Source organism: Amycolatopsis sp. cg9, assembly GCF_041346945.1.
GTDB lineage: Bacteria > Actinomycetota > Actinomycetes > Mycobacteriales > Pseudonocardiaceae > Amycolatopsis.
In genome coordinates, this window is the sequence record NZ_CP166850.1 from 4,538,597 (window position 1) to 4,594,869 (window position 56,273).

Sequence of the window (56,273 nt, forward strand, 5' to 3'; positions counted from 1 at the left end):
CCCCGGAATCTCTCAGGTACCTGCTACCGCTTCGCGCGAGGCCACTCTGGAAAGCAGGCGCACCCGCGCCTCACCCAAGGTGAAAGCCGTGTCCCGCACGGTGAAACTCTCAGGTGCCATGACAGAGGGGGAGTTCCCAGCGCACCGTTGTGTGCCCGGCCCGAGGAGCTCCCGATCACTTCAACGCAGTTCGACGCCCGCCACATCGGCCCGTCCGAGGCCGAGCGCGCGAAGATGCTGGCCGAGTGCGGCTACAGCAGCCTCGACGCCCTCGTCGGCGCCGCCGTCCCGAGCGCCATCCGCGCCACCCGTGACCTGCGGCTCCCGCCTGCCGCGTCCGAAGAGGACGCCACCGCGGAGCTGCGCGCCCTCGCCGCGCGCAACCGGCCGATGACGCAGATGATCGGGCTCGGCTACTCCGACACCGTCACCCCCGGCGTGATCCGCCGCAACGTCCTCGAGAACCCGGCCTGGTACACGGCGTACACGCCCTACCAGCCGGAAATCTCCCAGGGCCGGCTCGAAGCGCTCCTCAACTTCCAGACCATGGTCGCCGACCTGACCGGGCTGGCCACCGCGAACGCCTCCCTGCTGGACGAGTCGACCGCCGTCGCCGAGGCCGTCACGCTGATGCGCCGCGCGTCCAAGTCCAAGTCGAACAAGGTCGTGCTGGACGCCGAGTGCCTGCCGCAGACGATCGCCGTCGTGCGGACCCGCGTCGAGGCCCTCGGCATCGAGGTCGAGGTCCGCGACCTGCTGACCGGCCTGCCGGACGAGTTCTTCGGCGTCGTCGCGCAGTACCCGGGCGCGTCGGGCGTGCTGCGCGGCCGCGGCTTCTACCACGCGATTTCGGAGTCGGCGAAGGCCGCGGGCGCGCTGTTCACGGTCGCCGCCGACCTCCTCGCGCTGACGCTGGTCACCGCGCCGGGCGAGTTCGGCGCCGACGTCGCCGCGGGCTCGACGCAGCGCTTCGGCGTCCCGCTCGGCTACGGCGGCCCGCACGCCGGGTACATGTCCGTCCGCGCCGGCCTCGAGCGCTCGCTGCCCGGGCGCCTGGTCGGCGTCTCGGTGGACGCCGACGGCAACTCCGCCTACCGGCTCGCGCTGCAGACCCGCGAGCAGCACATCCGCCGCGAGAAGGCGACGTCCAACATCTGCACCGCGCAGGTCCTCCCGGCCGTGCTGGCCGCGATGTACGCGGTCTACCACGGCCCGGACGGCCTGAAGCGGATCGCCCAGCGCGTCCACGGCCTCGCCGCGGGCTTCGCCGACGCTCTCCGCAAGACCGGCGTCGAGGTCGTGCACGAGTCCTTCTTCGACACGGTCGTCGCGCACGTCCCGGGCCAGGCCGCCGAGGTCCACGCGGCCGCCCGCGAGGCCGGCATCAACCTCGGCCACGTCGACGCCGACCACGTCCGCGTCGCCTTCGACGAGGTCAGCACCCCGGCGATCACCGCGAAGGTCCTGAAGGCGTTCGGCGTCGAGGCCGACGTCACCGACGGCGTCGCGCTGCCGAACGGCCTGGCCCGCGAGAGCGGCTTCATGGGCCACGAGGTCTTCGGCACCCACCGCTCCGAGACGGCGATGCTGCGCTACCTGCGCAAGCTGTCCGACCAGGACTACGCCCTCGACCGCGGCATGATCCCGCTCGGCTCCTGCACGATGAAGCTCAACGCCACCACCGAGATGGAGCCGATCAGCTGGCGCGAGTTCGCCGGCATCCACCCGTTCGCGCCGGCCGAGGACGCTTCGGGGTACCACACGCTGGTCGGGCAGCTGGCCGAGTGGCTGGCCGAGGTCACCGGCTACGACAAGGTGTCGCTGCAGCCGAACGCGGGCAGCCAGGGTGAGCTGGCCGGGCTCCTCGCGATCCGCGCGTACCACCGCGCGAACGGCGACGAGGCCCGGGACGTCTGCCTGATCCCGTCGTCCGCGCACGGCACCAACGCCGCCTCCGCGGTGCTCGCCGGGATGCGCGTGGTCGTGGTCAAGTGCACCGACGAGGGCAACGTCGACCTGGCCGACCTGCGGGCCAAGGTGGACGCCCACCGGGACACGCTCGCCGCGATCATGGTCACCTACCCGTCCACGCACGGCGTGTACGAGCACGACATCGACGAGCTGGCCAAGATCGTCCACGACGGCGGCGGCCAGGTGTACGTCGACGGCGCGAACCTCAACGCCCTGCTGGGCCTGGCCAAGCCGGGCGAGTTCGGCGGCGACGTCTCGCACCTGAACCTGCACAAGACCTTCTGCATCCCGCACGGCGGTGGCGGCCCGGGTGTCGGCCCGGTCGCGGTGCGCGCGCACCTGGCGCCGTACCTGCCGAACCACCCGCTGCTCGACGCCGCCGGCCCGGCGACCGGCGTCGGCCCGATCAGCGGCGCGCCCTACGGCTCGGCGTCGATCCTGCCGATCTCCTGGGCGTACGTCCGGATGATGGGCGCGCCCGGCCTGACCGCGGCCACCAAGGTCGCCGTGCTGGCCGCGAACTACGTCGCTTCGCGCCTGGCCCCGCATTACCCGGTGCTCTACACCGGCCAGGACGGCCTTGTCGCGCACGAATGCATCCTCGACCTGCGCCAGCTCACCAAGGAAACCGGCGTGACGGTCGACGACGTCGCGAAGCGGCTCATCGACTACGGCTTCCACGCGCCGACCATGTCGTTCCCGGTCGCGGGCACGCTGATGGTCGAGCCGACCGAGTCCGAGGACCTCGGCGAGATCGACCGGTTCATCGCCGCGATGATCGCCATCCGCGCGGAGATCGACGAGGTGGCGAACGGCAAGTGGAGCGCCGAGGAGTCGCCGCTGCGGGGTGCGCCGCACACCGCGGAGACGCTGGTCGGCGAGTGGGACAAGGCCTACGACCGCGAGCTGGCCGTGTACCCGGCGGGTGTTTCGCGCAAGAACAAGTACTGGCCCCCGGTGCGCCGCATCGACGGCGCGCGCGGCGACCGCAACCTCGTGTGCTCCTGCCCGCCCCTCAACGCTTACGAAGGCTGACAGTGTCGAAGGAAACCTCCCTGCACGGAGTCCACAAGGGACTCGGTGCGCTGTTCACCGACTTCGCCGGCTGGTCCATGCCGGTCCGCTACGCCAGCGAGCTGGCCGAGCACAAGGCCGTCCGCGAGGCGGCCGGGCTGTTCGACCTCTCGCACATGGCCGAAATCCACGTCACCGGCAAGCAGGCCGCCGACGTCCTGGACTTCGCGCTGGTCGGCAACCTCACCGGGGTCAAGCCCGGCCGCGCGCGGTACACGATGATCTGCGACGCCGCCGGTGGCGTGCTCGACGACCTCGTCGTCTACCGCCTCGCCGACGAGCACTACCTGGTCGTCGCGAACGCGGGCAACGCGAAGGTCGTCGCGGACGCGCTGGCCGAACGGGTCGCGGGCTTCGACGCCGTCGTCGACGACCGCAGCGAGACCACCGCGCTGATCGCCGTCCAAGGCCCGAACGCCGCGGCCATCCTCGGTGCCGTCACCGACGCCGACCTGGCCGCGCTGAAGTACTACGCCAGCGTCCCGGCGGTCGTGAAGGGCCACGACGTCCTGCTCGCCCGCACCGGCTACACCGGCGAAGACGGCTTCGAGCTGTTCGTGAACGCCGACGAGGCCCCGGCGGTCTGGCGGATCCTCACCGAGGCCGGCGAAGGCCACGGCCTGGTCCCGGCCGGGCTGGCCTGCCGCGACACGCTGCGGCTGGAGGCCGGGATGCCGTTGTACGGCAACGAACTCACCCTCGACCAGAGCCCGTTCGAAGCGGGCCTCGGCCGCGTGGTCAAGTTCGAGAAGCCGGGCGACTTCGTCGGCCGCGCGGCCCTCGAAGAGCGGTCCGAGCAGGACGTCCCGCGCGTGCGGGTCGGTCTGAAGGGGGCCGGTCGCCGCGCCCCGCGCCACGGCTACAAGCTGCTGGCCGACGGCAAGGAGATCGGCGAGGTCACCAGCGGCGCCCTGTCGCCGACGCTGGGTTACCCGATCGCCATGGCGTACGTCGATCGGGCGTACACCGAGCCCGGCACCGAGCTGTCCGTCGACATCCGGGGCAGGATCGAGCCCGTCGAGGTCGTCGCCCTGCCCTTCTACTCCCGCGCGTAAGGACTGTTGAACCGTGAGCATCCCCGAGAACCTGCAGTACACCAAGGAACACGAGTGGCTGTCCGTCGAGGACGGCGTCGCCACCGTCGGCATCACCGCCTTCGCCGCCGAGTCGCTCGGTGACATCGTGTTCGTCCAGCTGCCGGACGCCGGCTCGACCATCACCGCCGGCGAGGTGTTCGGCGAGGTCGAGTCGACCAAGTCGGTCAGCGAGCTGTACGCGCCCGTCTCCGGCGAGGTCGTCGAGGTGAACGGCACCACATCGGACACCCCCGAGGTCATCAACTCGGACCCGTACACCGAAGGATGGCTCCTGAAGGTGCGTCTGTCCGGGGACGTGCCGGACCTGCTCGACGCCGCCGCGTACGCCGCGCACACCCAGGAGAACTGATGACGACTTTCGACGCCCACCTCGCCGACGTCGACCCCGAGGTCGCGGCGGCCGTCGCCGACGAGCTCACCCGCCAGCAGTCCACCCTGGAAATGATCGCGTCGGAGAACTTCGCCCCGGTGGGCGTGCTCGAGGCGCAGGGCTCGGTGCTGACCAACAAGTACGCCGAGGGCTACCCGGGCCGCCGCTACTACGGCGGCTGCGAGCACGTCGACGTCGTCGAGCAGCTCGCCATCGACCGCGCCAAGGCCCTCTTCGGCGCCGAGCACGCCAACGTCCAGCCGCACTCGGGCGCGCAGGCCAACGCGGCCGCGATGTTCGCCGTGCTCAAGCCGGGCGACACGATCCTCGGCCTCGACCTCGCGCACGGCGGCCACCTGACGCACGGGATGAAGATCAACTTCTCGGGCAAGCTCTACGACGTCGTCGCCTACCACGTCGACAAAGAGACCGGGATCGTCGACCTCGCCGAGATCGAGCGCCTGGCCGTCGAGCACCAGCCGAAGCTGATCATCGCCGGCTGGTCCGCCTACCCGCGTCAGCTCGACTTCGCCGAGTTCCGCCGCATCGCGGACCTGGTCGACGCCAAGCTGATGGTGGACATGGCGCACTTCGCCGGGCTGGTCGCGGCCGGGCTGCACCCGTCGCCGGTGCCGCACGCCGACATCGTCACCACGACCACGCACAAGACCCTGGGCGGCCCGCGCGGCGGCCTGATCCTGTCGCGCGCGGAGCTGGCGAAGAAGATCAACTCGGCGGTGTTCCCCGGTCAGCAGGGCGGGCCGCTGGAGCACGTCATCGCGGCCAAGGCCGTCGCGCTGAAGATCGCCGCGAGCGAGGAGTTCAAGGAGCGTCAGCAGCGGACCCTGGAGGGCTCGCGGATCCTGGCCGCGCGGCTGTCGCAGGACGACTGCTCTTCGGTGGGGGTCCGCGTGCTGACCGGCGGCACCGACGTCCACCTGGTGCTCGTCGACCTCGTCCAGTCCACTCTGGACGGTCAGCAGGCCGAGGACCGGCTGCACGAGGTCGGCATCACGGTCAACCGCAACGCCGTCCCGTTCGACCCGCGTCCGCCGATGATCACGTCGGGCCTGCGGATCGGCACGCCGGCGCTGGCCACCCGCGGGTTCCGGGCCGAGGACTTCGCCGAGGTCGCCGACGTCATCGCCGAGGCGCTGAAGCCGGAGTTCGACGACGCCCTGCGGTCGAAGCTGCGCGACCGTGTCGAAGCGCTGGCTGCGAAGCACCCGTTGTACGCGGACCTGTCCCGGTGAGCGCGCTGCCCGAAGGCCGGAAGCTGCTGCGTCTCGAGGTTCGCAACAGTGAGACGCCGATCGAGAAGAAGCCGCCGTGGATCAAGACGCGGGTGCGGATGGGGCCGGAGTTCACCGAGCTCAAGGGCTTGGTGCGCCGTGAGGGCTTGCACACGGTGTGCGAAGAGGCGGGTTGTCCCAACATTTACGAGTGCTGGGAGGACCGGGAGGCCACGTTCCTCATCGGTGGTGACCAGTGCACGCGCCGGTGTGACTTCTGCCAGATCGACACGGGTAAGCCCGCCGCTCTCGACCGGACTGAGCCCCGCAAGGTCGCCGAGTCCGTGCAGGCCATGGGCCTGCGGTACTCGACGGTGACCGGTGTGGCCCGGGATGACCTTTCCGATGGTGGGGCTTGGCTGTACGCGGAGACCGTGCGCCAGATTCACGAATTGAACCCGGGTACCGGTGTCGAGTTGCTGATCCCGGACTTCAACGCGGACCCCGCGCAGCTGGCCGAGGTGTTCGGGTCGCGGCCGGAGGTGCTGGCCCACAACGTAGAAACGGTGCCGCGGATCTTCAAGCGGATCCGTCCCGGGTTCCGCTACGCGCGTTCGCTGGAAGTCATTACGAAGGCGCGTGAGTTCGGCCTGGTGACGAAGTCCAACCTGATCCTCGGGATGGGCGAGACCCCGGACGAGGTGGCTCCGGCGATGCAGGATCTGGTGGATGCGGGGTGCGAGATTCTGACGATCACGCAGTACCTGCGTCCGTCGCCGCGGCATCACCCGGTGGATCGGTGGGTGAAGCCGGAGGAGTTCGTCGAGCATTCGAAGGCTGCCGAGGCGATGGGTTTCGCCGGTGTGATGGCCGGGCCGCTGGTTCGGTCGTCGTACCGCGCGGGACGCCTGTACGCGCAGACCAAGGGTTACCGTGGAGAGGAGCTGCCGGCCAACCTGCAGCACCTCGCCGACCAGGGCCCGGCCGCGCAAGAAGCCAGCTCACTGCTGGCGCGATAGGAAGGGGCGGATCAATGGCGATCAGCGTCTTCGACCTGTTTTCCATCGGCATCGGCCCGTCGAGCTCCCACACCGTCGGGCCGATGCGGGCGGCACTGACCTTTGTGGACGGACTCGGCGACGAGCTCGCGCGGACGTCTCGCGTCCAGGCCGAGCTGTTCGGCTCGCTCGGCGCGACCGGCTTCGGCCACGGCAGCGACAAAGCCGTCCTGCTCGGGCTTTCCGGTGAGCGTCCCGAAGAGATCGACACCGACGTCGTCCCGGTGCGCATCGCGGAGATCCGCGAATCCGGGCGGCTGAAGGTCCGCGGCACGCACGAGATCGCGTTCGACGAGGACACCGATCTCACCATGCACCGCCGCAAGTCGCTGCCCGCGCACCCGAACGGCATGGTCTTCCGCGCGTTCGACGCGGCGGGCGAGCTGCTGCGCGAGAGGACGTACTACTCGGTCGGCGGCGGGTTCGTCCGGGACGAGTCGTACGAGACCGACACGGTGTTCGTCGAGGACTCGACGCCGGTGCCGTACCCGTTCCGCACGGGCGCGGACCTGCTCGGGCACTGCGCGTCGACCGGGCTGCCGATCAGCGAGATCATGCTGGCGAACGAGCTGGCCTGGCGGTCGCGCGAAGAGGTCCGGGACGGGCTCCTGGCGATCTGGGCGGTCATGGCCGAGTGCGTCCGCAACGGCTGCACGCACGAAGGCGTCCTGCCGGGCGGCCTGAAGGTCCCGCGGCGCGCGAAGTCGCTGCACGAAAAGCTGCTGGCCGAGGACGGCGCGGACGACCCGTTGTACGCCATGGACTGGGTGAGCCTGTACGCGCTGGCGGTCAACGAGGAGAACGCGGCGGGCGGGCGCGTGGTCACCGCCCCGACCAACGGCGCGGCCGGCATCATCCCCGCGGTGCTGCACTACTACCAGCGCTTCATCCGCCACTCGAACGACGACGGCATCGTGAAGTTCATGCTCACCGCGGGCGCGATCGGCTCGATCCTCAAGCAGACGGGCTCGATCTCGGGCGCCGAGGTCGGCTGTCAGGGCGAAGTCGGTTCGGCGTCGGCGATGGCGGCGGCAGGCCTGACCGAAGTCCTCGGCGGCTCGCCGGCCCAGGTGGAGAACGCGGCGGAGATCGGGGTGGAGCACCACCTCGGCCTCACGTGCGACCCGGTCGGCGGCCTGGTCCAGATCCCGTGCATCGAGCGCAACGCGGTGGGAGCGTCGAAGGCGATCCACGCGGCCCGCATGGCGATGCGCGGCGACGGCAGTCACGTGGTGACGCTGGACAAGGCGATCAAGACGATGCGCGAAACGGGCGCGGACATGAGCGTGAAGTACAAGGAAACCGCCCGCGGCGGCCTGGCGGTGAACGTCATCGAGTGCTGATCCGATGCGGCACTTTCACGTGAAAGTGCCGCATCGGCTCAGCGCGGCTCGTCTTCGGGCTCGGCCGCCAGCCGCAGGCCGACTTCGACCAGGGTCCAGCCGAACTGCTGTCTTCTCGTGCCCGTGCGGCGTCTGGGTGTCGCGCGGCCGGGAGGGCGGTTGCGCACGCGGTGGCGCAACTCGTTCTCCCGTTCGTGGACCAAGTCCTCCGCCATGAGGAAGTGCACCGGATCGCCCCCTGTGTCGATGTTCGGTGTCGGTCGCTCCATCGTCGCTCACCGTGGCCGTTCGGATCCAGCGGTTTTCCGGGCGGCGAACACCCCGGCGCGAACACTCGGTGACGAACACCGGGGGCCTAGACTCGCGGGATGGAGTCGACCTCGGTGGCGAACGCCGGTGAAGCGCTGTTCCGGCCGGTTCGCGCGGGCAACGCCTTCGAGGAGACCGTCGAGCGGCTTCTGCAGGCGATCCGGCTCGGGGTGGTCGGCGCGGGGGAGCGGCTGCCGTCGGAACGGGAGCTGGCCGAACGGCTCGGCGTCAGCCGCGTGACGCTGCGGGAAGCGATCCGGGCCCTTTCCGATGCCGGTTACGTGGAGTCACGACGAGGTCGGTACGGCGGCACGTTCGTGAACGAGAGCCTTCCCGCACCCTCCGAGAAGTCACCCAGCGGCAAGGTCGACGCCGTCGCGCTGGAGGACGCGCTGAGCCTCCGCTACGTCCTCGAAACCGGCGCCGCCGAGATGGCCGCCGCGCGATCGCTGAGCCCCGCCGACCGGCAGCACCTCACCGGCACGCTCGCCGAGGCCGCGGGCGCCGACCTCGAGGACTACCGCCGCAAGGATTCCCGGCTGCACCTGGCGATCGCCGAGGTCACCGCGTCCGGCTCCCTCACCACGGCGATGGCCGACGCCCGCACCCGCGTCAACCAGCTGCTCGACCGCATCCCGCTGCTCCCGCCCAACCTCGAGCACTCGAACGCCCAGCACGAGGCCATCGTCGACGCGATCCTCGCCGGCGACGCCCCCGCCGCGCGCCAGGCGATGGCGGAGCACATCGAAGGTACGGCGTCCCTCCTGCGCGCGTTCCTGTCCTGACGCTCAGGCCGGAACGACGACGACCTTGCCGTGCACCCCGCCCTCGGCGGCGCGGGCGTGCGGGGCCGGCAGCTCGGGCAGCGGCACCCGCCGGGCGTCGCTGCCTCTTGCGTTCCTGTCCTGACGCTCAGGCCGGGACGACGACGTTGCCGTGGACGGCGCCTTCGGCGGCGCGGGTGTCCCGTGCGTTCCTGTCCTGACGCTCAGGCCGGTACGACGACGACCTTGCCGTGCACCCCGCCCTCGGCGGCGCGGGCGTGCAGGGCCGGCAGCTCGGCCAGCGCGACCCGCTCGGCGACCTCGACCCGCAGCTCGCCCCGGTCGGCCATCGCCACCAGCTTCGCCAGCTGCTCGGCGTCGCTGCGGACGAACAGGTCGATGCCGCGCACCCCTCGTGCTTCGTCGGACGGCGCGGGCATCCACACCGTCGTGTTCACCAGGACCCCGCCCGGGCGGATCAGCGTGACCAGCGCGGCCAGCTCCGCCGGGTCGACCGGCGCCAGGTTGAGCACCACGTCGACCGGCTCCGTCACCGCCGCGGGCACCGGGGTGGTGGTGTGGTCGATGACCTCGTCGGCGCCGGCCGCCTTGACCGCTTCGCCGCTGCGCGGGCCCGCCGTGGCGATGACGTGGGCGCCGGCGCCATGCGCCAGCTGCACGGCGTAGCCGCCGACCGCGCCGCCCGCCCCGTTGATCAGCACGCGCTGCCCGGCGGTCAGCTGGGCGTGGTCGAACAGCGCCTGGTACGCGGTCAGCCCCACCAGGGGCAACGCGGCCGCGTCGGCCAGCGGGACGTTCGCCGGGGCCGGCGTCAGGACCGACGCCGGCGCCACGACGTACTCCGCGGCCGCGCCGGCGCCGTCCATCGGCAGGAAGCCGACGACCCGGTCGCCTGCCGCGAGGCCGTCGACGCCTTCGCCCAGCTCGTCGACCGTGCCGGCGACGTCGATGCCCGGGGTGTGCGGCAGCTCGACGGGGATGGGGCCGCGCATGAAGCCGCCGCGGATGTTGCCGTCGACGGGGTTGAACGACGTCGCGGCGACCCGGAGCCGGACCTGCCCGGCGGCGGGCACCGGCAGGTCCGCTTCCTCGTAGCGCAGGACGTCGGGGGTGCCGTAGTCGTGGAAACGCACTGCCTTCATCGGGGTTCTCGCTTTCGGGAAAAGCTTCGAATTCGAAGCAACTGAAGAGCACAGTACAACTGCTTCGAATTCGAAGCAAGTGATGCCGGTCACCGACGGCGCGGGAGACGTCCTTGATCCACCCGGGACCCAGGATCGTGGCCGCGGCCCCGGTCAGCCTGGGCCGCTTTGGCCCACCTTGAGCACGGCCGGCCCGCGGGCGGCGCGGACGACCTCGCCGAGCCGGGCCGCGTCGGCCGAACCTGGCGCCGCGGTGAGGACCACCGCCATCAGGCCGTCGCCGGGCACCCCGAGCAGGCTGCCGTCGAGCGTGATGTCCTCGCCGTCCGGAGTGCGGAACACGGCCTGGTTCTCGTAGGCGGACACCGTTTCCGGGCTGCGCCACAAGACGTCGAACGCCCGGCTGGTGGTCCGCAGCTCGTCGACCAGCTCGGCGAGCGCGGGATCGGCGGGGTGGCGCAGGTGCGTGTCGCGCAGCCGGGCGGCGAGCGCGGCCCGGAACCCGGCTTGGTGCTCGTCGGTCCGGCTGATTTCCCCGCGTGCGTCGCAGAACGTGCGCCACGCGACGTTCCAGTCCCGCGCGCGCCCGGGTGCCGCCCCGCCGCCGAGCGCCAGCCATGCGCCGTTGACGGCGACGACGTTCCACGCGGTGTCGGTCAGGAACGCGGGGGTGCGGTCGAACCGCTCCAGCAGCCGGATCGCCGCCGCGCCGGCTTCGCGGGGCACCGGCCCGTCGGCCGCGGCGTACCCGGCGAGCGCGCAGAGCCGCTCGTAGTCCGCCCGGCTGACCCGCAGCGCGCGGGCGATGGCGGTCACCACGCCGGCCGACGGGTGGCGGCGCCCCTGTTCCAGTCGTCGCACGTAGTCCGCGGACACCCCGGCCAGCTCGGCGAGCTCTTCCCGGCGCAGCCCGCGCACCCGCCGCCCGGTCCGCGGCCCGCCGGCCGGCTCGGTGTGCTCGCGCAACCAGCGGACCGCGGCGCCGAGTTCGGACAGCGACATGGCGCCAGTGTGCACCACCAGCCACTTCGAATTCGAAGCAGTACACTCCGGCCATGGGCACACCGTCACTCGACCCCGTGCAGCTCGGCGCCTACTTCGACCTCATCGAGGTGACCAGCCTGCTGCGGCACGCGGTCGAGCAGCAGCTGCGCGAGGCGGGCGAGCTCAGCTACGTGCAGTTCCAGCTGCTGGCCCGGCTCGGGGACTCGCCGTCGGGCAGCCACCGCATGACCGACCTGGCCGACGGCGTCGTCTACAGCCGCAGCGGCCTGACCTACCAGGCGAGCCTGCTCGAGAAAGCCGGCCTGGTCACCCGCGCCCCGTCCCCGGACGACGAGCGGAGCACCACGGTCACCATCACCGACGCCGGGCGCGAGCGGCTCGCCCGGGTGCTGCCCGGGCACGTCGAGGTGGTCGCCGGCCTGCTCTTCGAGCCGCTGTCCCCGGCCGACGTCGAAACGCTCGCCGGCCTGCTGGCGCCGGTGCGGGACCACATGCGCTCGACGCCACCCCGCTCGGCGGCTCCCCGCCGGGCCAAGGGGACGTCCTGACCGCTTCTTGACAGGATTCGAACAACCCCCGTCAGTTCTCCACAGAACCCTTTCACCCGGTCGGCCGTCATCCATTCGTGACCTTGTCGACGGAGGAACCGACCGGCGGACCGACCGGGAAAAACCCGCGACGGCGGCGGTGGCGGCGGATCGCGTACTGGAGCTTCGGCGCGCTCGTCGGCGTCCCGCTGCTCGCCTTCTGGGTCGCCTACCTCGTGCTCGACGTCCGCAGCCCGCAAGAGGTGCTCGCCGAGCTGGACAAGACCGTCGTGCTGCAGTACGCGGACGGGTCCGAGCTGCTGAAGGTGATCCCGGCCGACGGTGACCGGATGTTCGTGCCCTACGCGCAGGTGCCCGCGAAGCTGCGGGACGCCATCATCGCCACCGAGGACCCGACCTTCTGGGACAACCAGGGGTTCGACCCGACCGGCATCGGCCGCGCGTTCCTGACCGGCGTCGGCGGCGGGTCCGGGATCACCCAGCAGTACATCAAGAAGTCCACCGGCGACGACGACGCCACGATCGGCCGCAAGTTCGCCGAGCTCGTGCTGGCCACGAAGATCACCCAGGAGCAGAGCAAGGAACAGATCTTCGAGAGCTACGTCAACATCATCTCCTTCGGCCGCGGCACGTTCGGGCCCGCGGCGGCGATGAACGCCTACTTCGGCAAGAAGCTCGACGACTCGATCACGTGGAGCGAAGCGGCTTTCCTCGCCGGGATGATCCAGTCGCCGTCGGTGCACGACCCGGCCGCGTCCGGCGACGCCCACGCCACGCGGCGCTGGGAGTACGTGCGCGACAAGCTCCGGAGCCGCGGGTACGTCAAGAGCGGTGAGGCGATGGCGTACCCCGGGCCCGAGATCCAGCCGCCGTCGGAAACCCGCGCGGGCCGCGTCACCTACGACGAGTTCCACATCAAGCAACAGGTGCTCGCCGAGCTCGACCGCGACGGCTTCCCGCTCGGCCGCCTCCAGCAGGGGAACATGACGGTCGAGACGACCCTCGACCGCGGGATGCAGGACGCGGCCGAGAAAGCGTTGCAGGACCGGCTGAAGAACGAGCCCAAGGAGTTCCGCGGCGCCGTCGTCGCGGTCGACCCGCGGACCGGTGCCGTCCGCGCCTACCACGGCGGCGACCAGGGTGTCCGCGACTACGCGGGCACGCCGCACGCGCCGGGCTCGGCGTTCTACCCCTTCACGCTCGCCGCGCTGCTGCGCCACGGCTACGGCGCGGACCAGCCGATCCCGTCGCCCTCGAAACTCGAGTTCCTCGGCGAGAACTTCCAGTACCCGGACGTCTGCGGCCCGAAGTGCACCCCGCGCACGGCGATGGCGAGCCACGCCGACGGTCCCTTCGTCGCGCTGGCGAAGCAGCTCGGCCCGGACGCGCTCAGCGAGACCGCGCGCCAGGCCGGCATCCCGGAGACCGTCGACGGCGTCCCGACGATGCGCGAGAAGGACGGGTTCCTGATCGGGCCGGGCATCGCGATCGGCCGGTACCCGCTGCGGCCGCTCGACCTGGCCGGCGCCTACGCGACCTTCGCCGCGGACGGCCACCGCACCACCCCGCACCTGGTCGCGAAGGTGCGCGACGAGAGCGGCGCGGTGATCTGGACGGCCCCGGACACCTCGAGCCCGGCGTTCGGCGACGACGACACCGGCAACCGCGTGGCCCGGGACGTCACCAGCACGCTCACCGACGGCCGCGGCGCCGCGCTGCGCACCGGCGAGGCCGAGCACGGCAACAGCCCGGACAACCAGGACGCCTGGGCCGTCGGCTACACCCGGCAGCTCGCCACCGCGGTCTGGATCGGCTCCGACGACGACCGGCGGCTGAAGGACGCCAACGGCGCGAAGCTGACCGGCGACGTCGTCCCGGCCGACGTCTGGCGCGGCTTCATGACGGCGGCGCACCAGGTGGTGCCGCCGCCGTCACCGGTGGCGCGGCCACCGCGCTGATCAGCCGACGATGGCCAGCACGAAGCCGTCGTGCCCCTTGGTCCCGACGGTCTGGACGGCGGTCGCGTCCAGCCGCGGCTCCGCGGCGAGCACGTCGAACATCGCCCGCGCGCCGCGGACGTTCGGGTCGTCGCTGCCCGCGTCCGCGACCCGGCCCTGGCGCACGACGTTGTCGACGACGATCGTGGTGCCCGGCCGGGACAGCTCCAGCGCGGCCCGCACGTAGTTCGCCAGGTTGGCCTTGTCGGCGTCGATGAACACGAAGTCGAACGGCCCGGTGAGCGCGGGCAGCGTGTCCAGCGCGGCGCCGACGCGGATTTCGGCGACGTCTTCGCCGAAGCCCGCCCGCGCCAGGTTCGCCCGGGCGACTTCCGCGTGCTTCGGCTCGTATTCGCAGGTCACCAGCTTGCCCCCGGCCGGGAGTGCGCGGGCCAGCCAGATCGTGCTGTACCCGCCGAGGGTGCCGATCTCGAGGATCGTCCGCGCCCCGGCCAGGCGGGCGAGCAGGTTCAGCAGCTTGCCCTGGTTGGGCGCGACGGCGATGGACGGCAGCCCGGCGGCGGCCGAGTCGGCGAGCGCGTCGTCGAGCACCGGATCGGGGGCGAGCAGCGCTTCGGTGAGGTAGTCGTCGACTTCGGCCCAGGTCTTGTCGGTCATGGCACCTCCAAGGCCAATTTAGCGGGCTGGGATCATGGTCCGGATCGACCGAAGGCGGGAAGGTGGACATGGACGACTACCGCGTCGTCGCGGACGCCCTCGCCGCCGACATCGAGGCGGGCCGCCTCCGCCCCGGCGACCGGCTCCCGCCGCAGCGCCGCTTCGCCCGGCAGCGCGGCGTCGCGAACTCCACCGCCGCCCGCGTCTACGGCGAGCTCGTCCGGCGCGGCCTGGCCGTCGGCGAGGTCGGCCGCGGCACGTTCGTCCGGGCCGCGAAGCCGCCGCCCGAGCCCGCGCTCGCCGAACCCGGTGACGCCCGCGTCGACCTCGAACTCAACTTCGCGGTCCTGCCCGACCAGTCGGCGCTGCTGGCCAAAGCGCTGGAACCGTTGCTGCGCGCCGACGTCCTCACCGCCGCCCTGCACCCGATCGGCGCCGCGGGGACGCCGGCGGCGCGGACCGCGGCGGCGTCGCTGCTCGCCCGCGGCGGCTGGCGGCCGGACCCGGCGGCGGTCCTGTTCACCGGCAACGGCAGGCAGGCCATCGCGGCGGCGATCGCCGCGTTCGTCCCGGTGGGGGAGCGGCTCGCGGTGGAGTCGCTGACGTACCCGGTGGTCAAGGCCCTCGCTTCGCGGCTCGGGATCGAGCTCGTGCCGATCGAAACCGACGAAGACGGCCTCGTCCCGGCGGCGCTCGCCGCGGTGGAGCCGGTGCGCGCGCTGTACGTCCAGCCGACGCTGCACAACCCGCTCGGCACGACGATGCCGCCGCGGCGCCGGGAGGAGCTGGCCGAGGTCGTCGCCCGGCTCGACCTGCCGGTGATCGAGGACGGCATCTACACGTTCCTGCGCGACGACGTCCGGCCGTTCGCCGCGTACGCGCCGGAGCGGGCGGTCTTCGTCGACAGCCTGTCCAAACGCGTGGCACCCGGCCTGACGGCGGGTTTCCTGGTGCCGCCCCCGCAGTGGGCCGCGCGGCTGGCGTCGTCGGTGCGCTCGGGCGGCTGGGCGGCGTCGCGGTTCGCCGTCGAAGCGGCGACCCAGTGGATCGTGACCGGCACCCTCGCCGGGGTCGAGGCCGCCAAGCGCCGCGACGCCGCCGCGCGGGCGCGGGTGGTCGAGGCGAAGCTGCCGGGCCTGCGCGGCGACGCGGCTTCGTACCACCGCTGGTGGGAGCTGCCGGACCGGTGGCGCGCGGACACGTTCGTGGCGGCCGCGGCCCGGCGCGGGATAGCGCTTTCCCCGGCGGCCGCGTTCGCCGTGCTGCCGGGGCACGCCCCGAACGCGGTGCGGGTCGCGGTGTCGGCGCCGCCGGTGGAGATCTTGAGTGCCGCGTTGGACGTCTTGGCCGGGCTGGCGAACGGGAGCCCGGACGACCTGCTGGCGGACTGAGCGTCCCGCCACTCAGGGCGCGTACTTGCCCACGAAGCTGCCGCAGGTCACCACGCGGCCGGTGAGCCGGGCCTGGATCGCCGTCTCCAGCCCGAGGTAGGTGAACACCGGTGTGTCGGCGGGGACCGCCGCGGGCACCGGGCCGCCGGTGGCCAGCAGCCGGCTCGGCACCGTCTGGAACAGCACCAGGTAGCCGCCTTCGCGGTTCAGCTCGTCGCTCTTCGCGAGCATCCGCTGGGGCGCGTCGCCGACGATCTCCAGCGGCAGCGGCCACTCCAGCGGGAACGGGTTGGTCAGGCCGAAGGCGGGGTAGGCGAACGCGTTGTCCGGCAGGACCGCCGTCCGCGGGGCCGGGAAGCGGTCGACGCAGTCGCGGATCTGCCGGACGTAGGCGTAGGTCGAGGGGTTCGTGCGGATGCCCGACATGGCGGGGCTGACGTCGCCGAGGTCCGCGGTCAGCCGGTCGTGCCCGAGGTCGAGGTAGGCGGCCTGGTCGTGGCGGGCGACGACGACCCAGCCGCACACCGCGACCGCGGTCAGCCCGGCCGTCGCGGTCACCCAGCGCCGCGCCAGCCGCGGCCGCGGCGGGACGACGTGGCTCAGCAGCAGCAACGCCGTCAGCGCGAGGGTGCCGGTGAGCAGCGTCGGGGTGTCGTTGCCCCACGACAGGCTGGTCATGAACCCGGTGGCGAGCACGAGCAGCCCGGCCCACGGCACCTTCCGCGCCACGGCCGCGTTCACCGGCACGCTGACCGCGACGATCCACCACAGGACGTCCGCCCAGCGCGAGGAGCCGGTGAACCGGCCGTCGACGACGGTCCAGACCACCGCGGCCGCCCCGGCGAGCACCAGCACCCAGGACGCGGCCCGCCCGGCCGCGCCGAGCCGGTCGCCGGGCAGCCGGACGGCCAGCAGCACCACGGCGATCGCGGCGAAGAAACCCAGTTCGCGCACCGGCGCCCGGGTCAGCGCCTCGGGGTCGGCCAGCCACAGCCCGAGCAGCCGCTCGCCGTACGCGGGCACGCCGCCGGTGAGCTGCTCGACCATCTCGGCGAACCCGCCGCCGAGGGCGACCCAAGCCACGTACGCCAGCCCGGGCGCGCCGAGCGCGAGCAGGTCGAGCAGCACCCGCGCCACGCGCCGCGTGCCCGCCCGGGTGGCCGGGTGCAGCAGCAGCCACAGCACGCCGATCACGGCGGCCAGCGCGAAGCTCTGCTTGACGAACACGGCGCAGCCGAGCAGCACCAGCCCGCCGCGGCGGGCGAGGGCGTGGCCGGTGCGCAGCCCGCTGTCCAGCGCCCAGGCCCCGCACGCGGTGAGCGCGATGCCGTCGACGGTGTGCCAGGCCATCAGCGGGAAGGCGTTGAGGTTGATCAGCGACGCGGCCGCGACCATCGCCGTCATGCCCGGCCCCCAGCCGAGCACCCGGCGGCGGGTGACGAGCGTGGCGAAGGCGATCGTGGCGACGATGATCTCGATCATCGAGAGGAAGCTCGACCCGAAGAACAGCGGCATCGGGAGGGCGAAGTCGGCGACGTGCAGCACCGCGGACCCGAGCGGGCGCGCGGAGATGATGTCGGCGTGCGGGACTTCGCCGTGCAGCACCCGCCACGCCTGGGCGAGGATGAAGCCCTGGTCGGAGGGGTGGAACCCGAAGCGGCCGACGCGGAGTTCGGTGGCCAGCGCCAGCAGCACGACCCAGCTGGCGTGGATCGCCCAGCGCAGTACCGGCCGGGCGGCCTTCGGGGGCGGGGGTTCCGTGGCGGCGTGCGCAGGACTCGCCACGTCCACGCCTCGCCCGCCTTCCGCTCCCCGATCACACCCGGGAGCGATGGTACTGGCCGAGGCACGACCCGCCGTGCCCCGCACCACCGCACCCCGGCGGTCCGGGAGGTCGCGAATGAGTCATTCGCGGCGCTGGACGTCCCGAATGAGTCATTCGCGACGGTGGGGCCGGAAGCCGGAGCCGGGCGCGGGGGCCCGGCTCCGACGCGAGTTCACCCGAAGGTGGGCCGTGCGGTGCCGATCTCGGCTGTCTTGTCGGCGCGTTCCCCAGCGGTGATTTCCGGCATTCCGAACTCCCCAGTTCACGCCCGTACCGGTGTACGGGACTCGCGCGAGGGTAGAAGTACCGTCGCCGCCGTGCCAGGGTTTCGGCGGAATTCGCGGGGATCAAGCACGACGGCGCCAGATCGAGCGGGTCACCGCCGCCGCGACCGACGCCGGCGCGGGCCGGCGGGGCAGGTCGCGGGCCTCCGGCGCCGACTCCCGCATCGCCGAGTACGCCAGGTGCGCGGCGAAGCGGGAGAGCCGCGGTGCGACGAGCGCCGCCAGTTCGGCCGCGCGGCCTTCGGGCAGGCTGAGGATCTCCGGCCGCTCCTCGCACGCCTTCACCACGAGGGCCGCCGCGCGTTCCGGGCTGCTCGACGGGAGACCGCGGTAGCCGGTCGGTGCGATCATCGGGGTCCGGACCAGCGGCATCCGCACCGACGTGAACGTGACACCGTCCGAGAGCGTCTCGCGCCCGGCCGCCAGCCCGAACTCCTCCAGCGCCGCCTTCGACGCCAGGTACGCGGAGAAGCGTGGGGTGTCGGTCTGCAGGCCCTGGGTCGTCACGTTGACGACGTGGCCGAACCGGCGCTCGGCCATCGACGGCAGGAACCCGAGGATCAGCCGCACCGGGCCGAAGTAGTTGATCGCCATCGTGCGCTCGAAGTCGTGGAACCGTTCGGTGGACAGCGCGACCGAGCGCCGGATCGACCGGCCCGCGTTGTTCACCAGCACGTCCACCGCGCCGTGCTCGCCGAGGACGTCCTTGACGAGCGCGTCGACCGCGTCGCCGTCGGTGAGGTCGCAGGGGTACGCCGCCGCGGTGCCGCCCGCGGCGAGGATTTCCTCCCGCACCTCTTCGAGTTCCGACGCGCGCCGGGCCACGAGGATCACCTTCGCGCCCTTGCGCGCCACGGCGAGCGCCGACGCCCGGCCGATCCCGGACGACGCGCCGGTGATCAGCACCGTCCGCCCGGCGAGCCCGTGGGTGCGGCGGGCGCGGTCGGGGTCGAGGTGGGCCTGCCAGTACCGGTACAGCGGCGCCGCGTAGTCCCGCAGTGCGGGCAGTTCGACGCCGCTGCCGAACAACGCCGTCGTCGTGCGCGCGGTGTCGAACTCGACCGGCATGCTCAGGTGTGGCAGCACTTCGAGCGGGACGCCCAGCTCTTCCAGGACGGCGGCCCGCGTGGCCCGGCCGCCGGGCAGGCGGTCGATCCCGGCCGCGGCCGCCTTCGCGACCCACCCGCCCGCGCGCCGGACCACGCCCGAGGCCCGGGTGGGTAGCGCGGCCCGGACCACCGGCCCGCCCGCGGCGCGCGCGAAGGTGTTGTAGACGGAGTTGAGCGACTGCGGCCGCGCGGCCGCGAGGTGGTACGTCGAGCCGGACGGCGCGTCCCGGTGCATCAGGTGGTCCATCGCGTCGACGACGTAGTCGACCGGCACGAGGTTCGTCGCGCCGAGGTCGGGGGCGGCCAGCGGGAGCCGCCGGGGCAGCGCCGCCAGCCGCGAGATCGCGGGGAGGAAGAAGTAGGGCCCGTCGACCTTGTCCATCTCGCCGGTGCGCGAGTCGCCGACGACCGCGGACGGCCGGTAGACGCGGAAGGGCAGGGCCTGTTCCCGGACGAGCTTCTCGGCCTGGAACTTCGTCGCGTGGTACGGCGAGCCGAAGCGCTGGCCGAGGTCGAAGTCGGCCTCGGTGAACCGCCCGGCGTGGTCGCCCGCGACGGCGATCGAGGACACGTGGTGCACCAGCCCCGCCCCCGCCGCGGCGGCGAAGGCGAGCAGGTGCCGCGTGCCCTCGACGTTGGCGCGCCGGTTGGCTTCCTCGCCGGCGGTGAGGTCGTAGACCGCGGCCAGGTGGACGACGTGGTCGAGGTGGTCCAGCTCGGCGGGGTCGACGCCGAGCCGCGGTTCGGCGAGGTCGCCGACCACGGGACGCAGCTTGTCCGCACCCGCCCAGTCCCGGCTCAGCGCGGCCAGCCGCTCGCGGGAGGTCTCCCGCACCAGCGCGTACACGGCGGACGTCTCCGGCCGCCGGAGCAACCGCGCGACCAGGCGTTTCCCGATGAAGCCCGTCGCACCCGTCACGAAGTAGGTCGTCATGGCCGGTCCCTTCCGTCGGGGCCGACTCTAACCTACTGGAAAGTAGGAACGGTAGTTGTCAGTGTTGCCCAGGGGTCTGACCCCCAGACCCCCGCCAAGGAACCCCCGGGTCAGGTTTGGGCCGTCTCGTCCGCCGTCGCGACGACGGCGTCACGCAACGCGGCCCGCAGCCGTCCGACGTCGAGCGGTCCGAGCACCGCCGCCTCGCCGGGTGGCGCGACCAGCACCACCTTGTCGTTGCTGACGAACACCGTCACGTCCCTGCGCCTGCCGGCCAGATCGCGGCAGCCGATCGACCACTCGCCCCGACTCATGGTCGCCGCCCTCCGATTCCTTCGTCGATCGTGCTTCGTGCGAGGGTGGGAGGGGGCCGTGGCGGCGCTATGACGCCGGTTCACCCGATCTGCCTACTCGCGGGTTTTGTCTTGCGCTTCGCGGATTTCCGGCGTATCCCCCGGTCGTGGCGCGGCCGGTTCCGGAGTACCGTCCGCACCGTCTCGTCGTCGTGGGAGGTCGCTGATGTCGGAGCCGCGGAAGATCGTCGTCGTCGGTGCGGGACTGGGCGGGGCCTCCGCCGCGGCCGCGTTGCGAGAGCGTGGCTACACCGGCGAAGTCCTGTTGATGGGCTCGGATCCGCACCGCCCGTACGAGCTGCCGCCGCTGTCGAAGGGCGTCCTGCTCGGCACCGCCGACGAACCGGACTGGGTGCACGAAGAGAAGTACTACGCCGAGAAGGACATCCGATTCACGGCCGGTGTCACGGCGACCCGCGTCGAGCTCGGCGCCCGCCTGGTCCTCGACGACGCGGGCGGCGAGCACCGCTACGACCGCCTGGTACTGGCCACCGGCTCCCGCCCCCGGTCGCTGCCGGTCCCGGGCGGCGACCTGCCGGGCCTGTACACGCTGCGCACCCTGGACGACGCGCTGAAGCTGCGCTCGGCGTTCGCCGAAGCGGAGCGGGTGGTGATCGTCGGCGCCGGCTGGATCGGCTCGGAGGCCGCCGCGGCGGCCCGCACGCACAACGCGGACGTGACGGTGGTGGACCCGGTCCCGGTGCCCCTGGCCAACGTCGTCGGCGAGACGATCGGCGGCGTCTTCCGCGACCTGCACGTCTCGAACGGCGTGCACTACCGCCTGGGCGAGCAGGTGGCGGAGATCACGGGCGGCCCCGACGGCGTCCGCGGCGTCCGCCTCGGCAGCGGCGAAGAGCTCCAGGCGGACGTGGTCCTGGTCGCGGTCGGCGCGGCCCCCCGGGTCGAGCTGGCCCACGCGGCGGGCCTGGAACTGTCCGACGACGGCGGCGTCGCCGTCGACGCGGGCCTGCGCACGGCGGCCCCGGACGTGTACGCGGTGGGAGACATCGCGGCGCACTTCCACCCCCGCTACGGCCGCCGGATCCGGGTGGAGCACTGGGCGAACGCGAAGGACCAGGGCGCGCACGTGGCGCAGAACCTGCTGGGGGAGAACGAGCCGTTCCTGGCGTCGCCGTACTTCTTCACCGACCAGTACGACCTGGGGTGCGAGTACCGGGGACTGGCGGACCCGGCTTCGGACGAACTGGTGGTGCGGGGTGACCTGGCGGCCCGCGAGTTCACGGCGTTCTGGCTCCGCGACGGCGAAGTGGCGGCGGCGATGAACGTGAACGTGTGGGACGACGGGGACGCGCTGGGCGCGCTGGTGGACGGCCGCGCCAAGGTGACGGCGGAGCAGCTCAAGACGGCGGATCTGGCCTCGCTGACCTGATCTTCGTGCGAAGATCGCCTCGTGGAGGAATCAGGCTTCGAGGACAGTTTCAACCCGACCGACGCCGAAATCCGTGCCTGGGCGTACAGCGGCGAAGACGAACCGATGCAGGACTGGGACATCCTGCTCGCCCGGCCCGAGCACCTGCCCCTGCTCTTGGAGCTGGCCGGGGATCCGGCGTGCCCGGCCCGCGAGACGCTGCTCAGCAGCCTCTACTGCGTGGTCGGCCACACGCCGGCCAAGGACGTTTTCCGCGAGTCCGCCCAGGCGGCCGAGCGGTCGGGTGACGCCTGGCTGGAGACCTGGGCACGGCGGGTCCACGAGATCCTCGACAACCCTGGGACCTTCACCCGCTCCGACTGGTGCGGCTTCCCCGGCTACGCGACGAAGCCGGTCGGCTGACCTTCCCGCGTCAGCGCGAGGAAAGCCACCAGCGCCAGCACCGCGAACCCCGCCATCGTCGCGGCCATCGGCACCGCCGTCCCCGGTCCGCCGAGGCCCACCAGCGGTGTCGCCGCGGCACCCACCACGAACTGCAGCACCCCCAGCAACGCCGACGCCGCCCCGGCCGAACGCGCGTGGGAGGCCAGCGCCAGTGAGCTCGCGTTGGGCATCACCAGCCCGATGCTCGACACCAGCAGGAACAACGACACCAGCAGCAAGGCCAGCGGCGCCCGGAACAGCGCCGACGCGAGCACAAGAGCCCCGCCGAGCACGCCCAGCGAAAGGCCCCAAGCCAGCAGGACCCGCTCGGAAACCCGGCCCACGAGCCGTCCGTTGAGCTGGCCCGCCAGCACGATCCCCACGCCGTTCACGCCGAACACCACGCTGTACGCCTGCGGACTCAGGCCGTACACGCCCTGCAGCGCGAACGACGATCCCGAGATGTAGGCGAACATCGACGCGAACAGCAGTCCCGACGCGAGCGCGTAGCCGGCGAACGACCGGTCGGCCACCAGCCGCCCGTAGGTCCGCATCACCTGGCCGAGCCGGGCGGGGACCCGCACCGGCGACGGCTCCGGGAGGAAGAACACCACCACCGCCAGCAGCAGCGCGCCGAACGCCGTCAGCACGACGAACACCCCGCGCCACGACGTCCAGTTCAGCAGCTGGCCGCCCAGCAGCGGGGCCAGGATCGGGGCGAGCCCGCTGACCAGCATCAGGGTCGAGAAGAACTTCGTCATCGCGGTGCCGGAGTAGAGGTCGCGGACCGTGGCGCGGGCGATCACGATGCCCGCGGCCGCGCCCAGCGACTGGACGAACCGCGCGCCGACCAGCAGCCACGCGTCCGGGCTCACCGCGCACAGCACCGAGCCCGCGATGTACAGCACCAGCCCCGCGAGCAGCGGGCGGCGGCGGCCCAGCGCGTCCGACAGCGGGCCCAGCACCAGCTGGCCCAGCGCCAGTCCCACGATGAACGCGCTCAGCGTCAGCTGGACCGTGCTGTCCGCCGCGCGCAGGTCCTCGGCCATCCGGGGGAGGGCGGGCAGGTACATGTCGATCGACAGCGGCCCGAACGCCGAGAGCCCACCCAGGATGAGGACGAACTTCAGCTGCGCGCGCCCGCGGGTCGCGGTACGTTCCGCCGTGGTGGTCATCGGCCTCCTCCCGGTCCTGATTCCGACCAGCGACGCCGGTACCGGGGCTATTCCGGCTGTGATCGGTGACACCCCGTGCTCAAATGAGCGTGAACCGATACTGATCCGACCAATTTCCGGGCGATTCGCCGCTGGCTCTGGATCGAGGCCCGCGACTGCGATATACATCGGATGTCTGGTCGGTGTGGGTGAAGGGAATATCCGTGCAGCTAGTGCGCCTCGGAGAGCCGGGAAGTGAGCGTCCGTTCGTGCGGGCCGGCGACGGCACCACCTACGACCTGGGCGGGCTGACCGCCGACGTCGACGGCGGCTTCCTCGCCGCGGACGGGATCGCGCGCGCGGCCGCCGCGCTCGCCGCCGGAGAGCTGCCGGAGGCCGGCGTCGAAGGACTCCGCGTCGGCTCGCCCATCGCCCAGCCCGGCAAGGTCGTCTGCATCGGCATGAACTACCGCCGCCACGCCGAGGAGACCGGCGCGACGCCGCCGACCGAACCCGTCGTCTTCATGAAGGCCCCGGACGTCGTGGTCGGCCCCGGCGACGACGTCCTCATCCCGCGCGGCTCGGTCAGCACCGACTGGGAGGTCGAGCTCGGCGTCGTCATCGGCAAGACCGCGCGCTACCTCGGCAGCGTCGAGGAAGCCCTGGCGCACGTCGCCGGCTACGTCGTCTCGAACGACGTCTCCGAGCGCGAGCTGCAGTTCCGCACCGCCCAGTGGGACAAGGGCAAGTCGTGCGAGAACTTCAACCCGCTCGGCCCGGCGCTGGTCCCGGCGAGCGAGGTGCCGGACCCGCAGGACCTCGGCCTGCGGCTGTGGGTCAACGGCGAGAAGAAGCAGGACTCCTCGACCAAGGACATGATCTTCGGCGTCGCCGAGATCGTCCACCACCTGAGCCAGGTCATGGTGCTGCGCCCCGGCGACCTGATCAACACCGGCACCCCCGAAGGCGTCGCGCTCGGGCAGCCCGACCCGAAGCCGTACCTGCGCGACGGCGACGTGATCGAGCTCGAGATCGACGGCCTCGGGCGGCAGCGCCAGACCGCGAGGCAGGCCTGACCATGGCGAAGATCATCGGCATGGAGGTCCTCGACGTCCGGTTCCCGACGTCGAAGGAGCTCGACGGCTCGGACGCGATGAACCCCGATCCGGACTACTCCGCCGCCTACGTCGTGCTCCACGCCGACGGCGGCCCGGACGGCTACGGCCTCGCGTTCACCATCGGCCGCGGCAACGACGTCCAGGCCGCCGCGATCCGCGCGCTCGCCCCGCACGTCGTCGGCCGGGACGTCCCGGCGGACGCGGCCGCGCTCGGCGCCCTGTCCCGCACGCTCGTCGGCGACTCGCAGTTCCGCTGGCTGGGCCCGGAAAAGGGCGTCGCGCACATGGCCGTCGGCGCGATCGTCAACGCCGCCTGGGACCTCGCGGCCCGCCGCGCGAACCTCCCGGTCTGGCAGTTCGCGGCGCGGATGACCCCCGAAGAACTGGTGTCGCTGGTCGACTTCCGGTACCTGTCCGACGCGCTCACCGAGGCCGAAGCCCTGGAGATCCTGCGGCGCGCGGAACCCGGCCGCGCCGAGCGGACGAAACAGCTGGAAGCGAACGGCTACCGCGCCTACAGCACGTCCCCCGGCTGGCTCGGGTACGCCGACGCGAAGCTCGTCCGGCTCGCCGAACAGGCGGTCGCGGACGGCTTCGAGATGATCAAGCTCAAGGTCGGCGGCAACCTCGAGGACGACGTCCGGCGCATGAAGCTCGCCCGCGAGACGGTCGGCGACGGCATCCGGATCGCCGTCGACGCCAACCAGCGCTGGGACGTCCGAGCGGCGGTCGACTGGATGACCGAGCTCGCGCCGTACGACCCGTACTGGATCGAAGAACCGACGTCCCCGGACGACGTCCTCGGGCACGCGGCCATCGCGAAAGCGCTTGCGCCGATCCGCGTCGCCACCGGCGAGCACGTCCAGAACCGCGTGGTGTTCAAGCAGCTGCTGCAGGCGAACGCGATCTCGGTGCTGCAGCTGGACGCCGCCCGCGTCGGCGGGTTCAACGAGAACCTGGCGATCCTGCTGCTGGCCGCCAAGTTCGGCGTCCCGGTGTGCCCGCACGCCGGCGGCGTCGGGCTCTGCGAACTCGTCCGGCACCTCTCGATGTTCGACTTCGTGGCGGTCTCCGGCACCGACGCGGACCGCTCCATCGAGTGGGTCGACCACCTGCACGAGCACTTCACCGACCCGGCCGTCGTCGAGCGCGGCCGGTACCTCGCCCCGACCGCACCCGGGTTCTCCGCGCGCATGCACGACGCCACGCTGCGCCGGTTCCGCTTCCCGGACGGTCCCGAGTGGACGGAGACCGCAAGTGAGTGAATTCGAGGGCCTGGTGGCCGCCGTCACCGGAGGCGCCTCGGGCATCGGCAAGGCGGTGGCGACCCTGCTGGCCGAACGCGGGGCGCGGGTGGCGGTGCTCGACCTGAAGCCGGACGACGACGGCTTCCGCTGTGACGTCTCCTCCGATCAGGAAGTCCGCGAAGCGATCGATGCCGTCGTGGACCGCTTCGGGCGCCTCGACATCCTCGTCAACAACGCCGGGATCGGCGCGCAGGGCGACGTCACGGCCAACGACGACGACGAGTGGCACCGCGTGTTCGACGTCAACGTCGTCGGCATGGTCCGGCTCGCCCGCGCCGCGCTGCCGCACCTCAAGAACTCGCCGTCCGCGGCGATCGTCAACACCTGCTCCATCGCGGCCTGGGCCGGCCTGCCCAGCCGCGCGCTCTATTCGGCCACCAAGGGCGCGGTGCTCTCGCTGACCCTGGCGATGGCGACCGACCACCTGCCCGACCGGATCCGCGTCAACTGCGTGTGCCCCGGGACGGCGGACACCCCCTGGGTGGGCCGGCTGCTCGACGCCGCCGACGACCCGGCGGCCGAACGCGCGGCCCTCGCCGCCCGCCAGCCGATGGGCCGGCTGGTCACCGCGGACGAAGTCGCCAACGCCGTCGTCTACCTCGCCAGCCCGCTTTCCGCTTCGACCACCGGCACCGCGCTCGCGGTCGACGGTGGCATGTACGGCCTGCGCCCGCGCGGCCCCGTTCAGCAATAACAGACTTGATTTCCGCTGTCATCAAGGAGGATGCGGTGCGCGCTGTGGTATTCCAAAACAGGGTGATCCAGGTGGCCGCCACGGCCGCCGTCTGCGGCCTGGTTCTGGCCGCCTGCGGGTCCACGAAGGACAACGCGTCGGCGCCCGCGGCGGGCGGTGGTTCCGGCGGCAAGGTCGGGGCGACCCTGCCGCTGCTCACCTCGCCGTTCTGGCAGGCCTACAACAACTACGTGCCGCAGATGGCCAAGTCCGAGGGCGTCGACGTCCTCCCGACGGTCAACGCGGACAGCGACCCGGCGAAGCTGATCACCGACATCGGCACCTTCCTCAACCAGGGCGTCAAGGGCCTGGTCGTCACGCCGCTGGACTCCGCCGCGATCGTCGCCGGGCTCAAGCAGGCGGAGAACAAGGGTGTGCCGGTGGTCGCGGTCGACGTCGCCCCCGAGAGCGGCAAGGTCGCCATGGTGGTGCGGGCCGACAACAAGGCCTACGGCACCAAGGCGTGCGACGCGATCGGCGAGAAGGTCAAGTCCGGCAAGGTCGTGCAGATCATGGGCGACCTCGCCTCGGTCAACGGCCGCGACCGCTCGGAAGCCTTCCGCGACTGCATGAAGGCCAAGTACCCGGGCATCCAGGTGCTGGAGATCCCGGCCGAGTGGAAGGCCGACAAGGCGTCCTCCGGGCTGGACAGCATGCTGACCGCGAACCCGGACATCAAGGGCGTCTACATGCAGGCCGGCGGTGTCTACCTGGCCCCGACCGAGCAGGCGCTCAAGCGCAAGAACCTGTTCTTCCCGGTCGGGGACCCGAAGCACATCGTGCTCGTGTCCAACGACGGCATCCCGCAGGAGCTGGCCGCGATCCGCGCCGGTGAGCTGGACGCCACCGTGTCCCAGCCGGCCGACGCCTACGCGAAGTACGGCCTGTACTGGCTGAAGAAGGCCATGGCGGGCGAGACGTTCAAGCCGGGTCCGACCGACCACGGCAGCACCATCGTCGAGATCAGCCCCGGCATCCTCGAGGACCAGCTGCCGGCGCCCGTCATCACCAAGGACAACGTGGACGACAAGGCCCTCTGGGGGAACAACCTGTGACCGCGCTGCCCGCCGGCGAAACCGCCGTCCCGGTGGTCAGCGCGCACGGCGTCGGAAAGCGCTACGGCCCCACCGTGGCGCTGCACGACGTCAGCCTCACCGTGCACCCCGGCGAATCGCACGCGCTCGTCGGGCGCAACGGGGCCGGCAAGTCGACGCTCGTCTCCATCCTCACCGGCCTGTCCGCCACGGACACCGGGCACGTCGAGTTCGGCGGCGAGCCGGCCCCGCCACTGTCCAAACAGGACGACTGGAAGGCGCGCGTCGCCTGCGTGTACCAGCACGCGATGGTCGTCCCGCAGCTCACCGTCGCCGAGAACCTGTTCCTCAACCGGCAGGCGGGTGGCGGGTTCGCCATCGGCTGGAAGTCGTTGCGGCGCCAGGCCCGTGAGCTGCTCGACTCCTGGGACGTCCACGTCGACGTCGACACCCCGGCCGGCGAGCTGTCGGTCGAGGACCGGCAGTTCGTCGAGATCGCCCGCGCGCTGTCCTACGGCGCCCGGTTCATCGTCCTCGACGAACCGACCGCGCAGCTGGACAGCCAGGCCATCGAGCGGCTCTTCGACCGGATGCGCCAGATGCAGGCGGGCGGGGTGACCTTCCTGTTCATCTCGCACCACCTGCACGAGGTGTACGAGGTGTGCCAGGCCGTCACGGTGCTGCGCGACGCGAAGCACGTGCTGACCGCGCCGGTGTCCGAAGTGGGACGCGCGGAGCTGGTCGACGCGATGACCGGCGAGCCCGGCGGCTTGTCCGTGCGGGACGCCGCTTCGCGGGAGGCCCTCGAAGCCGACGCCCCGGAGATCCTCGCGGTCGACGGCCTCTCCGGTGACAGCTTCCACGACGTCTCGTTCCGGCTCCACCAGGGCGAAGTCGTCGGGTTCGCGGGCAGCAACGCCAGCGGGAAGCACCAGGTCGCCGAGACCGTCTACGGCCTGCGGACGCCGTCCGCGGGCACGATCCGCGTCGACGGCTCGCCGCTGCGGCCGGGGGACATCCCGGCGGCGCTGCGCGCGGGCATCGGCTGCGTCCCGCGCGACCGGCACCACGAAGGCCTGGTGCTGGAGCACTCGATCGCGGACAACGCCACGCTGTCCATCCTGGACAAGCTGGGCCGCGGCGGGATCGCTTCCCCGGGCACCCGGTTCGCGAAGGCGTCGCAGGCGCTCGAGGACTACGACATCGTGGCCGCGAGCGCCGAGCAGCCGGTGTCGGACCTCTCCGGCGGCAACCAGCAGAAGGTCGTCCTGGCGCGGGCCTTGCTGAGCGACCCGCGGGTGGTCGTGCTGATCAACCCGACCGCCGGGGTGGACGTGAAGTCGAAGGAGGCGCTGCTCGCGGTCGTCGACCGGGTGCGCGCCGAAGGCAAGGCGGTGCTGATCGTCAGCGACGAGCTCGACGACCTGCGCCTGAGCGACCGGGTCCTGGTGCTGCGCGCCGGGGCCGTCGTCGCCGAGCACCAGGCCGGGTGGTCCGACGGCGACCTCGTGGCCGACATCGAAGGAGTCGAGCTTTCGTGACCGACGTGATGACCTCTCCGCAAACGGAGCTGCCCGCGCCACCCCGGCGCCGGAAAGCCGGCTGGCTGCGTGAACTCGCGCTGCTGCCCGCACTGGTCGTGGTGTTCGTCATCGGCGGCCTGGTCGACGACACGTTCGTCGGCTGGAGCAACATCGTCAGCATCCTGACCGCGTCGGCGGCGCTGTCGCTGGTCGTGCTGGGCGAGTCGCTGGTGCTGATCACCGGGAAGTTCGACCTGTCGCTGGAGTCCACGATGGGCCTGGCGCCGGCGCTCGGCGCGATGGTCGTGATCCCGGCGGCGTCGGCCGGCTTCGGCGTCGAGCTGCCGTCGGCGATCGGCCTGCTGGTGATCCCGCTGTGCGGGGCGCTGGTCGGGTTCGTCAACGGCTTCCTGATCGTGAAGCTGAAGCTGAACGCCTTCATCGTCACCCTGGCCATGCTGACCGTGCTCCGCGGCGTCCAGGTCGGGTCGACGCAGGGCAAGACGCTGTTCAACCTGCCCGACTCGTTCACGAACCTCGCCACGACGACGTTCGCCGGCCTGCCGATGTCGGTCTGGCTGGCGGCGGCGCTGTTCGCGGTCGCCGGCTGGGTGCTGCGCTACCACCGCGTCGGCCGCGCGCTGTACGCGATCGGCGGCAACCGCGAAGCCGCGCGGGCGGCCGGTGTGCGCGTCGACCGGATCGCGTGGGCGGTGTTCGTCGTCGCCGGGATCCTCGCCGCGATCGGCGGGCTCGCGTACACCGGGTACGTCGGCGCGCTGGGCGCGAACCAGGGCTCCGGGATGATCCTGCAGGTGTTCGCGGCGGCGGTGATCGGCGGCGTCTCGCTCGACGGCGGCAAGGGCACCCTGGTCGGTGCGCTGACCGGCGTCCTGCTGCTGTCGTCGGTGTCGAGCCTGCTCAACTACGCGCACGTCCGCGCGGAGTGGCAGGGCGCGATCTACGGCGCCATCATCCTGGTCGCGCTGATCATCGCCCGGTACGCGGGCGGAAAGCCCCAGACCTGATGGTCACTCCGTGATCATCGGATCACTGTCAGGAGGCTTCCGCGGCCGGCTCGGCTTCCACCGTCGGGTCGTCCGCGGTGCCCAGGGCGTTGCGCAGCCACTGCTCCACGCCCGCGACGTGCACGGTCGCCCACGAGCGCGCCAGTTCCGGCTCGCGCGCCGCGATGGCCTCGTAGATCGCCGTGTGCTGCTCGCGGGTCTTCGCGACCGCGCCCTCCTGGGTGAGGCCGCGCCAGATCCGCGCGCGGGCGGTCGGGCCGGAGAGGCTGTCGAGCAGCGAGCAGAGCACCGGGTTGCCGGAGCCGTCGGCGATCTTGCGGTGGAACTGCAGGTCGTTGGCGACCAGCGCCTCGACGGTCGGCGAGTCCTCCAGCTCGCCGAGCAGCTGGCCGAGCTCGGTGATGTCGTCGTCGCTCATGTGCAGCGCGGCGAGCGCGGTCGCGGCCGGCTCGAGGATCCGCCGCACGGCGAGGAAGTCGAGAACGGTGTCGTCGCGGTGGAAGTCGACCACGAACGTCATCGCGTCGAGCAGCAGGTTCGGCTCGAGGCTGGTGACGTACGTGCCGTCGCCCTGGCGGACGTCGAGCACCCTGATCAGGCACAACGCCTTGACGGCCTCCCGCAGGGAGCTGCGCGAGAGCCCCAGCCGCTGGGCCAGCTCGGCCTCCTTGGGCAGCCGGTCGCCCGGCGCCAGCTCGCCGGAGATGATCATGTCCTTGATCTTGTCGATCGCGACATCGGTGACGGGCATCGCGTCCGTCCTCCCTGCACCAGACCTCGGATGTTTCGGTGTTCGACACCAGCGTGCCATGACCCGGCCAAGGAGTGGTGATGACCCACCAGCCCGCACCTCAAAGAGTGGCCCTGCACACCCGCTTGAAGCCCGGCAAGGAGGCCGAGTACGAGTCCGTCCACGCCGTCATCCCGCCCGGGCTGGACACGGCGTTGCGCGAAGCCGGCGTCCGCACCTGGCGGATCTGGCGTAACGGTCTCGACCTCTTCCACGTCGTCGAAGTCGACGACTACGCGGCGATGCGGGCAGCGTTGCGGGACCACCCCGCCAACGTCCCGTGGCAGGCGAGGATGGCCGAGCTGCTGGCCGTCGAAGACGACTACTCCGGCGACGACACCGGCATCGGGCTGGTCTGGGAACTGCCGGTGAAGGAGTGACGGCGTTGGAACTCTCCCTGTCCCCGCTGGGTCTCGGCTGCGCGCAGCTGGGCAACCTCTACCACGCGATCAGCGACGAGACGGCGGCCGCGACCGTGCGCCGCGCCTGGGACGAGGGCATCCGGTACTTCGACACCGCGCCGCACTACGGCCTCGGCCTCTCGGAGACCCGGCTCGGCGCGGCCCTGCGGGCGTACCCCCGCGACGAGTACGTGCTGTCCACGAAGGTCGGGCGCGTGCTCGAACCGGACTCCGGCGGTGCCGGGCGGCAAGACGACCAGGGCTTCGCCGTCCCCGCCGCCTACCGGCGCCGGTGGGACTTCAGCCGCGACGGCGTCCTGCGGTCCTTCGAGGACAGCTTGACGAGGCTGGGGCTCGACCGCGTCGACGTCGTCTACGTCCACGACCCCGACGACCACTTCGAGGAAGCCCTGCGCGGCGCCTTCCCCGCGCTGCGCGAGCTGCGGGACCAGGGCGTGATCGGCGCGTTCGGCGCCGGGATGAACCAGGCGCCGATGCTCGCCGAGTTCGTCCGCCGCACCGACCTCGACGTCCTGCTCGTGGCCGGCCGCTACACGCTGCTGGACCAGCCGGCGCTCGACGAGCTGCTGCCGCTCTGCCTCGACCGCGGGGTCCGCGTGGTCGCCGGCGGCGCGTTCAACGGCGGCATCCTGGCGACGGCCGAACCGGGCCGCGTCTACGACTACGCCGAGGCGCCGCCCGAGCTTGTCGAACGGGCCGGCCGGATCGCGGCGATCTGCGCACGGCACGGTGTCGAGCTGCCGGAAGCGGCGCTGGCGCTGCCGATGGCGCACCCCGCGGTGGCGTCGGTCGTCGTCGGCGCGCACGATCCTTCCCAGGTCGGCGTCAACGCGCGGCGCGCCAGGGCGGTCGTGCCGCCGGCGCTGTGGACCGAACTCGTCGGCGCGGGCCTGCTGCGGGCCGACGTCGTCATCGCCGAAGGAGTCTCATGATCGACGCGCACCACCACCTGTGGGAGCCGGCGCGGCGCGCTTACCCCTGGATGGCGGGCGAAGCGCTGGACCCGATCCGCCGGCCGTACACCGTGGACGACCTGCGCGCGGTGACGAAGGCGGCGGGCGTGCACGCGACCGTCCTCGTGCAGACCGTGTCCTCGGCGGCGGAGACCGAGGAGTTCCTCGCCACCGCGGCGGCGGAACCGGTGATCGCGGGCGTGGTCGGCTGGGTGGACCTCGAAGCCCCGGACGTCGCCGACCGGCTGGCCGCCCTGCGCGGGCCCCTGGTCGGGATCCGGCACCAGGTGGAGACCGAACCGGACGACGAGTGGCTGCTGCGTCCCGCCGTGCTGGCCGGGCTGGGCGCGGTGGCGTCGGCGGGCTTGGCGTACGACCTGCTCGTGCGCGTCGACCAGCTGCCGGCGGCCGCCGCGCTGGCGGAACGACTGCCGGAGCTGCGGCTGGTGCTGGACCACGCGGCCAAGCCGCCGATCGCGGCGGGGGAGTGGGAGCCGTGGGCGTCCGGGGTGGCCGCGCTGGCCGCGCGCGAGAACGTCGTGTGCAAGCTTTCGGGCCTGGTCACGGAGGCGGACTGGACCGGGTGGGAGGTCGGGCACCTGCGGCGGTACGTGGACCACGTGCTCGACGTGTTCGGCCCGGGCCGGCTGCTGTTCGGCTCGGACTGGCCGGTGTGCGAGCTGGCGGCGTCCTACGAGCTGGTCGTGGACGCGGCGATCGCACTGACGGGCGGGCTGTCGGACGCGGAGCGCCTGGCCGTCTTCGAGCTCAACGCCCGGGCGGCCTACGACGTGGATGCGGGCGGGGAGACCTCTTCCAGGGGGTAAAAGAGGTTTCCCCGCCCGCCGTTCGGGTGGCCTAGAACTCGTCGTCGCCGATCATGCCGCGCAACCGGGTCAGCGCCCGGTGCTGCGTCACGCGCACGTTGCCCGGCGAGATGCCGAGCGCTTCGGCGGTCTCCTGGGCGGAGAAGCCGACGGCGATGCGCAGGGTCAGGATCTCCTGCTGCACCCGCGGCAGCGAGGCGAGCAGCCGGCCGAGGCGCGCGCCGAGGTCGAGGTGCAGGGCGTGGGACTCCGGTTCGTTGCCGGCGACCAGCGGGCGCTCCGGGAGCTCGGGGACGGGCTCGGAGCGGTCGCGGGCGACGGCGCGGTAGGCGTCGGCGACCTTGTTGGCCGCGATCGCGTGCACGAGGTAGAGGAACGAGCCGCCGCGGTCCTGATAATCGGGAAGGGCCTTCAGCACCGCGAGGCAGACTTCCTGGGCGACGTCGTCGGCCGAGAGGTAGGACAGGTCGCGCCCGCCCATGCGCGCCCGGCAGTAGCGGACCACCACCGGCTCGATCATCTGCAGCAGGGAGTGGATCGCGGCGGGGTTCCCCTCACCCGCGTCCTTCACCAGGGGGTCGAGGTCCTCCTTGGTGAGCCGCCCGCTGGGCCGGGGCAATGACTCCGGAGTGCGATAATCGCGAACGGCGGAAGTGGGTTCCGCGGTGGTTTGCGGCGGTGCTGTCATGGTCGTCTCCCCGGCCGACCCTCGACCGCCGCTGCCGGGGGACTCCACTCTCCGTGACTTTCCGGTTGCAGATACTCCGTGAGATCCGGGTTGATCTGCGATCCGTGCGACGCTGGGTAATCGTAAGCACCTCCATGGCGGTCAGTCCAGATTTCAACGACCAATACCCCGTTCGCAGGAGCGACCGTGATGTTCCCGCGACCAGCCCCCGCACATTGCGATTAATCGGTTTCAGGATGTGCCGAGTTCACCCGTCAGTGGAAGATGGCCACGGAAGCGGCAGTGGCGGTCACGGCGAGCGACGCGATCGCGGGCAGTGCGGGGTGCGCCGGCCCCGGTTCGGGCGTCCGCAAGGCCCGTTCGCGCAGCGTTCCGAAGGCCGCCAGCAGGGCGGATGTGCCCGCGGACAGCAAAACGGGGACGAGGGCGACCCCCCAATGGCGCTGGGCGGCGGAGTGCAGGAGCAGTACCGTGCAGGCAGCGGCCGCCAGTGCCGTCCGGCGCCAAGCGAGGCCGGTGCGCTCGGCTTGAGCCCCCCTTGCCGGATTCACGACCGGCCCTGAGGGCCCGTGACGGTATTTCTGACCTGGTGATAATCGCGAGGGAGCGGTATTCGCGGCATCACGAGACGACCAGGAGCACCGCGGCGGCGACGATGAGGATCAGCAGCCCGCCGGTCAGCACCAGGATCATCAGGCTTCGCGGCAGTGGCTCTCCGGCACGCATCGCTACCTGCACCCGCCGCCAGCGGGGGTACGCGGTCGCGGCGAGCACCGCGGCCAGCACGACGCACAGCCCGGCGAGGACGGCACTGGCGGGGGCCGGCGACGGCACCAGCTGGTGCACCGCGACGCCACCCGCGAGCAAGCCGAGGGCGGTGCGGAGCCAGGCGAGAAAGGTGCGTTCGTTCGCCAGCGTGAACCGGTAGTCGGGTTCAGCGCCGCCGGCGTGGGGCTTGATGTCGTCCGAGGCCACGCCTGGAGACGCTAGCCGCTGTGCGCCGCCGTGGCCGTCCGGTGTGCGAACACCCACCAGCGGAGCACGGCGAACCGCACGAACCCGCCGACGAAGCTGGCCAGCAGCAGCGTGCCGGTTTCCTCCCACGACGTCGGCCGGTCGACGAGCGCGTCGAGCAGCGCGAGCACCGCGGAGCCGTACCCGGCGTAGAAGGCGAAGGTGAGGAAGTCCTGCAGGTGCCGCTTCCCGGCGTTGCTGGGCCGCCCGGCGAAGGTGACGCGGCGGTGGAACTCGGTGTTGCCGACCGTGGTGAGCGCGATCGCGACCAGGTTCGCGACCTGGGAACCGAGCTCGTCGCGCAGCAGGAGGAAGAGGAGGGCCTGGACGCCGGTCGTCACGACGCCGGCGACGACGTACCACGCCGCGTGCGTGCCGAGCTCGTGGTGCCGCTCCGGATCGGTGGCGAGCAGCCGGTGTTCCGGTGCGCACCTGGTGGTGGCCATGATCCCAAGCTACCTTGCGTTCACAAACTTGTGAATGTGTTAAACCGGTTGAACAAATGTGATCCCGGTGACACCGCCGGGGTTTCGGCGCCCCGAGGTCCGGGGTAGGTCATCGGGGATGACGAGTTCCGAGCGCGAGGAGACGACTGGTGAGTGACCGTGACCCGGCCGAACCCGACAGCTTGAGCCCGAGCGAAGCGCTGGACGAGGACGAGCTGCGCGTGGATCCACTCGAAGAGGGCGTCGAGCCGCCGGAGCACTGGAGCGCCGCGAACCGCCACGGCACGACGCCGAGCGAGATCCGCGAGGGCGAGCCGATCGAGCAGCGCCTGGCCGAAGAAGAGCCGGACACCGAACCGGAGCCGGTCCCGGAGCGCCCGCTCGCGGCGACGCCGGCGGCCGAGCTCGACGAGACGATCGAGGACGCCCCGCCGGACTTCGAGCCGGTGAGCCCGGAGGACGAGGTGCCGCGCCGCCACGCGGACCCTGACCCGGGTGAGCGAGCCGACTACGCGGGCGGCTCGGTGGCGGACGCCATCCGCGAGGCCCGGCAGGGCTGATCCGCTCAGACTGCACGTCCGTTCGGGCGCCCCTAGCGTGGGGCACCAGTGCATCGGACCGCGACGAAGGGAAGGCCGAAGATGCTGACCGTGACCGAAGCCGCCGCCGAGGCGATCACCGCACTGACCAGCCAGGGGGAGGGCGACGCCGGACTCCGCCTGGCAGTCCAGAACGCCGACGGCGAAAGCGCCCAGCTGGCGCTGTCGGTGGCGCCGGAACCCGCGGAGGGCGACAGCGTGCTGGGGGCCGACCAGGGCCCGAAGGTGTTCCTGGAACCCCAGGCGGCGGCGCTGCTCGACGACAAGGTGCTGGACGTCCAAGAGGACGAAGCGGGCGGAGTCGCTTTCGCGGTGCTGCCCCAGCACACGAGCTGACCCCGGCGGACGGGCCTTTCGCAGCGTGGCGAGAGGTCCGTTCGCCCGGTTGCCGACGGGGCGGGGACGTCATGAACGACCCTTTCACCTCGCCAGGCGACGTTCACGTCATCCGCGTGACCGCCACTCGCGCACCAGCTCCGCCGCCCGGGCCCGCAGCAGGTCCGCGGCGTGCGCCCGCGCATAATCGAGAGAAGGCGCGTGGTCGATCAGCGCGTTGCTCCCGGCCACGCCCAGCCGTGCCAGCTCGGCCTCGTCCAGCTGGATCCGTCCCGCGAGCACCAGCAGCGGAATCCCGCGCGCCCGTTCGGCGATCCCGGCCGGCGCCTTGCCGTTCAGGCTCTGCTCGTCGAGCGATCCCTCGCCGGTGATCACCAGATCGGCACCCACCAGCGCGGCGTCCACCCCGGTCAGCCCGGCGATCAGGTCGAACCCGGACTCGACGGTCGCGCCCAGCCCGGCGATCGCCCCGGCCGCGACCCCGCCACCCGCTCCGGCACCCGGTACCCGCGAGACGTCCGGCGCCCCGCCGACCTGCAGTGCGTGCGCCCACCGGGTCAGTGCCTCGTCCAGCAGCTTCACCTGTTCGGGCCCCGCACCCTTCTGCGGCCCGAACACGGCGGCTGCGCCCGACGGGCCCAGCAGCGGGTTGGTCACGTCGGTGGCGACCGCGACGCGCACGCCGTCGAGGCGTTCCCGCACCGGCGCCAGTTCGGTGGACGCGACCCGCGTCAGCGTCCCGCCGCCCAGCCCGACCGGCGCGCCGAACGCGTCCAGCACGCCCGCGCCGAGCGCGCCCAGCATCCCGGCGCCGCCGTCGGTGCTCGCCGTGCCGCCGACGGTCAGCACGAGCCGCTTCGCGCCGTGCATCAGGGCGTCCACGAGCAGCTCGCCGACGCCCCAGGTGTGCGCGGCCAGCGCGGTTTCCGGTGTGGGGTCGACGAATTCGATGCCGCACGCCCGCGCGGATTCGACGTACGCGGTTCCGTCGAGCACCGCGTACCGCGCCTTGACCTGCTCGTCGAGCGGACCGCGGACGGACAGCCGGACGATCCGGGCCCCTGCCGCTTCGAGCACGTCGAGGGTGCCTTCGCCGCCGTCGGCGACCGGGCACGAGACGACTTCGGCGTCCGGCAAGGCGTCCCGGACGCCGAGTGCGATGGCTTCCGCGGCCTCGACCGCGGTGAGACTGCCCTTGAACTTGTCGGGCGCGATCACGACCCGGGTCACGGCTTCACCTCCGTCAGCGGGGACTGCCCGGCGAGCACGGCCGCGACGTTGCGGGCGGCCAGCACGGCCATCGCGGTGCGGGTTTCGACCGTCGCGGACCCGAGGTGCGGGCTCAGCACGACGTCGTCGCGGCCGAGCAGGCGCGGTTCGACCTCGGGTTCCTTTTCGAACACGTCCAGCGCGGCGCCGGCGATCTCCCCGGCTTCCAGCGCGTCCGCCAGCGCGGCTTCGTCGACGACCGGGCCGCGCGTGGTGTTCACCAGGTAGGCGCCGGGTTTCATGGCGCGCAACGCGGCCGCGTCGATGAGGTGCCGGGTTTCCGGCGTCAGCGGGCAGTGCAGCGAGACGACGTCCGAGCGCGCCAGGAGTTCTTCGAAGGAAACGGAACCCCGCTTCGACCGTCCCGAGTGGACGATCTCCATGCCGAACGCCTCGGCGCGCTTCGCCACCGCCCGGCCGATCTGCCCGTACCCGACGATGCCGAGCGTCTTGCCCTGCAACCCCGAGCCGAGCAGGAAGCCGAGGTGGAACGACCACGGCGTGCGCGAGCGCAACAGCCGTTCGCCTTCGCCGAGCCGCCGCGTGACGGCGAGCAGCAGGCCGAAGGCGAGGTCGGCGGTCGCGTCGGTGAGCACGCCCGGCGTGTTCGTCACGACGACGCCGCGCTCGGCCAGTGCCGGGACGTCGACGTTGTCGTAGCCGACGGCGACGTTCGCGACCACCTTCAGGCCCGGGCCGGCGGCGTCGGCGAACGCGCCGTCGAGCCGGTCGTGCAGCATCCCGACCACGGCGTCGGCGCCGGCCACGAACTCGTGCAGTTCCGCCGGCGTCAGCGGGCGCCCGGCGGGCGACACCGCCACGTCGCCCGCTTCGGCCAGCACCTTCACCGCGTCGTCGGGAATCCACCGGGTCACCGCGATCTTGGCCACCCCGACAGCCTAGTCCCCCTGAACGGCCTCGAGAACGATCTCCGACTGCGCTGCCGCGCCCGCGCCGTTGGGGTGGAAGGGGAAGGCGAGCAGCAGCGGGTTGCTCACCGAAACCGGGATCAGGCCTTCGACGTACCGCACCGTGGGTGCCTGGCACGCGTCGTGGCCGAGGGTCGGGGAGTAGGTGTCGACCAGTTCGACGTCGTTGGCCGCGGCGACCCGCGCGAGCATGGCGTTCATCTGGAGGAACTTCGCCTGCAGGTAGGCGATGTCGCCGTCGGCGACCGGGATCACCGGCCAGCACCCCTTGCCGCTCGCGGGCAGCCCGGCGAGGTAGTTCACCAGCAGGATCCGCGCGTGCGGCGACCGCTGCTCGATCGCCTGGAGCGCCGCGGCGATCTTCGGTTCCGTCGCCGCGACAGCGTTTTCGAGCTGGTCGACGCCGCCGGCGGTGAACTTCGCCTTGCAGGTGCTCACCGGCAGCAGGTTGAGGCACTGCGTCACGGCCGACGCGAGCCCGATGTCGTTGCCGCCGATGCCGACGGTGACCAGGTCCGTGGTGGGCGTGAGCCGGTCGAATTGCGGCGGGTTGGTCCCGCCCAGCGGCAGCTTCTGCGGCTGGGTGAAGTCGGTCGTCGTCGCGCCGCCGCAGCTGGCGTCGCGGAAGGTCTCGACGCCCAGCGCGCCGGCCACCTCGTGCGGGTAGTCCGAAGTGGACTGCGCGCAGTCGAGCGGCGTGTACTGCGTGGTCGGCGGGAAGGTGACGAAGACGTCGGCGGTCCAGGAATCGCCCAGCGCGACGTACTCGTGGTAGCCCGTGCTCGCCGACGCCGGGGCGGCGAAGGCGAGCAAGGCGAGCGCGGGTACGGCGAGCAGGGCGGACAGGCGCTTGCGCATGCTGCCTCCGTTGGCGAGCGAAGTGAATGACTTTCACATTCAGCTCACGACCGGTGAAAAGTCAATCACCCTCACCCGCCCCGGTCACACCGAACGGCGTGGGTAATCAGACCCTGGTCAGCCGCACCACCGCGCTCGCGTACCCGCTCCCCGCGAAGCCGACGTCGAGACCGTGGCTCAGCAGCACCGCGCCGTCGTGCACGACGCCGCCGGAGTCGCGGTAGCGCCCCGCCGGGTCGAGGCCCGCGAGCCGCGGCGGCGTGACCGGCCGCGCGAACTCCGCGGGCCGCCGCCAGAAGAAGACGACCACTTCGCGGTCCAGCACGTACTGCACCGCGGTCAGTGCCGCCGTCGCCGGGTCGGCCAGCCGGTACAGCTCGCCGTGCTGCACCACCGGCCGGATTTCCTTGTACAGCGCGACGAGCGCGGCCGCCTCCTCGCGTTCCGCGGCGCTCCACTTGGGCAGATCGCCGCCCAGGCCGAGCACGCCCGCCATGGCGACGTGGAACCGGAAGCCCAACGGCGCTTCGCGGCCGGTGGTCGGGTTCGGGCTGTCGGTGACCCAGGCCGACATAGTGCCCGCCGGGTAGAGCTGCCCGTAGCCGTGCTGGATGGCGATCCGGTCGGCGGCGTCGGTGTTGTCGGACGCCCAGATCTCGTCGGTCCGGGCGAGGATCCCGAGGTCGGTGCGCCCGCCGCCGCCCGCGCAGCCCTGGATCCGCAACGCGGGGTGGTCGGCGCGCAGCCGGTCCAGGATGGCGTGCACCGCGCGGACGTGGTCGACCCACACGCGGCCCGCCGCCCCGCCCGGCCAGCCGGCTTCGGTGAAGGCGCGGTTCATGTCCCACTTGAGGTAGTCGATGCCGTGCTCGCCGACCAGCCGGTCGAGCCACTTGTGGGCCCAGTCCGCGACGTCGGGGCGGGCGAAGTTCAGCACGAGCTGGTTCCGCAGCGTCGTCCGTGAGCGGTTCGCCATGTGCAGCACCCAGTCGGGGTGCGCGCGGTAGAGGTCGCTGTCCGGGTTGACCATCTCCGGCTCGACCCACAGCCCGAACTGCATCCCGTGCGCGTGGACGGCGTCGACCAGCGGCCGCAGCCCGCCGGGGAAGCGCTGGTCGTTGGCGGTCCAGTCGCCGAGCCCGGCGGTGTCGCCGGTGCGGGCGCCGAACCAGCCGTCGTCCATGACGAACAGCTCGGCCCCGAGTTCCGCCGCGGCGGCGGCCAGCTCGGTTTCGGTCTGTTCGTCGACGTCCCAGCCGGTCGCTTCCCAGGAGTTGTAGACGATCGGCCGCAGCTCCTCCGGGTGCGGCTGGACGAACTCGCGGACGTAAGCGTGCCAGCGCCGGCTCGTCCCGCCGAAGCCGTCGGCCGCGTAGAGCCCGGCGAACACCGGTGTCTCCCAGGTTTCGCCGGGGAGCAGCCGCCAGGCGACGTTCTCGTGGCCGAACCCGCCGGTCCACGTCACGCGCCCGGTGTGCGTGTGCTCGACGGTGATCCGCCAGCTCCCGCTCCAGGCGAGGGCGGTGCTCCAGACCTCGCCGGCGGTCTCGGTGGCGTCGCCGGCGTCCAGCATCACCCACGGGTTGACCTGGTGGCTGGACACGCCGCGACGGCTGGTCAGCGTCGTCTCGCCGACCGGCAGCGGCTCGCGCAGCACGCCGTACTCCGCGCTCCACGCACCCGACGTCCTGGTCAGCCGGGCGCCGTCGCGGCGGGGGAGGGTCCACGCGGCGGAATCCGTGCGCAGCAGGGAAACCGGCTCGTCCGCGCGCAGGGACGTCCAGCGTTCGACGACGTCGCCGCGGACGCGGTAGTGCAGCGAGAGCCGCAGGGGGTAGTGCCGGTCGGCGAGCCGCACGACCAGCGTGTCGTCCTCGAGCGCGAACCCGTCGTAGCGCCACTCGAGCGCCGACGTCCCGTCCTCGTACCGCACGGCCAGCGCCGCGACGCCGAAGAACGCGCCGCCTTCGGCCGGCAGTTCCTGCCGCTCGTCACCCGGCTCGTCGAAGCTGCTGTCGGCCGGGTTGCGGCGCGCGGCGACCTGCGTGGCCTGCGCCAAGGTCAGCGGCGGGCCCCAGTGGACGTGCCGCGGCCGGTCGTCGGCGTCGAGGCGGAAGGCGTACGAGCTCTCGGGGGTGCGCAGCAGCCAGAGCCGGTGCGCGGGGTCGTGTTCGACGAGCGACATGATCCCGAGCGTAGGCATGACCAGCCGAAAAATAAATTCTTGACGAAGTTAATTAATCCTGCCTACCCTTCCGGCCATGCCTCGCAGTGCACCGGCAAGGGCGCCGATCACCAGTCCCGCGGCAGCGACCGTGTTCACCACGGTCCTGACCGAAGGGCCGGTCTCCCGCGTCGACGTCGCCCGGCGCACCGGTCTGTCGTCGGCCGCGGTCACCAAGGCGGCCCGGCCCTTCATCGAAGCCGGTTACCTCGAAGAACTCGCCTCCGAAGGCCGCACGGGTCCCGGTGCGGGCCGCCCCGCGAACCCCCTCGCCATCCGGCCGGACCGCGAGTACTTCGTCGGCGTCAAGATCACCGGCGACGACCTCATCGGCGTCGTCACCGACCTGCGCGCCGACGTCCGCGCCAGCGCCCACCACGCGCTGACCGGCCACGACGTCGGCCACGTCGTGCGGGCGCTGGCCGACCTGGTCGGCGAGCTGCTGGCCGGGCCGACCCCGGACGGCACCAGCAACCTCCGCGAACGCGCCTACTGCCTGGGCGTCGCGGTGTCCGGCGACGTCGACCGCGCGTCCGGCGTCGTCCGGTACTCGCCGTTCCTCGGCTGGCGGGACGTGCCGCTGGCGGCACTGCTGGCAGAGGCGACCGGGCTGACCGCGACGCTGGAGAACGACGTCAAGGCGCTCGCCGTGGCCGAGCAGTGGTTCGGCGAAGGCGTCGGGGCCTCGTCGTTCGCGCTGGTCACGGTGGGGACCGGGATCGGCAGCGCGCTCGTGGTGAACGGCGACCTGGTCCGCGGCGCGCACGGCGTCGCGGGGGAGATCGGGCACGTCCCGGTCGCCGACGGCGGCCCGGCCTGCCACTGCGGCGGCCAGGGCTGCGTCGAAGCGATCGCGTCCACCGAAGCGATCCTCACCCGGGCCCGGCTCATCGCGGGGGAACCCGGCTTGACCATGGAAGACGCCGTGGCGCGCGCCCGCGGCGGTGACGAGCCGCTGCGCGAGGTGTTCGCCGGGGCCGGGCACGCGATCGGGCTCGGCCTGGCCGCGCTGGTCAACCTGTTCGGCCCCGAGCGGGTCGTCGTCTCGGGTGAAGGCGTCGCCACCTACGACCTGTTCGAAGACCAGATCCGCCGGACCTTCGCGGTCCAGGCGTTCGGCAGTGCCGCCCGCTGCGGGCTGGTGATCCGGCCGCTGCCGTTCGAGGAGTGGGCGCGGGGCGCGGCCGCCGTCGCCATCCAAAGTCTTTTCGTCGCCGAGAGCGTCTAAGGAGTCCCTGTGAGCCCCATGAATCGCCGAAGCTTCCTGGTCGGTTCCGTTCTCTTCGCCGGTGGCGCCGCCCTCGCGGGCTGCACTTCGGACCCGCTGAACAAGAACGCGGGCGCCGCTTCCGGCGCGAAAGTGACGCTGCAGCAGTGGTACCACGCGTACGGCGAGTCCGGGACGCAGCAAGCGGTCCAGCGCTACGCGCAGGAGTTCACCAAGGTCAACCCGGACATCGCGATCAACGTCAGCTGGATCGCCGGCGACTACGAGACCAAGCTCAACTCCGCGATGCTCACCGCGCAGGCGCCCGACCTGTTCGAGCTGGGCGACTTCCGGTACCAGAACGTCAAGAACGGCCTGCTCGCGCCGCTCGACGACATCATCACGCCGGCCAAGGCCGACTTCAGCCCCGCCGCGCTGGACACCGTGACCGTCGACGGGAAGGTCTACGGCGTCAAGATGATCGACGACGTCATGATGCTGTACTACCGCAAGAGCGCGCTGCAGGCCGCGGGCGTCCAGCCGCCGCAGACGTTCGCGGAGCTGCTCGAAGCGACGCGGAAGCTGACCAACGGCAAGCAGAAGGGCCTGTACGTCGGCACCGACGGCGTCGGCGAAGCGGCGACGCTCCTGCTCTGGTCGTCCGGCGGGGACTTCTTCGACTCGAGCGGCAAGAAGGTCGCGTTCGCCTCGCCCGAAGCCGTCGCCGCGATCGCCGGGCTCAAGCAGCTGCACGACACCGGTGGCCTGCTCCAGGGCTACCCGACCGACTGGTCCGACCCCGGCGCGTTCGCGAACGGCGCCACCGCGATGCAGTGGGGTGGCCTGTGGTCGCTGCCGGACATCAAGAAGGCCCTGGGGGACGACTTCGGCGTCGTCGCGTGGCCGAAGTTCGGGGACGCGGGCAAGCAGGTCGCGCGCGTCGGCGGCTGGTACCAGCTGGCCAACGCGAAGTCGTCGAACCTCGAGGCCGTCAAGAAGTTCATCGACTGGCTGTGGATCAAGAACGCCGACCTGCAGAAGGACTGGTGCGTCAAGTACGGCTTCCACATCCCGGCGCGCAAGCCGGTCGCCGCGCAGACCACCGAGTTCTCCAGCGGTGCCGCGAAGGACGCCGTGACGATCTCGCAGCAGAACGGCAAGTCCTACTCGGGGCTGTGGAACAAGGCGTCGGCGACGCTGTTCCTGCAGGCCGCGACGAAGATCGCGAACGGGCAGGCCGACCCGGCCGCCGAGCTCGGCGACGCGGCGAAGAAGGCTCAGGCCGAAGTCGACAAGCAGCTGGCATGACCGCCGTGATGGAGGCTCCGGCCGTCGCGGTGGCGCCGAAGAAGCGCCGCCGCCGCCGGGACTGGCGCGCGATCGGGGCGTTCGCGGTGCTCACCGGGCCCGTGGTGGCCGGGCTGGGGCTGTTCAAGTACGTCGCGATCGGCTGGAGCTTCCTGCTCAGCTTCAACGACGCCCGCGGCACGATCACCATCGGGAACTGGATCGGCTTCGACAACTACGCGTTCCTGCTCGGCGACGACGCCTTCCTCACGTCGTTGTCGACGATCGCGATCTTCACCGTGTTCATCGTGCCGATCACGTTCGTCGCGTCGCTCGGGCTGGCGGTGCTGATCAACAGCATCAAGCGCGGCAAGGCGTTCTTCCGGACGGTGTTCCTCGTCCCCGCGGCGGTGTCGTACGTCGTCGCGGCGCTGGTGTGGAAGATGGCGCTGTTCAACGGCTTGCCGTCGGGTGTCGCGAACGTCCTCGGCGGGCTGTTCGGCGCCGACCCGGTGCCGTGGCTGTCGGAGACGAGCCCGCCGGTGTACTGGGTCGCCGTCGTCACGCTGCGGCTGTGGCTGCAGGTCGGGCTGTACATGATCCTGTTCCTGGCCGGGCTGCAGGCGATCTCGCCGTCGCTGTACGAAGCCGGCGAGCTGGACGGCACCAGCAAGTGGCAGGCCTTCCGCTTCATCACGCTGCCGCAGCTGCGGAACACGTCGGTGGCGGTGCTGCTGCTGATCCTCATAGCGGCGTTCCAGGCGTTCGACGAGTTCTACAACCTGTTCGGCACCGGGCTTTCCGGCACCGCGACCGCGCCGGTGAAGCCGCCCCTCGTTTACCTGTACGACTCCGCGCTCGGCGACCAGAACTACGGCGTCGGCTCGGCGGGCGCGTTTCTGCTCACCGTGCTCATCGTCGTGATCACCCTGCTGCAGGGCCGGTTCGTCGGCTTCGGGAAGAAGGACTGATGGCCGTCCTGCCGGTTTCCCGGAAAGCGCCGAAGTACGTCCTGGCTTCGGTGCTGTCGCTGATCTTCCTGCTGCCGTTCTACATCATGGTGCGCAACGCGCTGATGACGCGGCAGCAGGTCAGCTCGCCGGACTGGTCGTGGCTGCCGGACCCGCTGTCGTGGGTCAACTTCGGCGACCTGTTCGCCGACGCCTCGGTGCCGATGGCGCACTCGCTGTGGAACTCGTTCCTGGTCGCGATCGTCACGGCGCCGGTCGGCACGCTGTTCGGTTCGATGGCCGGGTACGCGCTGGCCCGGATCAACGTCCCCGGCCGGCGTGCGGTGTTCACGTACGTGCTGGTCACGCTGATGATCCCGCAGTCGGTGACGTTCGTGCCGACGTTCGTCGTCGTCGGCTCGATGGGCGGGGTCGACACCGAGTGGGGGATCATCGCGCCGAACCTGTTCAGCGCGTTCACGGTGATCCTCTTCCGCAACTTCTACCTGCGGTTCCCCGCCGAGATCGAGGAGGCGGGCCGGCTCGACGGGCTCGGCTACCTCGGCGTCTACCGGCGGCTGGTGCTGCCGAACTCGGGGAGCATGATCGCCTCGCTCGGGGCGCTGATGTTCATCGAAAGCTGGAACGCGTTCCTGTGGCCGCTGGTGATCGGGCAGGACCCGTCGTCGTGGACCGCCCAGATCGCGCTCTCGACGTTCCTGACCGCGCAGTCGGTCAACCTGCCGGCGCTGTTCGCCGGCGCGCTCGTCACCATCGCGCCGCTGGTCGCGATGTTCCTGGTCGCCCAGCGGTTCATCGTCAGCGGGATCGCCGCGAGCGGGCTCAAGGAGTAGGTCCCCTACCGAGGAGTGTTCAGTGAAGCGCCTCCTTTCCGTTTTCCTCGCTGTGCTCGGATTCCTTTCACTGGTCGTCTCGCCGGCCGACGCGCGGACGCCGTTCGTCCGGCCGTTCATGGGCTGGAGCAGCTGGAGCCTGGAGTCGTCGACCCGCGCGGGTTACGGCACTTCGTGGCTGAACGAGTCGCACGTCCGCGACGCGGCTTCGGCGATGGCTTCGAAGCTCAAGTCCGCGGGCTACACCTACGTCAACATCGACTCGGGCTGGAACGCTTCGCTTTCCTGGGTGTTCCACACCGACGTCAACGGCATTCCCGACCCCGATCCGACGCGGTTCCCCTCCGGGATCCCCGCTTTGGCCTCCTACGTGCACGGGCTCGGGCTCAAACTCGGCCTGTACGCGGTGACCGGCCTCGAGAAGGAGGTCTACGACAAGAACGCGCCCATCCTCGGGACGTCGTGCCACGCGCAGGACATCGCGTACCGGCCGCTGACGCCGTCGAACGGCTGGGGCGGCAACTGGAAGGTCGACTTCGCCAACCCGTGCGCGCAGAAGTACTACGACTCGATCGTGGCCCGCTTCGCGTCCTGGGGCGTCGACTTCGTCAAGGTCGACGGGACGACCGCGGACAACGTCGCCGACATCAAGGCCTGGTCGGCGGCGATCGACCACTCGCGGCGGCCGATGTGGCTGACGGCGAGCGCGTGGCCGGTGCCGCGGTCCATCGGTTCTTCCCTGGCCCCGTACGCGAACGGCGTGCGCGTCGACACCGACGTCGAGTGCTACTGCGAAACGGTGTCCACCTGGGACAGCTCGGTGAAGGCGCGGTGGGCGGACCTGCCGGGCTGGCTGGGTGTCTTCGGGCCGCAGTACCGGCCGGACCTGGACTCGATGCCGATCAGCAACAACACCGGCAGCGGTATCCAGGACGGGATCTCCGACGTCGAGCGGCAGAGCGTGATGACGTTCTGGTCGATGGCGTCCTCGCCGCTGTACGTCGGGGGAGACATCTGGTTCCTGGACGCCTCCGCCGTGTCGATCCTGACGAACCTTGAGGTCATCGCGGTCGACCACGCCGGTTCGTACCCGACCCGGGTCACCGGCGGTGAACTGCAGGTCTGGAAGAAGCGGGCGCCGGACGGCCGCTGGTACGCGGCGGTCTACAACCTGGGGTCCGCTCCGGCGGACATCACGGTGGACCTGGGGGTTCCCGGCGCGCGGCCGGTGCGTGACCTCGTCGCGCGCACGGACCTCGGGCGGTTCCGCGGCTCGTGGACGGCTGCTTCGGTGCCCCCGCACGGCTCCCGGCTGGTCCGGATCGGCTGAGTCTGCCCGGCGAAGGGGACTTTTCTCGCGCGAACGGCGGGAAAAGTCCCCTTCGTCGTGCGTGCGTCATCCATTGGGTGGAAGACGTCTGGTCGGGGGCCTTCGCGCCGTGCTATGTTCGGTTGCAGAACGAGTGTGCGTGATGCGAACAGATTCGGAGCGTGGGATGGCAGAGCTGCTGTCGCTGGAGGAGGCCGTCGGCCGGCTGGTGCACGACGGCGACACCGTCGCGCTCGAGGGCTTCACGCACCTCATCCCCGTCGCGGCGGGGCACGAGATCATCCGGCAGCGCAAGCGTGACCTCACGCTGGTGCGCATGACCCCGGACATCGTCTACGACCAGCTGATCGGCGCGGGCTGCGCCCGCAAGCTGATCTTCTCGTGGGGCGGCAACCCCGGCGTGGGCTCGCTGCACCGCTTCCGAGACGCCGTCCAGCACGACTGGCCGGTGCCGCTGGAGATCGAGGAGCACAGCCACGCCGGCATGGCGAACCGCTACGTCGCCGGCGCGTCCGGCCTCCCGTTCGCGGTGCTGCGCGGCTACACCGGCACCGACCTCCCGGCGCAGACCGACACGATCAAGCCGATCACGTGCCCGTTCACCGGCGAACAGCTGACCGCGGTCCCGGCGCTGAACCCGGACGTCACGATCGTCCACGCCCAGCGCGCCGACCGCGCCGGCAACGTCCAGATGTGGGGCATCACGGGCGTCCAGAAGGAAGCGGTCCTGGCAGCGAAGCGCTCGATCGTGACGGTCGAGGAGATCGTCGCCGAACTGGAGCCCCGCCCCGGCGCGATGGTCCTCCCGACGTGGGCGGTCACCGCGGTGGCCGAGGTCCCGGGCGGCGCGAAGCCGTCCTACGCGGCGGGCTACTACGAGCGTGACAACGCGGCGTACCAGGCGTGGGACGCGGTGGGCCGCGATCGCGAGGAGTTCACGAGGTGGCTGAACGAGCTGACCGGAGTGACGGCGTGACCACCGGCCTCTCGCTTCCCCGTTCCCTGCCGCCCCGGCGCCCGAGCCACCTCCGGCCCGCCGGTCCCGCCCACCCAAGCCACTGCCGACTCGCCGGTCCCGCCCACCCGAGCCCGCCTCGGCCCGCCGTTCGCGCCTGCTCGGCTGACTCGAGCCGTGCCGCTACCACCTCCGGGCCTGCGGGTAGCGCCTGCCCGGCTCACCCGGGTCGTGTCGTGACCGCGTCCCAGTGCGCCGTTCGTGCCTGCGTGGCTCGCGCGAGCCACGCCGCCACTGCCTCCGGGCCCGCGGGTAGCCCCTGCCCGGCCCACCCAGGCCGTGTCGTGACCGCCTCCCGGCCCGCCGGCAGCACCCGCCCGGCCCACCCGAGCGCACCCGCCGCCCCGCCCCGTCCCCTCACCCGAACCCGCCCTGCGGAGGTCCGAGCATGAGCACCGACTACACCGCGGACGAGATGATGAGCGTCGCGGCGGCCCGCGCGCTCGCCGGCGGCATGTCCTGCTTCGTCGGCATCGGCCTCCCGAGCAAGGCGGCCAACCTCGCCCGCCGCACGCACGCCCCAGACCTCAACCTGATCTACGAATCGGGCTGCCTCGGCGCGAAGCCGTCCCGCCTGCCCCTCTCGATCGGCGACGGCGAGCTGGCCGACACCGCCGATGCCGTGGTGAGCGTCCCCGAGGTCTTCAACTACTGGCTCCAGCCGGGCCGCATCGACGTCGGCTTCCTCGGCGCCGCCCAGCTCGACAAGTTCGGCAACATCAACACCACGCTCATCGGCTCCGACTACCACGACCCGAAGGTCCGCCTCCCGGGCGCGGGCGGCGCCCCGGAGATCGCGGCCTCCTGCGGCGAGGTGTTCATCGTCCTGCGCCAGAACCCCCGCGCGTTCGTGGAGAAGGTCGACTTCGTCACCTCGTTCGGCCACGGAACGGGCAAGGGCGACCGCGAGCGCCTGGGCCTCCCCGGCCAGGGCCCGACCCTGGTGGTCACCGACCTGGGCCTGCTGCGCCCCGACCCCGAGACCGCCGAGCTCACCCTCACCGAACTCCACCCCGGCGTCGAGCTCGATCAGGCCGTCGCGGCGACCGGGTGGAAACTGAAGGTCGCGGAGGACCTGAAGACCACCCCCGCCCCGACCGAGCAGGAGCTGCAGGTGCTCCGAGACCTGGAGAAGGCGAGCGCATGACCACCCCGGCCCCGCCGCCCCGCCGGAGCGCCGCACCCGTGGCAGGCTCGACCCGCGCGACGATCCTCGTGTCCCCGAGCGGGAAGGCGAGCGCATGACCACGCCGGTCCTGGCGCACCAGGAGACCCCGTCCGCGGCTTGTCCGTTCTACCCGGCGTTGCCCCGCCGGAGCGCCGCACCCGTGGCAGGCTCGACCCGCGCGACGATCCTCGTGTCCCCGAGCCGGAAGGCGAGCGCATGACCGACGTCTACATCCTCGACGCGATCCGAACCCCGTTCGGCCGCTACGGCGGAGCGCTGGCCGGCGTCCGCCCGGACGACCTGGCCGCCGGGGTCCTCAAGGCCCTCCAGGCCCGCAACGACCTCGATCCGTCCACAGTGGACGAAGTCACCCTCGGCGACGCGAACGGCGCGGGCGAGGACAACCGCAACGTCGCCCGCATGGCCGCGCTCCTCGCCGGCTGGCCGACGACCGTCCCGGGCAGCACGGTCAACCGCCTCTGCGGCTCCGGCCTCGACGCGGCGATGCAGGCCAGCCGCGCGATCCAGGTCGGCGACGCCTCCCTCGTCGTCGCCGGCGGCGTCGAGTCGATGACCCGCTCGCCGCTGGTCATGCCGAAGCCCGAGAAGGCGTTCCCCGCCGGCAACCAGACCCTCTACAACACCGCGCTCGGGTGGCGGATGGTCAACCCGGCGATGCCGTCGCAGTGGACCATCTCCCTCGGCGAGTCCACCGAGCAGCTCGCCGAGCGCTACGGCATCGGCCGCGACGAGCAGGACGCCTTCGCCGCGCGCAGCCACGTCAACGCGGCCAAGGCCTGGGACGAAGGCTTCTACGACGACCTGGTCGTCCCGGTCGAAGGCGCCGACCTGACCCGGGACGAAGGCATCCGCCCGGACTCCAGCCCCGAGAAGCTCGCCAAGCTGAAGCCCGTCTTCCGCAAGGAGAACGGCACGGTCACGGCGGGCAACGCCTCCCCGCTCAACGACGGCGCCTCGGCCCTCCTGCTCGGCGACGAAGCCGCCGCCGGCCGGCTGAACCGAGCCCCGCTCGCCCGCATCGCCGGCCGGGGCGCGGCCGGTGTCGACCCGGACGTCTTCGGCATCGGCCCGGTCCGCGCGGCCGAGATCGCCCTCGAGCGCGCCGGCATCGGCTGGGACGACCTGGCCGCGGTCGAGCTCAACGAGGCCTTCGCCGCCCAGTCGCTGGCCTGCCTGCGCGACTGGAAGGACCTCGACCCGGAGATCGTCAACACCCACGGCGGCGCGATCGCCATCGGTCACCCGCTCGGCGCGTCGGGCGGCCGGATCCTCGGCACCCTGGCCCACGACCTGCACCGCCGCGGCGGGGGCTGGGGCCTGGCCGCCATCTGCATCGGCGTCGGCCAGGGCCTGGCCGTCGTCCTCGAAGGCCGGTAGAAGGAGAAGAGACGTGGCCACTCCCACCGAACTCAGGCTGCCGCGCTACGGGCAGGACCCCGAAGGCACGCACCCGCCACTGGACTCGACCGGCTACCGCTCCACGGCCCTGCGCCACCCCAAGCAGGACCTGGTGCTGCTGCCGCAGATGCTCACCGAGGTCACCGGCCCGCTGCTCGGTCCTGGCCGGCTCAACGAGCTCGACAACGACCTCACCCGGCAGCACGCGGGCGAGCCGCAGGGGCAGCGGATCATCGTCACCGGCCGGCTCCTCGACGGCGATGGCCGCCCGGTGCGCGACTCCCTCGTCGAGATCTGGCAGGCGAACGCGGGCGGCCGCTACCGGCACACCGGCGACCGCTGGCCGTCCCCGCTCGACCCGAACTTCGACGGCGTCGGGCGCACGCTGACCGACAGCGACGGCCGCTACACCTTCACCACCATCAAGCCCGGCGCCTACCCGTGGAAGAACCACGACAACGCCTGGCGCCCCGCGCACATCCACTTCTCGGTTTTCGGCTCGGCGTTCACGCAGCGGCTGGTCACCCAGATGTACTTCCCGGACGACCCGCTGTTCTTCCAGGACCCGATCTTCAACTCGATCCCGGACGAAAAGGCCCGGCAGCGGATGGTCTCGCGCTACGACCACGAGATCACCCAGTCCGAATGGGCGCTCGGGTTCCAGTTCGACATCGTGCTGCGCGGGCGCGACGCGTCGGTGTTCGAAGAGGAAGAGGACGAGGACGAATGACCAGGCTGCTCCCCACCCCCTCGCAGACGGTCGGTCCCTACCTGTCGATCGGGCTGCCCTGGCCCGACGGCCCGCACGTCGTGCCCGAGGGCACGCCGGGCGCGTTCCGGATCCGTGGCACCGTCCGCGACGGCAACGGCGACCCGGTCCCGGACGCGATGATCGAGACCTGGCAGGCCGACCCGGACGGCGGCTTCTGCCACCCGGACGACCCGCGCGGCGCGACGGACGGCGAGTTCCGCGGCTTCGGCCGCTGCCCGACCGACGTGGACGGCCGGTACGAGATCCTCACGCTGCTGCCCGGCGTGCTCCCCGGCGAGGGCGGCACCACGCAGGCCCGGCACATCGACGTGTCGGTGTTCGCGCGCGGCCTGCTCAACCGGGTCGTCACGCGGATCTACTTCGAGGACCAGGACAACTCCGCGGACCCGGTGCTGGCGACCGTCCCGGCGGAGCGGCGCGGCACGCTGATCGCGGCCAAGACCGACGACGGCTACCGCTTCGACGTGCGCTTGCAGGGCGACGGCGAGACGGTGTTCTTCGCGGTATGAACGGAGGTGGCGGCGTGAGCGCCGTGCGGGTGCACCGGGTGGTGGAAGGCCCGGAGGACGGGCCGGTGGTGGTGTTCGGCGGGTCGCTCGGCAGCGACGTCCGGATGTGGGAACCGCAGGTGGTGCCGCTGCTCGAACGCGGTTTCCGGGTAGTCCGCTACGACACCCGTGGCCATGGCGGCTCGCCGGTGCCGCCGGGTCCGTACGCGCTCGACGACCTGGGCGCCGACGTCCTCGCACTGCTCGACGAACTCGAGGTCGAACGGGCGCACCTGGTGGGGCTTTCGCTCGGCGCGATGGTCGGCATGTGGCTCGGCGCCCACGCGCCCGGCCGGGTGGCGAGCCTGGTGCTGTGCTGCACGTCCGCGAAGCTCGGCCCGCCGGAGATGTGGGCGGAGCGGGCCGCCAAGGTCCGCGCCGAAGGCACGGCCGCGGTCGCGGCGGCCGGCGTCTCCCGCTGGCTCACCCCGGGCTACGCCGAGCGGCACCCGGACCGCGCGGCCTACCTGCGGTCGATGATCGCCGGTGTCCCGGCCGAGGGGTACGCGGCCTGCTGCGGCGTGATCGAGCGGATGGACCAGCTCGACGCGCTGCCGAAGATCACCGCGCCGACGCTGGTGATCGCGGGCGCGGACGACCCGGCGACCCCGCCGGAGGAGCACGCGCGGCCGATCGCCGACGGCATCCCGGGCGCGCGGCTCGAGGTCGTCGCGGACGCGGCGCACCTGGGCAGCTACGAGCAGCCGGCGGAGTTCACCCGGCTGATCCTGGACCACTTGGAGCGAGCGTGACGGACCGCCACGAACAGGGCATGAAGGTGCGGCGCGAGGTGCTCGGCGACGAGCACGTCGACCGCGCCGTCGCGGGCACGACGGACTTCAGCCGCCCGTTCCAGGACTACATCACCGAAGGCGCGTGGGGTTCGGTGTGGGCCCGCGACGGCCTCGACCGCCGGACGCGCAGCTGCGTGACGCTGGCGGCGCTGACGGCGTTGCAGGCGCACAACGAGCTGGCGATGCACGTCCGCGCGGCGGTCGGCAACGGCCTGACGGCGGCGGAGATCAGCGAGGTCCTCCTGCACACGGCCGTCTACGCGGGCGCACCGGCGGCGAACGCGGCGTTCGCCATCGCGCAGCGCACCCTCGCCGAGCTCGGCGAGCCGAGCGCCAGGCCGGCCGACGCCGGATAGGGTGCCGGTCATGGAAGCGGGGAGGCCCATCGAAGCCGAGCTGGACAGCGAGCCGGCGCACCGTGGTGCCCACCACGTGCAGTCGCTGGAGCGCGGCCTGGCCGTGATCAAGGCCTTCCACGCGGGCGCGGCGGAACTGACCCTGAGCGACGTGGCCCGCGCGACCGGCCTCACCCGAGCGGCAGCCCGCCGGTTCTTGCTGACCTTGACCGACCTCGGCTACGTCCGCACCGACGGCAAGTACTTCTCCCTGACGGCCCGCGTGCTGGAGCTGGGGTACTCGTACCTGTCGAGCATGACGCTGCCCGAGGTGGCCCAGCCGCACCTGGAGAGCCTGTCGGCGACGGTCCACGAGTCGAGCTCGGTCTCGGTCCTCGAGGGCACGGACATCGTCTACGTGGCGCGGGTGGCGGTCTCGCGGATCATGACGGTCAGCATCAACGTGGGCACCCGCTTCCCGGCGTACGCGACGTCGATGGGCCACGTCCTGCTGGCCGGCCTCAGCAAGGCGGAGCTGGAGGCGTACTTCGTGGTGGCGAGCCTCGACCGCCTGACCGAGCACACGGTCACCTCACCCGACCCGCTGCGCGCGGAACTGGCCAAGGTCGCCGACCAGGGCTGGGCCATGGTCGACCAGGAACTGGAGGAAGGCCTCCGCTCAGTGGCGGCCCCGATCCGCGATCGCAAGGGCCGCACAGTGGCAGCGGTCAACCTGTCCACCCACGCCAGCCGCACGACGGCGGAGTCGGTCCGGGACAACCTGGTCCCCCCACTCCTGGAGACGGCCCACGCGATCGAAGCGGACCTGGCGATCGGAGCCCCGGGCCGAGCCCATGGCTGACCAGCCCCCGACGCCGCCCGCGCCGACCGCACCGAACGGGCCCGCCGCGCCGAGCGGGCCCATTGCCGCGCCCGCTGCGCCGCACCCGCCCGCCACAGCGAACGGACCCACTGCCGCGCCCGCGCCTGCCGCGCCTGCGGCACTGAACGGGCCCACTGCCTCGCCTGCGCCTGCGGCACCGAACGGGCCCACTGCCGCGCCCGCTGCGCCGCACCCGCCCGCCGCAGCGAACGGACCCACTGCCGCGCCCGCGCCTGCCGCACCGCACCCGTCTGCCACCGGCACCCAGGTCGCCGGGCTCCTGCTGGCGGCGGGCGCCGGCCGCCGCTTCGGTGGGCCGAAAGCCCTCGCCGAACTCGACGGCGAGCCCCTGGTCCTCCGGGCCCTGCGAACCCTCACGGCAGCCGGCTGCACCCCGATCCGCGTAGTCCTGGGCGCGGCCGCCGACCAGGTCCGTCCCCTCCTGCCGGACCCCTCGGCGGCGGTGTTCGCCGAGGACTGGCAGACCGGCATGGGCGCCTCCCTGCGAGCGGGTCTGACCGCACTGACCGGAACCGACGGCCCGGTAGCCGCACTGGTCCACCTGGTCGACCTCCCGTGGGTGGGCCCCGAGATCCTCGCCCGCGTCGCCGCGGAGGCAACCCCGCAAACGATCGCCCGCGCGGCCTACGACGGAACCCCCGGCCACCCGGTCCTCCTGGGCCGCGACTGGTGGCCGGAGATCGCCGACACGGCACAGGGCGACCGGGGCGCCCGCGACTGGCTGGCCACCCGCGAGGACCTCAATCTGATCGAGTGCGCCGACCTCGGCAGCGGCCGTGACGTGGACCGCCCCACCGACCTCCCGAGCCCACCAGCCCCCTGACGCCTTATCGCCTCGCGCAGGCCGCCCGGGCACGCGAGCTCAGCCGCCCACGCCCGTTGAATCGCGTGCCGCCCCCCAACTTGCGGGTCCCTCGCCGCCCTCGGCCCGCGCGCTGCTCTCGGCTCGCCCGGGCCACTTACGCACATGAGCTTCCGGCGCCGGCATCAAGCCACACGCAAGCCACCGCCACCCCGGCCGCGGGTCATCCATCCGGGCCCACCCCCGTGCACACCCCGCAGCCCACCCTCCCGCCGCCTACGATCGACGGGGTGACCGACTTGCTCGACTCGCCTGAAGAACTTGCCGCCGCTCTCGGCGGGACCGGTTACCTCGCCGATGACGGGCTGGCCACCGCCGGGTTCCTCGCCCTCAAGATGGGGCGGCCGCTCTTCTGCGAAGGCGAACCCGGGACCGGGAAGACCTCGCTCGCCCTCGCGCTCGCCACCGCGCTCGGCCGGCCGCTCGTGCGGCTCCAGTGCCACGAAGGCATCGACGCCGCCCAGGCGCTCTACGAGTGGGACTTCCCCCGCCAGCTCCTGCACCTCCGGGCGCTCGAAGCCGCCGGTGACGGGAAGCTGGACGTCGAGGCCGCCGAACGGTCGCTCTACACCGAACGGTTCCTGCTCGCCCGGCCCCTCCTGCAGGCCCTCAAGGCGCCGTGCGTGCTGCTCGTCGACGAGATCGACCGCGCCGACGACGAGTTCGAGGCCTTCCTCCTCCAGCTCCTCGACGAGAACGCCGTCACCATCCCCGAGTACGGCGAAGTCCGCGCCGAGCGGCCGCCGCTCGTGGTGCTCACCTCCAACCGGACGCGGGAGGTGCACGACGCTCTCAAGCGCCGCTGCCTCTACCACTGGCTGGAACACCCGGACCTGGTTCGGGAGGTCATGATCCTGCGCCGTAGGATCCCTCGAATAGGTGAAGTTTTGGCTCGGCAGATCGCTGAAGCGGTGCATCGTCTCCGCGAAATGGACCTGCTGAAGCCACCGGGAGTAGCTGAGTCACTCGATTGGGCGAGAGCCCTGCTGACTCTCGAGCGCGACGAGCTGGACGCGGCCACCGCGGCGCGGACGCTCGGGGCCGTCCTGAAGTACAGCGAAGACCTCGACCGGGTACGGGCGAAACTCGACGCCCTGTTCGCCTGACCCGAGGGCCGAGACGGGGGAGAACCTGCGGATGAGCGTGGCGGAGACGACCGAGACGAGACCGCCGGCGGAACCAGCGCCGGACCGGCCCGAGGCGGTCGGGGCGAAGGCCGGGACGGGCACCTGGCGGGGCAAGCTCGCCGCCGTGGCCGCGATCCTCGGCGGCACCGCGCTGATCGCCGTGCACGCCTCCTTCTACGGGCACTGGCTGA

General features: G+C 72.0%; 56 protein-coding genes and 1 riboswitch (1 of these 57 cut by a window edge). Of the genes, 39 read left to right on the forward strand and 17 right to left on the reverse strand.

From position 1 onward, the window contains the following. Positions 1–36 precede the first annotated feature (36 nt). Positions 37–135, forward strand: a riboswitch (glycine riboswitch). A gap of 39 nt (positions 136–174) precedes the next feature. Genes gcvP through AB5J73_RS21775 form a run of 6 tightly spaced genes read left to right on the forward strand, consistent with a single transcriptional unit; the run spans position 175 to position 8,145 of the window. Further along, entirely contained in the window at positions 175–3,006 is a 2,832-nt protein-coding gene (gene gcvP, locus AB5J73_RS21750; protein ID WP_370973268.1) for an aminomethyl-transferring glycine dehydrogenase, read from the forward strand. A gap of 2 nt (positions 3,007–3,008) precedes the next feature. Continuing rightward, positions 3,009–4,100: a glycine cleavage system aminomethyltransferase GcvT gene (gene gcvT / locus AB5J73_RS21755; RefSeq protein WP_370971689.1), complete on the forward strand. Its 1,092-nt coding sequence runs from the start codon at positions 3,009–3,011 to the stop codon at positions 4,098–4,100. A gap of 13 nt (positions 4,101–4,113) precedes the next feature. Next, complete coding sequence (gene gcvH, locus AB5J73_RS21760) at positions 4,114–4,491, forward strand: glycine cleavage system protein GcvH (RefSeq protein ID WP_370971691.1); 378 nt, start codon at positions 4,114–4,116, stop codon at positions 4,489–4,491. After that, entirely contained in the window at positions 4,491–5,765 is a 1,275-nt protein-coding gene (gene glyA / locus AB5J73_RS21765) for a serine hydroxymethyltransferase (RefSeq protein WP_370971693.1), read from the forward strand. The genes gcvH and glyA overlap by 1 nt, the downstream gene beginning before the upstream one ends. Beyond that, complete coding sequence (gene lipA, locus AB5J73_RS21770) at positions 5,762–6,763, forward strand: lipoyl synthase (RefSeq protein WP_370971694.1); 1,002 nt, start codon at positions 5,762–5,764, stop codon at positions 6,761–6,763. The genes glyA and lipA overlap by 4 nt, the downstream gene beginning before the upstream one ends. A gap of 14 nt (positions 6,764–6,777) precedes the next feature. After that, complete coding sequence (locus AB5J73_RS21775) at positions 6,778–8,145, forward strand: L-serine ammonia-lyase (RefSeq protein WP_370971696.1); 1,368 nt, start codon at positions 6,778–6,780, stop codon at positions 8,143–8,145. 38 nt (positions 8,146–8,183) lie between these two features. Here the strand turns inward: AB5J73_RS21775 and AB5J73_RS21780 are convergent, their stop codons facing one another. Then, complete coding sequence (locus AB5J73_RS21780; protein WP_370971697.1) at positions 8,184–8,414, reverse strand: hypothetical protein; 231 nt, start codon at positions 8,412–8,414, stop codon at positions 8,184–8,186. 99 nt (positions 8,415–8,513) lie between these two features. On the opposite strand from AB5J73_RS21780, the gene AB5J73_RS21785 reads away from it, so the two are divergent. Beyond that, entirely contained in the window at positions 8,514–9,239 is a 726-nt protein-coding gene (locus AB5J73_RS21785; protein ID WP_370971699.1) for a FadR/GntR family transcriptional regulator, read from the forward strand. A gap of 203 nt (positions 9,240–9,442) precedes the next feature. On the opposite strand, the gene AB5J73_RS21790 is transcribed toward AB5J73_RS21785, so the two are convergent. Next, on the reverse strand, positions 9,443–10,381 hold the full coding sequence (locus AB5J73_RS21790) for an NADP-dependent oxidoreductase (RefSeq protein WP_370971701.1): 939 nt from the start codon (positions 10,379–10,381) through the stop codon (positions 9,443–9,445). Positions 10,382–10,534: 153 nt separating this feature from the next. Continuing rightward, entirely contained in the window at positions 10,535–11,383 is an 849-nt protein-coding gene (locus tag AB5J73_RS21795; RefSeq protein ID WP_370971703.1) for a helix-turn-helix domain-containing protein, read from the reverse strand. Between the two features lie 53 nt (positions 11,384–11,436). Here AB5J73_RS21795 and AB5J73_RS21800 point away from each other — a divergent pair, with 53 nt between their 5' ends. Next, on the forward strand, positions 11,437–11,934 hold the full coding sequence (locus AB5J73_RS21800; RefSeq protein ID WP_370971705.1) for a MarR family winged helix-turn-helix transcriptional regulator: 498 nt from the start codon (positions 11,437–11,439) through the stop codon (positions 11,932–11,934). Between the two features lie 77 nt (positions 11,935–12,011). Continuing rightward, positions 12,012–13,892: a transglycosylase domain-containing protein gene (locus tag AB5J73_RS21805; RefSeq protein ID WP_370971707.1), complete on the forward strand. Its 1,881-nt coding sequence runs from the start codon at positions 12,012–12,014 to the stop codon at positions 13,890–13,892. Here the strand turns inward: AB5J73_RS21805 and AB5J73_RS21810 are convergent, their stop codons facing one another. Beyond that, complete coding sequence (locus AB5J73_RS21810; protein ID WP_370971708.1) at positions 13,893–14,549, reverse strand: O-methyltransferase; 657 nt, start codon at positions 14,547–14,549, stop codon at positions 13,893–13,895. 68 nt (positions 14,550–14,617) lie between these two features. On the opposite strand from AB5J73_RS21810, the gene AB5J73_RS21815 reads away from it, so the two are divergent. Further along, complete coding sequence (locus AB5J73_RS21815) at positions 14,618–15,940, forward strand: PLP-dependent aminotransferase family protein (protein WP_370971710.1); 1,323 nt, start codon at positions 14,618–14,620, stop codon at positions 15,938–15,940. A gap of 12 nt (positions 15,941–15,952) precedes the next feature. Here AB5J73_RS21815 and AB5J73_RS21820 read toward each other — a convergent pair whose 3' ends face one another. From AB5J73_RS21820 to AB5J73_RS21830, 3 genes are all read right to left on the reverse strand, one after another. Continuing rightward, positions 15,953–17,731 carry a hypothetical protein gene (locus AB5J73_RS21820; RefSeq protein ID WP_370971712.1) on the reverse strand — a complete coding sequence of 593 codons (1,779 nt, stop codon included), beginning with the start codon at positions 17,729–17,731 and terminating at the stop codon, positions 15,953–15,955. A gap of 381 nt (positions 17,732–18,112) precedes the next feature. After that, on the reverse strand, positions 18,113–20,092 hold the full coding sequence (locus AB5J73_RS21825; RefSeq protein ID WP_370971713.1) for an SDR family oxidoreductase: 1,980 nt from the start codon (positions 20,090–20,092) through the stop codon (positions 18,113–18,115). 110 nt (positions 20,093–20,202) lie between these two features. Further along, a complete protein-coding gene (locus AB5J73_RS21830) occupies positions 20,203–20,406 on the reverse strand; it encodes a hypothetical protein (RefSeq protein ID WP_086859537.1) in 204 nt (67 codons plus the stop codon). Positions 20,407–20,611: 205 nt separating this feature from the next. Between AB5J73_RS21830 and AB5J73_RS21835 the strand changes: the two genes are divergently transcribed. Both AB5J73_RS21835 and AB5J73_RS21840 read left to right on the forward strand, forming a co-directional pair. Beyond that, positions 20,612–21,835 carry an NAD(P)/FAD-dependent oxidoreductase gene (locus AB5J73_RS21835; protein ID WP_370971715.1) on the forward strand — a complete coding sequence of 408 codons (1,224 nt, stop codon included), beginning with the start codon at positions 20,612–20,614 and terminating at the stop codon, positions 21,833–21,835. Between the two features lie 21 nt (positions 21,836–21,856). Then, complete coding sequence (locus AB5J73_RS21840; protein ID WP_370971717.1) at positions 21,857–22,237, forward strand: hypothetical protein; 381 nt, start codon at positions 21,857–21,859, stop codon at positions 22,235–22,237. Here AB5J73_RS21840 and AB5J73_RS21845 read toward each other — a convergent pair. Next, positions 22,213–23,433, reverse strand: coding sequence for a multidrug effflux MFS transporter (locus tag AB5J73_RS21845; RefSeq protein WP_370971718.1), 1,221 nt, complete (start codon positions 23,431–23,433; stop codon positions 22,213–22,215). The two genes, AB5J73_RS21840 and AB5J73_RS21845, sit on opposite strands and share 25 nt — an antisense overlap. Before the next feature lie 203 nt (positions 23,434–23,636). Between AB5J73_RS21845 and AB5J73_RS21850 the strand changes: the two genes are divergently transcribed. The 6 genes from AB5J73_RS21850 (at position 23,637) to AB5J73_RS21875 (ending at position 30,155) form a co-directional block, all read left to right on the forward strand. Then, positions 23,637–24,488: a fumarylacetoacetate hydrolase family protein gene (locus AB5J73_RS21850; RefSeq protein ID WP_370971720.1), complete on the forward strand. Its 852-nt coding sequence runs from the start codon at positions 23,637–23,639 to the stop codon at positions 24,486–24,488. 2 nt (positions 24,489–24,490) lie between these two features. Further along, the gene (locus AB5J73_RS21855; protein ID WP_370971722.1) at positions 24,491–25,795 is read left to right on the forward strand and encodes an enolase C-terminal domain-like protein; all 1,305 of its coding nucleotides are present in this window, start codon (positions 24,491–24,493) and stop codon (positions 25,793–25,795) included. Continuing rightward, positions 25,788–26,531, forward strand: coding sequence for an SDR family NAD(P)-dependent oxidoreductase (locus AB5J73_RS21860; protein ID WP_370971724.1), 744 nt, complete (start codon positions 25,788–25,790; stop codon positions 26,529–26,531). The genes AB5J73_RS21855 and AB5J73_RS21860 overlap by 8 nt, the downstream gene beginning before the upstream one ends. Positions 26,532–26,593: 62 nt before the next feature. Next, complete coding sequence (locus AB5J73_RS21865) at positions 26,594–27,625, forward strand: sugar ABC transporter substrate-binding protein (protein ID WP_370973270.1); 1,032 nt, start codon at positions 26,594–26,596, stop codon at positions 27,623–27,625. Next, positions 27,622–29,145, forward strand: coding sequence for a sugar ABC transporter ATP-binding protein (locus AB5J73_RS21870; RefSeq protein ID WP_370971726.1), 1,524 nt, complete (start codon positions 27,622–27,624; stop codon positions 29,143–29,145). Before AB5J73_RS21865 ends, AB5J73_RS21870 begins: the two co-directional genes overlap by 4 nt. Continuing rightward, positions 29,142–30,155 carry an ABC transporter permease gene (locus AB5J73_RS21875; RefSeq protein WP_370971728.1) on the forward strand — a complete coding sequence of 338 codons (1,014 nt, stop codon included), beginning with the start codon at positions 29,142–29,144 and terminating at the stop codon, positions 30,153–30,155. The genes AB5J73_RS21870 and AB5J73_RS21875 overlap by 4 nt, the downstream gene beginning before the upstream one ends. 28 nt (positions 30,156–30,183) lie before the next feature. On the opposite strand, the gene AB5J73_RS21880 is transcribed toward AB5J73_RS21875, so the two are convergent. Then, entirely contained in the window at positions 30,184–30,906 is a 723-nt protein-coding gene (locus AB5J73_RS21880) for a FadR/GntR family transcriptional regulator (protein WP_370971730.1), read from the reverse strand. Positions 30,907–30,986: 80 nt separating this feature from the next. On the opposite strand from AB5J73_RS21880, the gene AB5J73_RS21885 reads away from it, so the two are divergent. Genes AB5J73_RS21885 through AB5J73_RS21895 form a run of 3 tightly spaced genes read left to right on the forward strand, consistent with a single transcriptional unit; the run spans position 30,987 to position 33,147 of the window. Then, complete coding sequence (locus AB5J73_RS21885) at positions 30,987–31,325, forward strand: L-rhamnose mutarotase (protein WP_247013211.1); 339 nt, start codon at positions 30,987–30,989, stop codon at positions 31,323–31,325. Between the two features lie 5 nt (positions 31,326–31,330). Next, positions 31,331–32,299 (forward strand): aldo/keto reductase, encoded by a 969-nt coding sequence (locus tag AB5J73_RS21890; protein WP_370971733.1) that lies wholly within the window; start codon positions 31,331–31,333, stop codon positions 32,297–32,299. Further along, a complete protein-coding gene (locus AB5J73_RS21895; protein WP_370971735.1) occupies positions 32,296–33,147 on the forward strand; it encodes an amidohydrolase in 852 nt (283 codons plus the stop codon). Before AB5J73_RS21890 ends, AB5J73_RS21895 begins: the two co-directional genes overlap by 4 nt. A 31-nt stretch (positions 33,148–33,178) precedes the next feature. Here the strand turns inward: AB5J73_RS21895 and shbA are convergent, their stop codons facing one another. The 4 genes from shbA to AB5J73_RS21915 form a co-directional block, all read right to left on the reverse strand. Next, a complete protein-coding gene (shbA, locus tag AB5J73_RS21900) occupies positions 33,179–33,835 on the reverse strand; it encodes an RNA polymerase sigma factor ShbA (RefSeq protein WP_370971737.1) in 657 nt (218 codons plus the stop codon). Positions 33,836–34,089: 254 nt separating this feature from the next. Further along, positions 34,090–34,386 (reverse strand): DUF202 domain-containing protein, encoded by a 297-nt coding sequence (locus tag AB5J73_RS21905; RefSeq protein WP_370971739.1) that lies wholly within the window; start codon positions 34,384–34,386, stop codon positions 34,090–34,092. Positions 34,387–34,456: 70 nt separating this feature from the next. After that, positions 34,457–34,810 (reverse strand): YidH family protein, encoded by a 354-nt coding sequence (locus AB5J73_RS21910; protein WP_370971741.1) that lies wholly within the window; start codon positions 34,808–34,810, stop codon positions 34,457–34,459. 11 nt (positions 34,811–34,821) lie between these two features. After that, a complete protein-coding gene (locus AB5J73_RS21915; RefSeq protein ID WP_370971743.1) occupies positions 34,822–35,295 on the reverse strand; it encodes a GtrA family protein in 474 nt (157 codons plus the stop codon). 149 nt (positions 35,296–35,444) lie between these two features. Between AB5J73_RS21915 and AB5J73_RS21920 the strand changes: the two genes are divergently transcribed. Then, positions 35,445–35,855, forward strand: a complete 411-nt coding sequence (locus tag AB5J73_RS21920) for a hypothetical protein (RefSeq protein ID WP_370971744.1) — start codon at positions 35,445–35,447, stop codon at positions 35,853–35,855. Between the two features lie 81 nt (positions 35,856–35,936). Further along, entirely contained in the window at positions 35,937–36,230 is a 294-nt protein-coding gene (locus AB5J73_RS21925; RefSeq protein WP_370971746.1) for an iron-sulfur cluster biosynthesis family protein, read from the forward strand. Between the two features lie 108 nt (positions 36,231–36,338). Here AB5J73_RS21925 and AB5J73_RS21930 read toward each other — a convergent pair whose 3' ends face one another. The 4 genes from AB5J73_RS21930 to AB5J73_RS21945 form a co-directional block, all read right to left on the reverse strand. Continuing rightward, complete coding sequence (locus AB5J73_RS21930) at positions 36,339–37,460, reverse strand: glycerate kinase (RefSeq protein ID WP_370971748.1); 1,122 nt, start codon at positions 37,458–37,460, stop codon at positions 36,339–36,341. Continuing rightward, entirely contained in the window at positions 37,457–38,389 is a 933-nt protein-coding gene (locus AB5J73_RS21935) for a 2-hydroxyacid dehydrogenase (protein WP_370971750.1), read from the reverse strand. The genes AB5J73_RS21930 and AB5J73_RS21935 overlap by 4 nt, the downstream gene beginning before the upstream one ends. A gap of 9 nt (positions 38,390–38,398) precedes the next feature. Further along, the gene (locus AB5J73_RS21940; protein WP_370971752.1) at positions 38,399–39,286 is read right to left on the reverse strand and encodes an SGNH/GDSL hydrolase family protein; all 888 of its coding nucleotides are present in this window, start codon (positions 39,284–39,286) and stop codon (positions 38,399–38,401) included. Positions 39,287–39,392: 106 nt separating this feature from the next. After that, positions 39,393–41,471, reverse strand: a complete 2,079-nt coding sequence (locus AB5J73_RS21945; protein WP_370971754.1) for an alpha-galactosidase — start codon at positions 41,469–41,471, stop codon at positions 39,393–39,395. 76 nt (positions 41,472–41,547) lie between these two features. On the opposite strand from AB5J73_RS21945, the gene AB5J73_RS21950 reads away from it, so the two are divergent. The 16 genes from AB5J73_RS21950 to AB5J73_RS22025 form a co-directional block, all read left to right on the forward strand. Then, complete coding sequence (locus AB5J73_RS21950; RefSeq protein ID WP_370971756.1) at positions 41,548–42,738, forward strand: ROK family protein; 1,191 nt, start codon at positions 41,548–41,550, stop codon at positions 42,736–42,738. Between the two features lie 18 nt (positions 42,739–42,756). Then, on the forward strand, positions 42,757–44,025 hold the full coding sequence (locus AB5J73_RS21955; RefSeq protein ID WP_370971758.1) for an ABC transporter substrate-binding protein: 1,269 nt from the start codon (positions 42,757–42,759) through the stop codon (positions 44,023–44,025). Beyond that, positions 44,022–44,975 (forward strand): carbohydrate ABC transporter permease, encoded by a 954-nt coding sequence (locus AB5J73_RS21960; protein ID WP_370971760.1) that lies wholly within the window; start codon positions 44,022–44,024, stop codon positions 44,973–44,975. The genes AB5J73_RS21955 and AB5J73_RS21960 overlap by 4 nt, the downstream gene beginning before the upstream one ends. Further along, positions 44,975–45,808 (forward strand): carbohydrate ABC transporter permease, encoded by an 834-nt coding sequence (locus tag AB5J73_RS21965; protein WP_370971762.1) that lies wholly within the window; start codon positions 44,975–44,977, stop codon positions 45,806–45,808. Before AB5J73_RS21960 ends, AB5J73_RS21965 begins: the two co-directional genes overlap by 1 nt. A 22-nt stretch (positions 45,809–45,830) precedes the next feature. Further along, positions 45,831–47,138, forward strand: a complete 1,308-nt coding sequence (locus tag AB5J73_RS21970; RefSeq protein ID WP_370971764.1) for a glycoside hydrolase family 27 protein — start codon at positions 45,831–45,833, stop codon at positions 47,136–47,138. 166 nt (positions 47,139–47,304) lie between these two features. Next, positions 47,305–48,114 carry a CoA transferase subunit A gene (locus AB5J73_RS21975; RefSeq protein ID WP_370971765.1) on the forward strand — a complete coding sequence of 270 codons (810 nt, stop codon included), beginning with the start codon at positions 47,305–47,307 and terminating at the stop codon, positions 48,112–48,114. Positions 48,115–48,541: 427 nt separating this feature from the next. Continuing rightward, positions 48,542–49,300, forward strand: coding sequence for a CoA-transferase subunit beta (locus tag AB5J73_RS21980; RefSeq protein WP_370971767.1), 759 nt, complete (start codon positions 48,542–48,544; stop codon positions 49,298–49,300). A gap of 237 nt (positions 49,301–49,537) precedes the next feature. Then, positions 49,538–50,719, forward strand: a complete 1,182-nt coding sequence (locus tag AB5J73_RS21985; RefSeq protein ID WP_370971769.1) for an acetyl-CoA C-acyltransferase — start codon at positions 49,538–49,540, stop codon at positions 50,717–50,719. Between the two features lie 13 nt (positions 50,720–50,732). After that, positions 50,733–51,470 carry a protocatechuate 3,4-dioxygenase subunit beta gene (gene pcaH / locus AB5J73_RS21990; protein WP_370971771.1) on the forward strand — a complete coding sequence of 246 codons (738 nt, stop codon included), beginning with the start codon at positions 50,733–50,735 and terminating at the stop codon, positions 51,468–51,470. Further along, positions 51,467–52,021, forward strand: coding sequence for a protocatechuate 3,4-dioxygenase subunit alpha (pcaG, locus tag AB5J73_RS21995; RefSeq protein WP_370971773.1), 555 nt, complete (start codon positions 51,467–51,469; stop codon positions 52,019–52,021). The genes pcaH and pcaG overlap by 4 nt, the downstream gene beginning before the upstream one ends. After that, a complete protein-coding gene (pcaD, locus tag AB5J73_RS22000; RefSeq protein WP_370971774.1) occupies positions 52,018–52,812 on the forward strand; it encodes a 3-oxoadipate enol-lactonase in 795 nt (264 codons plus the stop codon). The genes pcaG and pcaD overlap by 4 nt, the downstream gene beginning before the upstream one ends. Next, positions 52,809–53,210: a 4-carboxymuconolactone decarboxylase gene (gene pcaC / locus AB5J73_RS22005; RefSeq protein ID WP_370971776.1), complete on the forward strand. Its 402-nt coding sequence runs from the start codon at positions 52,809–52,811 to the stop codon at positions 53,208–53,210. The genes pcaD and pcaC overlap by 4 nt, the downstream gene beginning before the upstream one ends. 10 nt (positions 53,211–53,220) lie before the next feature. Beyond that, a complete protein-coding gene (locus AB5J73_RS22010; protein ID WP_370971778.1) occupies positions 53,221–54,051 on the forward strand; it encodes an IclR family transcriptional regulator C-terminal domain-containing protein in 831 nt (276 codons plus the stop codon). Between the two features lie 301 nt (positions 54,052–54,352). Continuing rightward, positions 54,353–54,916, forward strand: coding sequence for an NTP transferase domain-containing protein (locus AB5J73_RS22015; protein ID WP_370973272.1), 564 nt, complete (start codon positions 54,353–54,355; stop codon positions 54,914–54,916). Positions 54,917–55,185: 269 nt separating this feature from the next. Continuing rightward, positions 55,186–56,061, forward strand: coding sequence for an AAA family ATPase (locus tag AB5J73_RS22020; protein ID WP_370971780.1), 876 nt, complete (start codon positions 55,186–55,188; stop codon positions 56,059–56,061). A 31-nt stretch (positions 56,062–56,092) separates the two neighbouring features. Beyond that, a protein-coding gene (locus AB5J73_RS22025; RefSeq protein WP_370971782.1) for a hypothetical protein crosses the window boundary here: on the forward strand, positions 56,093–56,273 show its 5' end (the start). 1,586 nt of this gene lie beyond the right edge of the window; the window shows 181 of its 1,767 coding nt (coding positions 1–181); its start codon is at positions 56,093–56,095; the stop codon falls past the right edge of the window.

Excerpts from the sequence above, each read along its gene's own strand:
- glyA (WP_370971693.1), top strand. The coding sequence starts at position 4,491 with ATGACGACTTTCGACGCCCACCTCGCCGACGTCGACCCCGAGGTCGCG.
- AB5J73_RS21775 (WP_370971696.1), top strand. The coding sequence starts at position 6,778 with ATGGCGATCAGCGTCTTCGACCTGTTTTCCATCGGCATCGGCCCGTCG.
- AB5J73_RS21780 (WP_370971697.1), bottom strand. The coding sequence starts at position 8,414 with ATGGAGCGACCGACACCGAACATCGACACAGGGGGCGATCCGGTGCAC.
- AB5J73_RS21785 (WP_370971699.1), top strand. The coding sequence starts at position 8,514 with ATGGAGTCGACCTCGGTGGCGAACGCCGGTGAAGCGCTGTTCCGGCCG.
- AB5J73_RS21790 (WP_370971701.1), bottom strand. The coding sequence starts at position 10,381 with ATGAAGGCAGTGCGTTTCCACGACTACGGCACCCCCGACGTCCTGCGC.
- AB5J73_RS21795 (WP_370971703.1), bottom strand. The coding sequence starts at position 11,383 with ATGTCGCTGTCCGAACTCGGCGCCGCGGTCCGCTGGTTGCGCGAGCAC.
- AB5J73_RS21800 (WP_370971705.1), top strand. The coding sequence starts at position 11,437 with ATGGGCACACCGTCACTCGACCCCGTGCAGCTCGGCGCCTACTTCGAC.
- AB5J73_RS21810 (WP_370971708.1), bottom strand. The coding sequence starts at position 14,549 with ATGACCGACAAGACCTGGGCCGAAGTCGACGACTACCTCACCGAAGCG.
- AB5J73_RS21815 (WP_370971710.1), top strand. The coding sequence starts at position 14,618 with ATGGACGACTACCGCGTCGTCGCGGACGCCCTCGCCGCCGACATCGAG.
- AB5J73_RS21825 (WP_370971713.1), bottom strand. The coding sequence starts at position 20,092 with ATGACGACCTACTTCGTGACGGGTGCGACGGGCTTCATCGGGAAACGC.
- AB5J73_RS21830 (WP_086859537.1), bottom strand. The coding sequence starts at position 20,406 with ATGAGTCGGGGCGAGTGGTCGATCGGCTGCCGCGATCTGGCCGGCAGG.
- AB5J73_RS21835 (WP_370971715.1), top strand. The coding sequence starts at position 20,612 with ATGTCGGAGCCGCGGAAGATCGTCGTCGTCGGTGCGGGACTGGGCGGG.
- AB5J73_RS21845 (WP_370971718.1), bottom strand. The coding sequence starts at position 23,433 with ATGACCACCACGGCGGAACGTACCGCGACCCGCGGGCGCGCGCAGCTG.
- AB5J73_RS21855 (WP_370971722.1), top strand. The coding sequence starts at position 24,491 with ATGGCGAAGATCATCGGCATGGAGGTCCTCGACGTCCGGTTCCCGACG.
- AB5J73_RS21880 (WP_370971730.1), bottom strand. The coding sequence starts at position 30,906 with ATGCCCGTCACCGATGTCGCGATCGACAAGATCAAGGACATGATCATC.
- AB5J73_RS21885 (WP_247013211.1), top strand. The coding sequence starts at position 30,987 with ATGACCCACCAGCCCGCACCTCAAAGAGTGGCCCTGCACACCCGCTTG.
- AB5J73_RS21895 (WP_370971735.1), top strand. The coding sequence starts at position 32,296 with ATGATCGACGCGCACCACCACCTGTGGGAGCCGGCGCGGCGCGCTTAC.
- shbA (WP_370971737.1), bottom strand. The coding sequence starts at position 33,835 with ATGACAGCACCGCCGCAAACCACCGCGGAACCCACTTCCGCCGTTCGC.
- AB5J73_RS21915 (WP_370971743.1), bottom strand. The coding sequence starts at position 35,295 with ATGGCCACCACCAGGTGCGCACCGGAACACCGGCTGCTCGCCACCGAT.
- AB5J73_RS21925 (WP_370971746.1), top strand. The coding sequence starts at position 35,937 with ATGCTGACCGTGACCGAAGCCGCCGCCGAGGCGATCACCGCACTGACC.
- AB5J73_RS21940 (WP_370971752.1), bottom strand. The coding sequence starts at position 39,286 with ATGCGCAAGCGCCTGTCCGCCCTGCTCGCCGTACCCGCGCTCGCCTTG.
- AB5J73_RS21945 (WP_370971754.1), bottom strand. The coding sequence starts at position 41,471 with ATGTCGCTCGTCGAACACGACCCCGCGCACCGGCTCTGGCTGCTGCGC.
- AB5J73_RS21950 (WP_370971756.1), top strand. The coding sequence starts at position 41,548 with ATGCCTCGCAGTGCACCGGCAAGGGCGCCGATCACCAGTCCCGCGGCA.
- AB5J73_RS21955 (WP_370971758.1), top strand. The coding sequence starts at position 42,757 with ATGAATCGCCGAAGCTTCCTGGTCGGTTCCGTTCTCTTCGCCGGTGGC.
- AB5J73_RS21960 (WP_370971760.1), top strand. The coding sequence starts at position 44,022 with ATGACCGCCGTGATGGAGGCTCCGGCCGTCGCGGTGGCGCCGAAGAAG.
- AB5J73_RS21965 (WP_370971762.1), top strand. The coding sequence starts at position 44,975 with ATGGCCGTCCTGCCGGTTTCCCGGAAAGCGCCGAAGTACGTCCTGGCT.
- AB5J73_RS21975 (WP_370971765.1), top strand. The coding sequence starts at position 47,305 with ATGGCAGAGCTGCTGTCGCTGGAGGAGGCCGTCGGCCGGCTGGTGCAC.
- AB5J73_RS21980 (WP_370971767.1), top strand. The coding sequence starts at position 48,542 with ATGAGCACCGACTACACCGCGGACGAGATGATGAGCGTCGCGGCGGCC.
- AB5J73_RS21985 (WP_370971769.1), top strand. The coding sequence starts at position 49,538 with ATGACCGACGTCTACATCCTCGACGCGATCCGAACCCCGTTCGGCCGC.
- pcaG (WP_370971773.1), top strand. The coding sequence starts at position 51,467 with ATGACCAGGCTGCTCCCCACCCCCTCGCAGACGGTCGGTCCCTACCTG.
- pcaD (WP_370971774.1), top strand. The coding sequence starts at position 52,018 with ATGAACGGAGGTGGCGGCGTGAGCGCCGTGCGGGTGCACCGGGTGGTG.
- AB5J73_RS22010 (WP_370971778.1), top strand. The coding sequence starts at position 53,221 with ATGGAAGCGGGGAGGCCCATCGAAGCCGAGCTGGACAGCGAGCCGGCG.